At 72.9% G+C, this 56,185-nt stretch carries 59 protein-coding genes (1 of these 59 cut by a window edge); 37 read left to right on the plus strand and 22 right to left on the minus strand.

The genetic code is table 11. The annotated features are described in order from the left end of the window. Positions 1-124: 124 nt before the first annotated feature. Positions 125-1,096, minus strand: coding sequence for an aldo/keto reductase (locus AB0N84_RS09240; RefSeq protein WP_363545473.1), 972 nt, complete (start codon positions 1,094-1,096; stop codon positions 125-127). A gap of 98 nt (positions 1,097-1,194) precedes the next feature. Here AB0N84_RS09240 and AB0N84_RS09245 point away from each other — a divergent pair, with 98 nt between their 5' ends. Continuing rightward, a complete protein-coding gene (locus AB0N84_RS09245; RefSeq protein ID WP_363545476.1) occupies positions 1,195-1,587 on the plus strand; it encodes a ChaB family protein in 393 nt (130 codons plus the stop codon). Between the two features lie 57 nt (positions 1,588-1,644). Continuing rightward, positions 1,645-2,613, plus strand: a complete 969-nt coding sequence (locus AB0N84_RS09250) for a beta-ketoacyl-ACP synthase III (RefSeq protein WP_069710998.1) — start codon at positions 1,645-1,647, stop codon at positions 2,611-2,613. A gap of 147 nt (positions 2,614-2,760) precedes the next feature. Here the strand turns inward: AB0N84_RS09250 and AB0N84_RS09255 are convergent, their stop codons facing one another. The 6 genes from AB0N84_RS09255 to AB0N84_RS09280 form a co-directional block, all read right to left on the minus strand. Beyond that, complete coding sequence (locus tag AB0N84_RS09255) at positions 2,761-3,684, minus strand: hypothetical protein (protein WP_363545481.1); 924 nt, start codon at positions 3,682-3,684, stop codon at positions 2,761-2,763. Positions 3,685-3,756: 72 nt separating this feature from the next. After that, entirely contained in the window at positions 3,757-4,671 is a 915-nt protein-coding gene (locus tag AB0N84_RS09260; protein WP_363545484.1) for a hypothetical protein, read from the minus strand. A gap of 282 nt (positions 4,672-4,953) precedes the next feature. Further along, the gene (locus tag AB0N84_RS09265) at positions 4,954-5,322 is read right to left on the minus strand and encodes a flagellar assembly protein FliW (protein ID WP_363545487.1); all 369 of its coding nucleotides are present in this window, start codon (positions 5,320-5,322) and stop codon (positions 4,954-4,956) included. After that, positions 5,319-6,200: a flagellin gene (locus AB0N84_RS09270; protein ID WP_363545490.1), complete on the minus strand. Its 882-nt coding sequence runs from the start codon at positions 6,198-6,200 to the stop codon at positions 5,319-5,321. The genes AB0N84_RS09265 and AB0N84_RS09270 overlap by 4 nt, the downstream gene beginning before the upstream one ends. Before the next feature lie 2 nt (positions 6,201-6,202). Continuing rightward, the gene (gene flgK, locus AB0N84_RS09275) at positions 6,203-7,618 is read right to left on the minus strand and encodes a flagellar hook-associated protein FlgK (RefSeq protein WP_363545493.1); all 1,416 of its coding nucleotides are present in this window, start codon (positions 7,616-7,618) and stop codon (positions 6,203-6,205) included. 7 nt (positions 7,619-7,625) lie between these two features. Continuing rightward, a complete protein-coding gene (locus tag AB0N84_RS09280; RefSeq protein WP_363545496.1) occupies positions 7,626-8,111 on the minus strand; it encodes a flagellar protein FlgN in 486 nt (161 codons plus the stop codon). A gap of 458 nt (positions 8,112-8,569) precedes the next feature. Here AB0N84_RS09280 and AB0N84_RS09285 point away from each other — a divergent pair, with 458 nt between their 5' ends. The 18 genes from AB0N84_RS09285 to AB0N84_RS09370 all read left to right on the plus strand — a co-directional run bounded on the left by AB0N84_RS09285 (position 8,570) and on the right by AB0N84_RS09370 (position 24,192). Then, positions 8,570-9,385 carry a sigma-70 family RNA polymerase sigma factor gene (locus AB0N84_RS09285; protein ID WP_363545499.1) on the plus strand — a complete coding sequence of 272 codons (816 nt, stop codon included), beginning with the start codon at positions 8,570-8,572 and terminating at the stop codon, positions 9,383-9,385. A 124-nt stretch (positions 9,386-9,509) separates the two neighbouring features. After that, positions 9,510-10,403 (plus strand): flagellin, encoded by an 894-nt coding sequence (locus AB0N84_RS09290; RefSeq protein WP_363545502.1) that lies wholly within the window; start codon positions 9,510-9,512, stop codon positions 10,401-10,403. Positions 10,404-10,498: 95 nt separating this feature from the next. Continuing rightward, entirely contained in the window at positions 10,499-11,899 is a 1,401-nt protein-coding gene (gene fliD / locus AB0N84_RS09295; protein ID WP_363545505.1) for a flagellar filament capping protein FliD, read from the plus strand. 11 nt (positions 11,900-11,910) lie between these two features. Continuing rightward, on the plus strand, positions 11,911-12,387 hold the full coding sequence (fliS, locus tag AB0N84_RS09300) for a flagellar export chaperone FliS (protein WP_363545508.1): 477 nt from the start codon (positions 11,911-11,913) through the stop codon (positions 12,385-12,387). Continuing rightward, the gene (locus AB0N84_RS09305; RefSeq protein WP_363545511.1) at positions 12,377-12,712 is read left to right on the plus strand and encodes a hypothetical protein; all 336 of its coding nucleotides are present in this window, start codon (positions 12,377-12,379) and stop codon (positions 12,710-12,712) included. Before fliS ends, AB0N84_RS09305 begins: the two co-directional genes overlap by 11 nt. 240 nt (positions 12,713-12,952) lie before the next feature. Then, the gene (locus tag AB0N84_RS09310; RefSeq protein ID WP_069710987.1) at positions 12,953-13,297 is read left to right on the plus strand and encodes a flagellar basal body protein; all 345 of its coding nucleotides are present in this window, start codon (positions 12,953-12,955) and stop codon (positions 13,295-13,297) included. Further along, positions 13,294-13,689: a flagellar basal body rod C-terminal domain-containing protein gene (locus tag AB0N84_RS09315; protein ID WP_069710986.1), complete on the plus strand. Its 396-nt coding sequence runs from the start codon at positions 13,294-13,296 to the stop codon at positions 13,687-13,689. The genes AB0N84_RS09310 and AB0N84_RS09315 overlap by 4 nt, the downstream gene beginning before the upstream one ends. After that, positions 13,689-14,027 carry a flagellar hook-basal body complex protein FliE gene (gene fliE / locus AB0N84_RS09320; protein WP_363545516.1) on the plus strand — a complete coding sequence of 113 codons (339 nt, stop codon included), beginning with the start codon at positions 13,689-13,691 and terminating at the stop codon, positions 14,025-14,027. The genes AB0N84_RS09315 and fliE overlap by 1 nt, the downstream gene beginning before the upstream one ends. Continuing rightward, positions 14,027-15,703 carry a flagellar basal-body MS-ring/collar protein FliF gene (gene fliF, locus AB0N84_RS09325; protein ID WP_363545519.1) on the plus strand — a complete coding sequence of 559 codons (1,677 nt, stop codon included), beginning with the start codon at positions 14,027-14,029 and terminating at the stop codon, positions 15,701-15,703. Before fliE ends, fliF begins: the two co-directional genes overlap by 1 nt. Next, positions 15,700-16,749, plus strand: coding sequence for a flagellar motor switch protein FliG (gene fliG / locus AB0N84_RS09330; RefSeq protein ID WP_083263635.1), 1,050 nt, complete (start codon positions 15,700-15,702; stop codon positions 16,747-16,749). The genes fliF and fliG overlap by 4 nt, the downstream gene beginning before the upstream one ends. Continuing rightward, entirely contained in the window at positions 16,742-17,380 is a 639-nt protein-coding gene (locus AB0N84_RS09335; protein WP_363545522.1) for a hypothetical protein, read from the plus strand. Before fliG ends, AB0N84_RS09335 begins: the two co-directional genes overlap by 8 nt. After that, entirely contained in the window at positions 17,377-18,708 is a 1,332-nt protein-coding gene (locus AB0N84_RS09340) for a FliI/YscN family ATPase (protein WP_289459123.1), read from the plus strand. Before AB0N84_RS09335 ends, AB0N84_RS09340 begins: the two co-directional genes overlap by 4 nt. Next, positions 18,708-19,139 carry a hypothetical protein gene (locus AB0N84_RS09345; protein WP_069710981.1) on the plus strand — a complete coding sequence of 144 codons (432 nt, stop codon included), beginning with the start codon at positions 18,708-18,710 and terminating at the stop codon, positions 19,137-19,139. The genes AB0N84_RS09340 and AB0N84_RS09345 overlap by 1 nt, the downstream gene beginning before the upstream one ends. Next, on the plus strand, positions 19,136-19,894 hold the full coding sequence (locus AB0N84_RS09350; RefSeq protein WP_363545527.1) for a C40 family peptidase: 759 nt from the start codon (positions 19,136-19,138) through the stop codon (positions 19,892-19,894). Before AB0N84_RS09345 ends, AB0N84_RS09350 begins: the two co-directional genes overlap by 4 nt. Positions 19,895-19,899: 5 nt before the next feature. After that, positions 19,900-21,291 carry a flagellar hook-length control protein FliK gene (locus AB0N84_RS09355; RefSeq protein WP_363545760.1) on the plus strand — a complete coding sequence of 464 codons (1,392 nt, stop codon included), beginning with the start codon at positions 19,900-19,902 and terminating at the stop codon, positions 21,289-21,291. 22 nt (positions 21,292-21,313) lie between these two features. Beyond that, a complete protein-coding gene (locus AB0N84_RS09360; protein WP_069710978.1) occupies positions 21,314-21,745 on the plus strand; it encodes a flagellar hook capping FlgD N-terminal domain-containing protein in 432 nt (143 codons plus the stop codon). Positions 21,746-21,800: 55 nt separating this feature from the next. After that, positions 21,801-22,976 carry a flagellar hook protein FlgE gene (locus AB0N84_RS09365; RefSeq protein WP_069710977.1) on the plus strand — a complete coding sequence of 392 codons (1,176 nt, stop codon included), beginning with the start codon at positions 21,801-21,803 and terminating at the stop codon, positions 22,974-22,976. Between the two features lie 463 nt (positions 22,977-23,439). Beyond that, positions 23,440-24,192: an ABC transporter permease gene (locus AB0N84_RS09370; protein ID WP_363545531.1), complete on the plus strand. Its 753-nt coding sequence runs from the start codon at positions 23,440-23,442 to the stop codon at positions 24,190-24,192. A gap of 80 nt (positions 24,193-24,272) precedes the next feature. Here AB0N84_RS09370 and AB0N84_RS09375 read toward each other — a convergent pair whose 3' ends face one another. Genes AB0N84_RS09375 through AB0N84_RS09395 form a run of 5 tightly spaced genes read right to left on the minus strand, consistent with a single transcriptional unit; the run spans position 24,273 to position 29,609 of the window. Next, positions 24,273-25,199: an aminoglycoside phosphotransferase family protein gene (locus AB0N84_RS09375; protein WP_363545533.1), complete on the minus strand. Its 927-nt coding sequence runs from the start codon at positions 25,197-25,199 to the stop codon at positions 24,273-24,275. 25 nt (positions 25,200-25,224) lie between these two features. Continuing rightward, a complete protein-coding gene (locus AB0N84_RS09380; protein WP_363545535.1) occupies positions 25,225-26,328 on the minus strand; it encodes an AI-2E family transporter in 1,104 nt (367 codons plus the stop codon). After that, on the minus strand, positions 26,325-27,440 hold the full coding sequence (locus AB0N84_RS09385; protein WP_363545538.1) for a Brp/Blh family beta-carotene 15,15'-dioxygenase: 1,116 nt from the start codon (positions 27,438-27,440) through the stop codon (positions 26,325-26,327). The genes AB0N84_RS09380 and AB0N84_RS09385 overlap by 4 nt, the downstream gene beginning before the upstream one ends. Beyond that, positions 27,437-28,708: a lycopene cyclase family protein gene (locus AB0N84_RS09390; protein WP_363545541.1), complete on the minus strand. Its 1,272-nt coding sequence runs from the start codon at positions 28,706-28,708 to the stop codon at positions 27,437-27,439. The genes AB0N84_RS09385 and AB0N84_RS09390 overlap by 4 nt, the downstream gene beginning before the upstream one ends. Beyond that, positions 28,695-29,609, minus strand: a complete 915-nt coding sequence (locus AB0N84_RS09395) for a bacteriorhodopsin (RefSeq protein ID WP_363545544.1) — start codon at positions 29,607-29,609, stop codon at positions 28,695-28,697. Before AB0N84_RS09395 ends, AB0N84_RS09390 begins: the two co-directional genes overlap by 14 nt. Positions 29,610-29,798: 189 nt before the next feature. Between AB0N84_RS09395 and AB0N84_RS09400 the strand changes: the two genes are divergently transcribed. The 3 genes from AB0N84_RS09400 (at position 29,799) to AB0N84_RS09410 (ending at position 33,016) form a co-directional block, all read left to right on the plus strand. After that, entirely contained in the window at positions 29,799-30,440 is a 642-nt protein-coding gene (locus AB0N84_RS09400) for a response regulator transcription factor (RefSeq protein ID WP_069710973.1), read from the plus strand. 62 nt (positions 30,441-30,502) lie between these two features. Then, the gene (locus tag AB0N84_RS09405; RefSeq protein WP_182046717.1) at positions 30,503-30,982 is read left to right on the plus strand and encodes a MarR family transcriptional regulator; all 480 of its coding nucleotides are present in this window, start codon (positions 30,503-30,505) and stop codon (positions 30,980-30,982) included. 135 nt (positions 30,983-31,117) lie between these two features. After that, on the plus strand, positions 31,118-33,016 hold the full coding sequence (locus AB0N84_RS09410; RefSeq protein ID WP_363545548.1) for an ABC transporter ATP-binding protein: 1,899 nt from the start codon (positions 31,118-31,120) through the stop codon (positions 33,014-33,016). 91 nt (positions 33,017-33,107) lie between these two features. Here the strand turns inward: AB0N84_RS09410 and AB0N84_RS09415 are convergent, their stop codons facing one another. The 3 genes from AB0N84_RS09415 to AB0N84_RS09425 form a co-directional block, all read right to left on the minus strand. After that, positions 33,108-33,950 carry a glycoside hydrolase family 16 protein gene (locus AB0N84_RS09415; RefSeq protein ID WP_182046715.1) on the minus strand — a complete coding sequence of 281 codons (843 nt, stop codon included), beginning with the start codon at positions 33,948-33,950 and terminating at the stop codon, positions 33,108-33,110. A gap of 203 nt (positions 33,951-34,153) precedes the next feature. After that, positions 34,154-34,837: a DUF1345 domain-containing protein gene (locus AB0N84_RS09420; protein WP_363545551.1), complete on the minus strand. Its 684-nt coding sequence runs from the start codon at positions 34,835-34,837 to the stop codon at positions 34,154-34,156. 269 nt (positions 34,838-35,106) lie between these two features. After that, positions 35,107-35,874, minus strand: a complete 768-nt coding sequence (locus AB0N84_RS09425) for an inositol monophosphatase family protein (RefSeq protein WP_182048129.1) — start codon at positions 35,872-35,874, stop codon at positions 35,107-35,109. A gap of 137 nt (positions 35,875-36,011) precedes the next feature. Here AB0N84_RS09425 and AB0N84_RS09430 point away from each other — a divergent pair, with 137 nt between their 5' ends. Beyond that, positions 36,012-36,569, plus strand: coding sequence for a DUF6611 family protein (locus AB0N84_RS09430; protein WP_310648895.1), 558 nt, complete (start codon positions 36,012-36,014; stop codon positions 36,567-36,569). A gap of 166 nt (positions 36,570-36,735) precedes the next feature. On the opposite strand, the gene AB0N84_RS09435 is transcribed toward AB0N84_RS09430, so the two are convergent. The 3 genes from AB0N84_RS09435 to AB0N84_RS09445 form a co-directional block, all read right to left on the minus strand. Further along, the gene (locus AB0N84_RS09435; RefSeq protein ID WP_182048131.1) at positions 36,736-37,665 is read right to left on the minus strand and encodes an acetamidase/formamidase family protein; all 930 of its coding nucleotides are present in this window, start codon (positions 37,663-37,665) and stop codon (positions 36,736-36,738) included. Further along, positions 37,662-39,053 (minus strand): APC family permease, encoded by a 1,392-nt coding sequence (locus AB0N84_RS09440; RefSeq protein ID WP_182048132.1) that lies wholly within the window; start codon positions 39,051-39,053, stop codon positions 37,662-37,664. Before AB0N84_RS09440 ends, AB0N84_RS09435 begins: the two co-directional genes overlap by 4 nt. 151 nt (positions 39,054-39,204) lie before the next feature. Beyond that, entirely contained in the window at positions 39,205-40,119 is a 915-nt protein-coding gene (locus AB0N84_RS09445) for a proline iminopeptidase-family hydrolase (protein ID WP_259346290.1), read from the minus strand. A gap of 84 nt (positions 40,120-40,203) precedes the next feature. Between AB0N84_RS09445 and AB0N84_RS09450 the strand changes: the two genes are divergently transcribed. The 6 genes from AB0N84_RS09450 to AB0N84_RS09475 all read left to right on the plus strand — a co-directional run bounded on the left by AB0N84_RS09450 (position 40,204) and on the right by AB0N84_RS09475 (position 45,969). Continuing rightward, complete coding sequence (locus AB0N84_RS09450; RefSeq protein WP_363545556.1) at positions 40,204-40,935, plus strand: GntR family transcriptional regulator; 732 nt, start codon at positions 40,204-40,206, stop codon at positions 40,933-40,935. Positions 40,936-41,012: 77 nt separating this feature from the next. Beyond that, entirely contained in the window at positions 41,013-41,696 is a 684-nt protein-coding gene (locus AB0N84_RS09455; RefSeq protein ID WP_182047961.1) for a response regulator transcription factor, read from the plus strand. 5 nt (positions 41,697-41,701) lie between these two features. Continuing rightward, positions 41,702-43,066 carry a HAMP domain-containing sensor histidine kinase gene (locus tag AB0N84_RS09460; protein ID WP_182047962.1) on the plus strand — a complete coding sequence of 455 codons (1,365 nt, stop codon included), beginning with the start codon at positions 41,702-41,704 and terminating at the stop codon, positions 43,064-43,066. Positions 43,067-43,190: 124 nt separating this feature from the next. Continuing rightward, positions 43,191-44,645, plus strand: coding sequence for a ferredoxin reductase family protein (locus tag AB0N84_RS09465; protein ID WP_363545560.1), 1,455 nt, complete (start codon positions 43,191-43,193; stop codon positions 44,643-44,645). Further along, positions 44,642-45,193, plus strand: a complete 552-nt coding sequence (locus AB0N84_RS09470; RefSeq protein WP_259346271.1) for an FMN-binding protein — start codon at positions 44,642-44,644, stop codon at positions 45,191-45,193. Before AB0N84_RS09465 ends, AB0N84_RS09470 begins: the two co-directional genes overlap by 4 nt. Continuing rightward, the gene (locus tag AB0N84_RS09475; protein WP_259346272.1) at positions 45,190-45,969 is read left to right on the plus strand and encodes an FAD:protein FMN transferase; all 780 of its coding nucleotides are present in this window, start codon (positions 45,190-45,192) and stop codon (positions 45,967-45,969) included. The genes AB0N84_RS09470 and AB0N84_RS09475 overlap by 4 nt, the downstream gene beginning before the upstream one ends. 21 nt (positions 45,970-45,990) lie before the next feature. Here the strand turns inward: AB0N84_RS09475 and AB0N84_RS09480 are convergent, their stop codons facing one another. Further along, positions 45,991-46,467 carry a cupin domain-containing protein gene (locus tag AB0N84_RS09480; RefSeq protein ID WP_259346273.1) on the minus strand — a complete coding sequence of 159 codons (477 nt, stop codon included), beginning with the start codon at positions 46,465-46,467 and terminating at the stop codon, positions 45,991-45,993. A 141-nt stretch (positions 46,468-46,608) separates the two neighbouring features. On the opposite strand from AB0N84_RS09480, the gene AB0N84_RS09485 reads away from it, so the two are divergent. The 4 genes from AB0N84_RS09485 (at position 46,609) to AB0N84_RS09500 (ending at position 49,338) form a co-directional block, all read left to right on the plus strand. Next, positions 46,609-47,304 carry a YafY family protein gene (locus AB0N84_RS09485; RefSeq protein ID WP_363545565.1) on the plus strand — a complete coding sequence of 232 codons (696 nt, stop codon included), beginning with the start codon at positions 46,609-46,611 and terminating at the stop codon, positions 47,302-47,304. Between the two features lie 122 nt (positions 47,305-47,426). Further along, positions 47,427-47,813, plus strand: coding sequence for a VOC family protein (locus AB0N84_RS09490; protein ID WP_182047965.1), 387 nt, complete (start codon positions 47,427-47,429; stop codon positions 47,811-47,813). A 23-nt stretch (positions 47,814-47,836) separates the two neighbouring features. Continuing rightward, entirely contained in the window at positions 47,837-48,181 is a 345-nt protein-coding gene (locus AB0N84_RS09495; protein WP_363545568.1) for a hypothetical protein, read from the plus strand. A 530-nt stretch (positions 48,182-48,711) separates the two neighbouring features. Beyond that, on the plus strand, positions 48,712-49,338 hold the full coding sequence (locus AB0N84_RS09500; protein ID WP_363545571.1) for a DUF2625 family protein: 627 nt from the start codon (positions 48,712-48,714) through the stop codon (positions 49,336-49,338). 145 nt (positions 49,339-49,483) lie between these two features. On the opposite strand, the gene AB0N84_RS09505 is transcribed toward AB0N84_RS09500, so the two are convergent. The 3 genes from AB0N84_RS09505 to AB0N84_RS09515 all read right to left on the minus strand — a co-directional run bounded on the left by AB0N84_RS09505 (position 49,484) and on the right by AB0N84_RS09515 (position 54,022). After that, positions 49,484-51,064: a Na+/H+ antiporter gene (locus AB0N84_RS09505; protein WP_069710956.1), complete on the minus strand. Its 1,581-nt coding sequence runs from the start codon at positions 51,062-51,064 to the stop codon at positions 49,484-49,486. Positions 51,065-51,143: 79 nt separating this feature from the next. Further along, positions 51,144-52,268 carry a DUF475 domain-containing protein gene (locus AB0N84_RS09510; RefSeq protein ID WP_363545574.1) on the minus strand — a complete coding sequence of 375 codons (1,125 nt, stop codon included), beginning with the start codon at positions 52,266-52,268 and terminating at the stop codon, positions 51,144-51,146. A gap of 173 nt (positions 52,269-52,441) precedes the next feature. Beyond that, a complete protein-coding gene (locus AB0N84_RS09515; RefSeq protein WP_363545577.1) occupies positions 52,442-54,022 on the minus strand; it encodes a UDP-N-acetylglucosamine 1-carboxyvinyltransferase in 1,581 nt (526 codons plus the stop codon). Positions 54,023-54,256: 234 nt separating this feature from the next. Between AB0N84_RS09515 and AB0N84_RS09520 the strand changes: the two genes are divergently transcribed. The 3 genes in view from AB0N84_RS09520 to AB0N84_RS09530 are tightly spaced (at most 2 nt apart) and all read left to right on the plus strand, a layout consistent with a single transcriptional unit that may run on beyond the window. Beyond that, complete coding sequence (locus AB0N84_RS09520) at positions 54,257-54,559, plus strand: flagellar FlbD family protein (RefSeq protein WP_182048046.1); 303 nt, start codon at positions 54,257-54,259, stop codon at positions 54,557-54,559. A gap of 1 nt (position 54,560) precedes the next feature. After that, the gene (locus AB0N84_RS09525; RefSeq protein ID WP_069710953.1) at positions 54,561-55,376 is read left to right on the plus strand and encodes a MotA/TolQ/ExbB proton channel family protein; all 816 of its coding nucleotides are present in this window, start codon (positions 54,561-54,563) and stop codon (positions 55,374-55,376) included. Between the two features lie 2 nt (positions 55,377-55,378). Next, a protein-coding gene (locus AB0N84_RS09530) for a flagellar motor protein MotB (protein WP_182048045.1) crosses the window boundary here: on the plus strand, positions 55,379-56,185 show its 5' portion. The gene runs 126 nt beyond the window's last position; the window shows 807 of its 933 coding nt (coding positions 1-807); it begins with the start codon at positions 55,379-55,381; the stop codon falls past the right edge of the window.

The raw sequence follows: 56,185 nt of genomic DNA on the forward strand, positions 1-56,185 counted from the left end.
GCCCACGCCCGCGAAATGGGGGCCGATCCCGACAAGCCCGCCCCTTTCTTCTTCGCCAAGCCGGGCGACGCCCTGGTCTTGCCGACCCGCACCGCGCCTCCCGTCCGACGGTCGCGTCAGCGACTCACCAGGCGTAGTCCTCCGGCGAGGTCTGGTGCCCCGGGAAGATCTCGTCGAGGCGCGCCAGCGCCGCCTCGTCGAGACGGATGTCGAGGGCGCGGACCGCCGACTCCCACTGCTCCATGGTGCGCGGGCCGGTGATCGGCGCGGTGACGCCCGGCTGGTGCAGCAGCCACGCCAGGGCGAGCTCGCCCGGGGTGTGGCCGAGCTCCTTCGCGAAAGACTCGTAGGCGGTGAGCTGGTCGCGGTGGCCCTCGACGTACTCGGCGCTGCGGCCGGAGAGGCGGCGGGACCCGTTCTCGGTCTTCTCGATGACGCCACCGAGCAGGCCGCCCTGCAGCGGCGACCACGGGATGACGCCGAGGCCGTACTCGCGGGCGGCCGGCAGCACCTCGCGCTCGACGTCGCGCACGACGAGGTTGTAGATCGACTGCTCGCTGACCAGGCCGAGCGTGCCCCGACGGGCGGCGGCCTCCTGCGCCTGGGCGATGTGCCACCCGGCGAAGTTCGAGGAGCCGACGTAGAGGACCTTGCCCTGCTGCACGGCGACGTCGACCGCCTGCCAGATCTCGTCCCACGGGGTTGCCCGGTCGACGTGGTGGAACTGGTACAGGTCGACGTGGTCGGTCTGCAGCCGGCGGAGGCTGGCGTCGAGGGACTGCCGGATGTTCAGCGCGCTGAGCTTGCCACCGTTCGGCCAGTCGATCATCTCGCCGTAGACCTTCGTGGCGAGCACGGTCCTCTCGCGCCGGCCGCCGCCCTTCGCGAACCAGCGGCCGATGATCTCCTCGGTGGCGCCCTTGCCCACCGAGCCGCCGTAGCCGTTGGCGGTGTCGAAGAAGTTCACGCCGAGCTCGTGCGCCCGGTCCATGATCGCGTGCGAGTCGTCCTCGCTGGTCTCCGGTCCGAAGTTCATGGTGCCGAGCACCGCCCGTGACACCGACAACCCTGTCCGTCCGAGGTGTGTGTAGTCCATCACTCCGGTCTACGCGCGTCGCGGTGTGCGGACCAGGCCCTGCGGGTACCGGTCACGTGCGGGGCGTAGAACGGGAGGTCCCGACGGAAGGAGCCGCCATGCCGGCCAAGGACGAGATCCCGAGCACCCTGCAGCGGTCGCCGGAGCACGCGCAGGAGATCTTCGCGAAGACGCTCGACTCGGCGAACGAGACGTACGGCCCCGGCGAGCGAGCGCACCGGACGGCGTTCGCCGCGGTCAAGCACGAGTACGAGAAGGTCGGTGACCACTGGGAGGAGAAGGAGTCCTCCGGCCCGTCCGACGACGGCGCAGCGGGCACCCGCGGGTCCGGGGAGACCCAGGGCGGTGTCGACGCGAACGCGACCAAGGCACACCTCATGGAGGTCGCGAAGCGGCTCGACGTGCACGGGCGGTCGACGATGGACAAGGACGAGCTCGTGCAGGCCATCAAGCGCGCGAACGACCGGGCGACGGCGGCCGCGCGGAAGTGAGCCGGTGCATGCCCTGCCCGGCATGAGCGGTCCGGTCGGGGGAGTAGCGTGCCGCGGATGAACACCCCAGCACTCCGTGGTAGCCGGATCCTCGGGTTCGGCCACCACCAGCCCTCCCGTGTCCTGACGAACGACGAGCTGTCGACCATGGTCGACACGAACGACGAGTGGATCACCACCCGCACCGGCATCAAGACCCGCCGCATCGCGGGGCCGGACGACAGCGTGGTGTCCCTGGCGATCGAGGCCGGCCGCAACGCGATCGCCGACGCCGGTCTCCAGCCGTCGGACATCGGACTGGTCATCGTGGCCTCGACGACGCACCGGGAGCGGTCGCCGTACACCGCCGGCCGGGTCGCCGCAGCGCTCGGGATGACGAACGGCCCCGCGCCGATCGACATCAACACCGCGTGCAGCGGCTTCGAGTACGCGATGGCCCTCGCCGACCAGTCGATCCGGGTCGGTGCCACCGACACCGCGCTCGTGATCGGGTCGGAGACGCTGTCGAGCATCGCCGACTGGACGGACCGCTCGACCTGCGTGCTCGTCGGCGACGGGGCCGGTGCGGCCGTGCTCGGCGTCGCCGACACCGCGGAGATCGGGCCGGTCTCGTGGGGGAGCGTGCCGCACCTCAACGAGGCCGTGCTCGTCACGCGCGACCCGGAGTACTTCACCCAGCAGGGGCGCTCGATCTACCGCTGGGCCATCACCGAGGCCGAGGGGCACGCCCGTGCGGTCGTCGAGGCCGCGGGGCTCACGATGGACGACATCGAGGTCTTCGCCTTCCACCAGGCGAACCTGCGGATCATCGAGCCGCTGGCCGAGGCGCTCGGCGGAGCGGACAAGTACGTCGTGCGGGACGTCGTCGAGTCGGGGAACACGTCCGCGGCGAGCGTGCCGCTCGGCCTGTCGAAGGCGTGGCAGCGCGGGGAGCTGCCCGAGGACGCGCTGGCGCTGCTGTTCGGCTTCGGGGGCGGGTTCGCGCACGCCGGGCAGGTGGTGCGGACGCCGAAGCGGCGTGCGTGACGGCGTGATCCGCTGACGGACGGGAGGCGCGGTGCCGGCTGGCACCGCGCCTCCCGTCGGTCAGCGCGCGGCTCGATGGGTCGGGACGGGCTGCGTGCGGTCGAGCTGGGCTCGGCCGGGCTGTGCTCGGCTGGGCTCGGCCGGTCGTCAGTCGCGGTCGTCGCGGCGCGGCGTCTCCGCCCAGAGGTCCTCGTCGTCGCGGTCCTTCCGACGCCACGGCAGCGCACGGCGTTCGCGGTCGCCCGACTTGTCCGGCTTGTTCGCCTGGTCCGTCTTGTCCGACGCCTTCCGGTCCTTCGTCGGCTTCGCCTCGAGCACGACCGTGAAGTGGCGCGGCGGCAGGCCGAAGCCCTCGCGCGACGCCTGGATGACCCGCTTGCCGAGGGCGTGGTTGCCCAGCCCACCGACGGCGGCGCCGATCCCGAACGGCAGCGCACGACCGAGCACCGACGTGCCCTGGCGGGCGGCGAAGCGCTTGATGAACTGGTCGCGGACCTTGCCCCCGATGCCGCTGACCACCTGCTTCGGCAGCGTCGAGGTCACCATCTCGCCCCAGAACGCGTTCCGTGCCGGGCCACCGGCGGCCTGGCCGGCGAGCTGCTTCACGAGCTGCGTCCCCGGGGCGCCGAGGATCAGGGCCATCACGAGCGTGCGCGACCGCTCCGGGTCGTCGAGGGCGATGCCGTGCACCTCGGTGATGGACTGTGCGAACAGGGCGGTCGTCTCGAGGAACCCGACGGTCTCCGCACCGCTCAGGCCCAGGGCCGCGACCATGCCGACGCCGGGGATCACCGCGCTCGCACCGACGGCGGCACCACCCGTCGTGACGGCGGTCAGGTACTGCCGCTCGAGGATCTGGACGATCTCGGCCGGGCTCGCGTCCGGGTGCCGGCGGCGCAGGGCGTTCACGTGCGCGACGACCACGGGGCGCTGGACGGCGATGACGCGGTCGAGGATCTTCGTCCACCCGCCGGGACCGTCCGGCGTGGGGGTCCGGTCGTCGCGGGAGTCGGACTGGACCGGGGCGGGCGGCATCGGCACGATCGCCCCGTCGTTGTGCTGTCGGGCCATGCGGGTGACGGTACGCCCGGGCGGTGGGAACTCCTCCGGGATCCTCGGCCGGCGGCACCGCGGAGGCGGGTCTCACGAGCACGGCACCCCCGCCCGGAGGAGCTTGACGCGCAGCCGCTCCGGTTCCACGAGGTCCGTCCACACCACCCGGACGACCGTCCGTACCTCGGGGAACGAGCGCACGAAGTCCTCGCGCTGCTTCTCCTGCCAGTGCGCGGCGGCGACGTCGGCGGCGGCCGTGCCGTACTTCGCGCGACCGTCCACCTCGACGACGACGCCGTGGTCCGGGAACCAGAAGTCGACCACGGCGGTGCGCTCTCCGGGCCGCGAGAAGACGTGCTGCTGCTCTGGCTCCGGCGTCCCGAGCAGCCGGAAGCGCACGCGGCACATCGACTCCGCCGGCGAGTCCGAGCGCGGCGACCCCATCGCCACGGCGGACGCCGCCTTCGACCGACCCTTCGGCCCGAGCAGTCCGACCTCACGACCGAGGTCCTCGGTCGTGGCGCACCGCCACCGCAGGACGTGGTCGAGCACGGGCAGTGCGAGCAGCAGCGGGCGGCTCGAGGCGATGTCGACCGCCGTCCGCGCCGGGGACGTCGTCAGGAGTCCCCGGTGGTCCCGGTGGCCGGACGGCGGCCTGCTCGCGACGCCGTGCCGCACGAACCACGCACTCACGCGCGTCCCGTCGGCCGACAGGTCCGCCACGTGCACGCGGGACGGCCAGCTGCCCACGACGGGGAGGCCGAGCACGGCACAGGCGGACTCGTGGCTGAGTCGGTCCTGCGGGCGGAGCCGGGGGAGCGAGGCGCGGACGAGCAGCACGTGCCGTTGATCCGGTCGCAGCCCGGTGGTGCTCCCGCGGCGGACGAGGACCCCGGGGCGGATCCGTTCGTACTCGCCACGCGCCGTCGCTCGTTCGAGTGCGCGTCGCTCCGCGCTGGGCAGGTGCGCCGTCCGCACCAGGTCGATGTCGTCTGCCTCGGTCATGCTCCGAGCCTGGCGGCGGGGAGAGCGGCGCCGCAGGACGACGGCGCTGCCGGTGGGGAACGATGACCGAACGGCGTCCTGTGCAGGACGATGCGCTGCCGATGCCCGCGCATCATGCGACACGGCACACGTCGATCGACGCGCGGCATGTCGAACGATGCACGCGCATCCGATGCGGACGCAGGAAGCGACGTTGCACGTGTCGATCGACGTGCGCGATGTCGCAGAACGCGTGCGACGCAGCGCCGCGCGCCGAGCGCCGCGACGCCGCGACGCCGCGCGCTACCGCCGGGCGAGCTCCGCGCGCAGCGGCAGGTCCTGGTCCTCGAGGATGAACTGCGCGCCGACCGCCGTGCGGCCGTTCACCACGACGGGCGCGAGCAGGTTCACGGTCGTCCCGTCCGCGCCGGGGTTCGCCACGACGAGCAGCATCGCGTCGGCGGCGTCGGTCAGCCCGATCGTCGTCGCCTGCTCGTCCGTCAGCTCCGGCGCGTAGTCCGGCAGGTGCACGGCCGCGTCGAGCAGGTAGAGCCGGGCGTCGCCGCCGGTGAGCGCGAAGAGCCCCTCGGCACCCTCGACCGGGGCGAGCGCGAAGACGGGTTCCGGCGACAGCCCGAACGGTGGGACGGGGAAGGTCAGGTCGATGCTCATCGGAGGTAGTCCATCAGGGTCGGCTGCAGGACCTTCGCGGTGACGGCGAGGGCTGCCTGGTAGGTGGTCTGCTGCACCTGGAGGTCGAGGACGGCCCCGGCGAGGTCGAGGTCCTCGATCCCGGCGCGGCGGTTCTCGAGCGACACCGAGGCGGTCTTCAGCGTGTCCTGCGCGGCGAGGGCGGCGGCGTGCCGGACCCCGACGTCGGCCTGTGCGGCGCGGACCGAGTCGATCGCGGTGTCGAGGTCGTTCAGCCTGGGGTTCACGTTCACGCCGTCCTGGAGGTCCGCCACGATGCGGTCGATCGCCGCGAAGGCCGAGGTGTCCCCGGTGCCGAAGGCCGCGGCGCCGGAGGTGTCGACGCGGATGGTCCGGTCGTCGCCCACCCGGCGCGTGACCGCGGTGGTGGCGGCAGCCCACCCGGCGTCGTCGGTGTGCGCGGCAGCGGCCGTGGACGACCCGGCGAACACGGAGCGGGTGCCGTACTTCGTGTTGGCGGTCGCCTCGAGGTCGGCCTTGAGGGCACGGAACTGGGTCACGAGGGCGTCGCGGTCGGTGTCGCCCATCGTGCCGGAGTTCGCGGCCTGCACGGTGAGGTCGCGGACCTTCGTCAGCACGGAGTACGCGCTGCCGAGAGTGCTGTCGGTCGTGGCGAGCCAGCCGACGGCGTCGTCCGCGTTCCGCGTGTACTGCGCGGCGGCTGCCTGCTCCTTCCGCACCTGCATCGAGGCACCGGTGCCCACCGGGTCGTCGGACGGCTTCGCGATGGCCTGCAGCGTGGTGGCGCGCTGGGTCGCCTCGGCGACGCGTGCGGCGTTCGCCTGCAGACGCTCGCCGGCCGCCGCCATGGTCATCTGGGTGGTCACTCGGGTGATCACGGTCAGCCCCTCCCGACTATGCCGACGCGGTTGATGAGCGTGTCGAGCATCTCGTCGACCGCGGTGAGGACGCGCGCCGCCCCCTGGTAGGCGTGCTGGTAGCTGAGCAGGTTCACGTTCTCCTCGTCGAGGTCCACTCCGGCACCCGACTGCTGCTGCGTGCGGGCGCTGGTGAGCGCGAGTCCGGTCAGCGTCGTCTCCGATGCGGCCGTCCGGGAGGCGCTGCCCACCCCCGCCACGAACGTCGCCCAGGTGCTGTCCGCACCTCCGGCGACCGACCCGAGTCGCGAGAGCGCGTCGGCGAACGAGTCGTCGAGTTCCCCCGCCGCGTTCCGCGTCGCCAGGCCGCTGCCGTCCGTGGGGACGACCGACAGGCCGCGTGCGGCCGGGGTCCCCGTCGCGAGCGCGAAGAACGGCGCTCCGGTGACGCCACCGGGGGTGGTCCCCTGCGCGTGTGTCGCGTTGACGGTCGACGCCAGCTGCGTCGCGACCCGGTCGTAGGACGCGGACGCCTCGGCCAGTGCGCCGCCCGTGCCGCCGGAGGCCGGTGCGAGCAGGGTCAGCGCCCCGCCGATCGACCCGCCGTCGAGGCCGACCGTGCCGGCGCTGCCGGAGGTCCACCGCAGGGTGACGGGCTGCCCGTCGGCGAGGCGTGCGCCGCCCTCGAGGGCGACGGTGCGGACGGTGTCACCCTGCACGAGCGGGTTGCCGCCGAGCAGCACGTCGACCGTGCCGTCGGTGTTCGTGCGGACGGTGCCGCCGGCGAGGCCCGCGATCTGCTGCGTCAGCTGGTCGCGCTGGTCGAGGAGCTCGTTCGCGTTCCCGCCGCCGGCGAGCGTCGCCCGGATCCTCCCGTTGAGGTCCGCGACCTGCGCGGCGGTGTCGTTGAGCTGGCCGACCTGGGTGGCGGCGGTGGCACGGACGGTGGTCCACTGGTCGTCGACGGCCCGCGAACCGCCCGCGAGGGTGCTCGCGACGGTGGACGCCGCGGCGATCACGGCGGACGCGGCACCGGGGTCGTCCGGGTGCGCGGCCAGGTCGCCCCACGACGACCAGAAGCCGTCGAGCTTCGTCGCGAGGCCGTTCTTCCCGGGTTCCTGCAGGCCGCCCTCGAGCGTGGACAGCGCGGTCGCCCGGGTCTGCGCCCACGAGGACGATCCGGTCGCGGCGCGGACCCCGGCGTCGAGGGTCAGGGAGCCGAGGCGCGCGATGCCGTCGACGGACACGCCCTGCCCGGCGAGGGCCGCGGTGCCGCGGACGAAGCCGGTCTGCACGGCGGGCACGGACGACTGCGTCACGCGCTGGCGGGTGTAGCCGACGGTGCCGGCGTTCGCGATGTTCTGCCCGGTGACGTCGATGCCGGCGCGTGCGGCGGTCAGGCCGGAGTAGGCGGTCGCGAGGGATCCGAAGGTGCTCACCACGGTGCTACAGGGTCCCCTCGAACAGGCGGGCACCGTCGGCGCGGGAGCCCGAGCTCCCCGACGCGTCGTACGTCGCGGGGTCGGTCACGGTCCCGGCGAGGGTCTCCTCGGTGGACTGGGCGGCCGTGCGGAGGAAGCGGTCGTTCTCGTCGCGGAGCGCGCCGATCTGGCTGGTCAGCTCGACCATCGCCGTCAGGTGCGCGGCGAGGATCTCGCCCCAGGGGCCGTTCGGCGCGGCTGCGACCACGTCGCGCAGGGGAGCATCGGGGTCGACGCCCCACTCCTCGGCGACGGCGGCGCTCGACGCGGCCCGCTCGAGGCCGGTGCTGCGGAGGCGCTCGAGGACCTGCTCGACCTCACGGCTGGCGTGCGAGACCCAGCGGGAGCGGCCGGCGGCGAGCAGGAGCTGCTCCTCCTCGAGCTTGAACGTCAGCAGTTCGAGCAGTTCGCGCTCGCGCCAGAGGACGGCGGACAGGTCGTTCACGCTCATGGCTCCTCCCGGTACGGGTTCGGTGTCGGCGACGTTCGGGTCGTTCCGGTCCGCCTTCCGGTGGACACCGACGACTATCGGTCCGGCGGGGCGCGACGTAAGCGGCTTCCGGACAGCGCGCCGATCCGGACCCGGCCGAGCCGGGCCTCCCGTCCGGCCGTTCCGGACCCAGATCGGGGGACAATCTCGGCGGTTCCGGGGCGGTTGTCCGCCGAAGTGCGGACCGCTCTGGCCCGTCGTCCCCCCGCACTGGGGACGTTCCCAGCCTCCCCGGGGACTTTCCCAGCCGATACATTCGAACCGCACCGCGGGGGACACCCCGCACCGCGTCGCAGGGACGCGGGACGCACCGCCCGGAGGATCCGGGTGGTTCTTCGACGACCGCGCCGGCCTCCCGAGGGCCGGTGTCCGTCGTGCCCACGGACGGGTCAGTCAGCAGGTCGACCAGGGGAACACACATGGACCGCAACGCACGCAACGCGATGATCGTGGAGCACCTGCCGCTCGTCGGCTACATCGTCGCCGACGTACGGGCGCGTGCCACCCACCTCGACCGCGACGACCTGGCCGCCGTCGGATCCCTCGCGCTCGTCGCCGCCGCGGAGTCGTTCGACCCGGACCTCGGCGTGCCGTTCGGCGCCTACGCCCGCACTCGCATCAACGGCGCGATCGCCGACGACATGCGCTCCGCCGACTGGGCCTCCCGCGGCACCCGGAAGCGCATCCGCGAGACCCTCGCCACGCAGGAGGCGCTGTCCGCCCGGCTCGGTCGGTCGGTCGGGGTCCAGGAGATCGCCGATGCCATGGGCGTCGACCGCGACACCGCCGCCGCCGCGATGGCCGACGCCGCCCGCACCGTCAGCCCCATCGACGAGACCGTGCACGACACGGTGGCGACCGACCAGCCGCTCCCCGGTGAGGACCTGCTCGAGGCCGAGAAGCGCCGCTACCTGCGCGCCGCCGTCGCCGCGCTGCCGGAGCGCATGCGGTACGTCGTCGAGAACGTGTACTTCGGCGACCGCTCGGTGACCGAGGTGGCCGCGGAGCTGGGCATCACGCACTCCGCCGTGTCGCAGCAGCGCTCCGAGGCGATGCGGCTCCTGCGCGACGGCCTGGCCGAGCACTACGGCGACGGAACCGCGGTCGAGCCGGTCTCCCGCACCACCGCCGCCCGCCGCAGCGCCTACCTCGCCCGGGTCGCCGCGAACGCCGCCGCCGGTGTCGCGCGGGCCGTGCACGACGCCTCCGCACCGACGGCCGTCGCGGCGGGCTAGCCCTTCGGCGAGGGAAATCTCGCCGATCCCCTAACGACCTCGGCCCGACGGCCGAGAGTCCCGGATGTCAGCCCACGGACGGGCAGACGTCACCACCACCCAAGGATTCACGGAGGAAACCACCATGGGTATGTCCATCAACACCAACCTCTCGGCACTCAACACGTACCGGAACCTCAACGCGACGCAGAACGACCTGTCGAAGTCCCTCGAGAAGCTCTCGACCGGTCTCCGCATCAACCGCGCCGCCGACGACGCTTCGGGCCTGACGATCTCCGAGGGGCTCAAGTCGCAGGTCGGGGGCCTCACGGTCGCCGCCCGCAACGCACAGGACGGCATCTCCGTCGTGCAGACCGCTGAAGGTGGCCTCACCGAGACCCACTCGATCCTCCAGCGCATGCGCGACCTGGCCGTCCAGGCCGGTAACGACTCGAACAACGAGACGTCGCGTGACGCCATCAAGACCGAGGTCGGGCAGCTCCAGCAGGAGCTCGGCCGCATCGCGGACTCGACGAACTTCAACGGCATCAAGCTGCTCGACGGCAAGGCGGCGACGTCCACGGCTGGCGCCGCGACCGCTGACGGCAAGCTGACCTTCCAGGTCGGTGCCAACGGTGACGACTCCAGCAAGATCGTCGTCGACCTCAGCGGTGCGAACGTCAGCAAGATCGCGTCGAACCTGACGGTGGACGCTGCTGCCGACGGCACGGCCGCGAAGCTCGACTTCTCGACCAACGCCGGCGCGCAGGACGCCATCACGAAGATCGACGCCGAGATCAAGAACGTGTCCGCTGCTCGTTCGAACATCGGTGCGGTCCAGAACCGCTTCGACCACGCCATCAACGTGACGAACGTGGCCAAGGAGAACCTGACCGCGGCGAGCTCGCGCATCACCGACGTCGACATGGCGCAGGAGATGGTCAAGTACACCCGCGACAACATCCTGAGCCAGGCCGGCACCTCGATGCTCGCGCAGGCGAACCAGAGCACCCAGGGCGTGCTCTCGCTCCTCCGCTAGCACCACCGACGCCGCCGTCCGGAGGACTCCGAGTCCCCCGGACGGCGGCGTCACCGCACCCACCGCGACCACCACCCGACTCCAGGGAGCCCTCGATGTCGTCCGTGTCGGGCAACAGCCTCGCGATCGACGGTCTCGTCAGTGGCCTGAAGACCACCGACCTCATCAACTCGCTGATGACCGTCGAGCAGGTCCCGCAGACCCTGCTCAAGAACAAGCTCACCGACACCAACTCGTTCGTGTCGTCGCTGCAGACGATCAACTCGCTGGTGCAGACCCTCGCGACGAAGGCCGGCGACGCCGCCAAGGCCTCGTCCCTCGACGTCTTCGGCGCCACGAGTTCCTCGACCGGGGTCACCGCGACGACCGGTACGACGGCCAGTGCGGGATCGGTCGCCTTCCAGGTCGGCTCGACGGCCGCGGCCCACGTGGGTGTCACCGCGGCGATGTCGACCTGGTCGTCCGCGGCGGAACCGCTCACGATCGTCGGCGCCGACGGGAAGAAGACCACGGTCACCCCGGCCTCCGGTTCCCTCGACGACACCGTCGCCGCGATCAACAAGGCGGGCGTCGGGGTCAGCGCCACCAGGGTGTCGTCCGGCACCGACGCCGACGGCACCAAGCTCTACCGCCTGCAGCTCACCGCGACGACGACCGGTGCCGCCGGAGCCTTCTCGGTGTACCGCGGTACCGCCGACGAGGTCACGGCGGGTACCGCGACGAACGTGTTCACCCAGCAGGGCGCTGCGGTCGTCACCCAGGGCAGGGACGCCAGTGTCACGCTGTGGGCCGGGACCGCGGCCGCGCAGACGGTGACCAGCGCGACCAACACCTTCCGCGACCTGCTGCCCGGCGTCGACGTCACGGTCACCCAGCCGACCACGGACCCGGTCACGGTCACCGTCGCCCGGGACACGACCAAGGCGCAGGCGGTCGCGTCCGGACTCGTCGATGCCCTCAACGCCATCACGTCGTACTACGGCACGAACACCGCCGTGACGAGCACGACGAGCCCGACCACCGGGACGACCGCGACCAAGGCCGGCGTCCTGACCGGGGACGCCACCACCCGTGACGCCGTCCAGCGGCTGACCACGACGATGTCGACACCGGTGAACGGGAAGTCGCCGTCGTCCATCGGCGTCGTCATCCAGAAGGACGGCAGCTTCACCTTCGACCCGGACGTCTTCCAGAAGGCCCTCGCGACCGACCCGCAGGGCACCCAGGCCATGCTGTCCGGCATCGCGACGAACGTCGGCGCGGCAGCGACCGCGGCGTCCGACAAGTACACCGGGTCGATCACGACCTCCATCGCCGGTCAGCAGTCGGTCGCGAAGGACCTGTCCACGCAGATCGACAACTGGACGGACCGGCTCACCGCTCGACGCGCGACCCTGCAGGCCCAGTACTCCGCGCTCGAGACCAGCCTCAGCAAGCTCCAGTCCCAGTCGGCGTGGCTCTCGAGCCAGCTGGCGTCGACCTCGACCTCGAAGTGACGGGAACGACCATGAACGCGTTCGACCTGCAGTCCGCCGCCTTCCGGCAGGCCGCCCAGCCCCGCACCGTGACCGACCAGCGTCGCGCGCAGTACACGAACGAGGCCGTGCTCTCGGCGACGCCGGCGCAGCTCGTGACCATGCTGTACGACCGCCTGCTCCTCGACCTGCACCGTGCCGAGGCCGCGCAGACGACGTCCGACTGGGAGACCGCGCGCGAGCAGCTGCTGCACGCGCAGGCCATCGTCGGCGAGCTGTCCTCGACGCTCCGCATCGACGTGTGGGACGGCGGCGAGGGACTGCTGGCGATCTACAACTACGCGTCCACGTCGCTCATCACGGCGAACGTGCACCGCGACGTGCAGGCGACGCGGGACTGCATCCGGATCCTCGAACCGCTCCGGCAGTCGTGGCACGAGGCCGCCGCGGCACTGCCGGCGACGCAGACCGTGTCGACCGGCACCGGGGGAGCGCTCGGTGTCGCCTGAGACGCCCGCGCCCGCGCCCGCGCCCGGGTCGGCACCAGCGCACGAGCAGGAGGCCGCGGCCCACGACGCCTGGGTGACCACGCTGGACGCGCTCGAACGCGACCTGTCCGCCGACGCGACCACGACGTGGACCGAGCCGACCGGGCTGGGACCGGTGCCGCGCGACCTGGTGGGGCGTGCCTCCCGGCTGCTCGCCGCGCAGCGTGACCGCGCCGCCGACCTCGAGACGGAGCGACGGCGGACGCTGGAGCACCTCGGCGCGCTCCGCCGGGTCGCGGCGACCGACGAGCCGCGCGGGTCCGTGTACCTGGACGCCTCCGCCTGACCGGACCGCGGCGGTGCGCGTGTCGATCGACACGTGCTGTGTCGCAGGACGCGCGCCGACCACGCGCGAGCGCACCCGGACCGTACCCGGCCCCCCGTTCGGGGCGAGCGCTTACGCCGCCGACGGCCGCCGTCGATAGCGCACCTCGAGCACGGATCGCTCACCACTCCCGGCCACGGATCGGCCATCTCCAACCCGGCGACGTCGGACGACGTCGCGCACCGAGGGGACCGGTCCCACGTGTTCGATTCCGTGACGAGCGTCGCGCTGCAGAGTGCGCTCGACGGCCTGTCGCTGCGACAGCGCACCATCGCGAACAACATCGCGAACATCAACACGCCGAACTACCGCGCCGAGAAGGTCCGCTTCGAGGACGCCCTCGCGGACTCGATCGTGCACGGCGACGGACACGCGACGGCGACGACGGCGCGGAGCCTCGAGCCGACGAACACGAACGGCAACAACGTCAACCTGGACCAGGAGACGCTGTCGAACATCGACACCGTGCTCCGGTACCAGTTCGCGACGCAGGCGGTCGGTGGCGAGGCCACGAGCCTGCGCACGGCGATGCGGACCAACTCGTGACGACCTTCGACGCGATCGGCATCGCGAGCACCGGCCTCACCGTGCACCGGAAGTGGCTCGACGCGATCTCGGACAACATCGCGAACGTCAACACCGTCCGGTCGATGGACGACTCCGCCTTCCAGGCCCGCTACGTCGAGGTCCAGGAGGGCGCCGGCACCTCGGGCGCCTACGTCAAGGGGGCCGCGTTCGGCAGCGCCGCCGGTCGCGTGACGTACGACCCGGACAACCCGCTCGCGAACGCCGAGGGCTACGTCCGGATGCCGGACATCGACCTCGGCACGCAGATGGCGGACCTCATCATGGCCCAGCGCGGCTACCAGGCGAACGCCGCCGTGGTCGACCGTGCGAAGACCGCCTACGAGGCGGCACTGCAGATCGGGAAGAACTGATGCCCATCGACGCACTGAACGGTGTGACCACGAACGCGATGACCCGCGCCTTCGGCGGGACCGACGTCACCGGCACCGCGCCCTCGACCGGCACCACCGGCACCGGCGCGGCGACCGGGGACGGGTTCGCGAGCAGCCTGACCAACGCGGTCGACGGCCTGCAGGAGCTGCAGAGCACCTCGAAGACCCTCGCGCTCAAGGCCGTCACGGGCAACCTCGACGACATCCACGACGCCACCATCGCGTCCACGCGCGCCCAGGTCACCCTCGAGCTCGTCGCCGCCGTCCGCAACAAGGGCGTCGACGCGTTCAACGAGATCATGCGGATGCAGGCCTGATGCCCGCCGCGATGCAGAACGCGTGGGCCCGCCTGACGGGCTACGTCAAGGGCTTCTCCGCCGCACAGCGCACGATCGCCGTCATCGGCATCGCCGCGCTGGTGCTCGGCGGCGTCGCGCTCGCGAGCTTCCTCGGCAAGGCGTCCTACGCGCCGCTCTTCACGGGGCTCGCCGCGGCGGACGCCAGTTCGATCACCGACCAGCTGCAGACCGACGGGGTGCCGTTCCAGCTGACGGACGGCGGCGCGACCATCCTCGTGCCGCAGGACAAGGTCTACTCGGAGCGGCTCAAGGCCGCGTCGAACAACCTGCCGTCGTCGAACGAGGGCGGCTACTCGCTGCTCGACAAGATGGGCGTCACGAGCTCCGAGTTCCAGCAGGACGTCACGTACAAGCGGGCGATCGAGGGCGAGCTGGCGAAGACCATCTCGGCGATGGACGGCGTCAAGACCGCCACCGTGCAGCTCGCGATCCCGGAGAAGACCGTGTTCGTGTCCGAGGAAAAGGACCCGACCGCGTCGGTCTTCGTCGCGACCGAGAACGGCACCCAGCTGACGACGGACCAGGTGCAGTCGATCGTGCACCTGACCAGCGCGGCGGTCGAGGGCATGCAGCCCACCGACGTGTCGGTCGTCGACCAGAAGGGGCAGACCCTCTCGGCCGTCGGCACCGGCGCGACCGGCAGCGGCGCCGACCAGGCCGCCGACTACGACACCACGACGCGGCAGAAGATCCAGGACCTGCTCGACACGACGCTCGGCCCGGGCAACGCGAGCGTGGTCGTCTCGGCGACCATGAACCAGGAGTCCGGCACCCGGACTTCGGAGAGCTTCGCGCAGCCCACGAGCGGCCCCGTCGCCCTCAACGAGTCGAGCACGAAGGAGCAGTACGGCTCCGGGTCCGGCGCGGGTGCGGGTGCGACCGGGGTCCTCGGCCCGGACAACATCGCCGTGCCGAACGGCACCGCGAACGGCACGAACGGCACCACGGCCTCCGGCGACGGCGGCTACGAGAACGAGTCGGCGACGAAGAACAACGCCGTCGACAAGACGACCGAGACGACGCAGATCCCGGCCGGCGGCGTGCAGCGCCAGACCATCTCGGTCGCGCTGAACTCCCGTGCCCAGTCGGTGCAGAACGCGAACCTGCAGAGCATCAACGACCTCGTGTCGGCGGCGGCCGGAGCGGACAACACCCGCGGCGACCAGGTCCGCGTCGCGATGATGGACTTCGACGACACCGCCGCCAAGGACGCCGCGAAGGCACTGCAGCAGCAGCAGCAGGACGAGCAGCAGCAGGCCATGTGGTCGACCATCCGCACGGCCGGCATCATCGCCGCGGTCCTCGCCGCTGCGGTCGTGCTGGCGATCGTCCTGGCCCGTCGCGGTCGCCGCCAGTCCCGCGAGGCGGTGGACGTCGGCGAGCTCGACGCCTTCGCCGGTGAGACGTTCGAGCTGCCGCTCGGCGTCGAGGACGACCTGGCACTCGGCGACGTCGACGCGCCGACGGTCGCCCTGCCGACCCTGCCGCACGACGACGCCCCGACCGAGGTGCTCACGACCGACGAGATCAGCGCCGAGCGTCGCCGCCAGGAGATCTCCGCCCTCGCCGAGCGCGACCCGAAGCGCACGGCCGACCTCCTCCGCGGCCTGCTCGACGACCGGACCTCGGTGTGAGCGCCCTCGTCCCGGTCCCCGCGGGCGGCGGGACCGCCGACCGCGCCCTGACCGGCTCGCAGAAGGTCGCGCTCATCCTCATGCAGATGGAGACCGAGCGCGCCGCCGAGGTGATGAAGCAGTTCACCGAGCTCGAGGCCGAGGAGATCTCCGCCGAGATCGTCCGCATGCGTCGGGTCGACGACACGGTCGTGGACCGGACGATGTCCGAGTTCCACCGCATCACCCAGCGCGGTCGCGTGCAGAAGCGCGGCGGCAAGGACGCCGCGCTCGGCCTGCTCGAGGCGTCGTTCGGGTCCGAGCGCGCCGCGGGCGTGATGGACCGGCTCGCGTCGAACCTCGCGGGCCAGTCGTTCGAGTTCCTCGACGACGCCGAACCCGGCCAGGTCGTCAGCCTGCTCGAGGGGGAGCTGCCGCAGACCATCGCCCTCGTGCTCGCGCACCTGAAGCCCGGGCAGGCCAGCGCCGTGCTCGCCGGCGTCGACGACCGCACCCGGACGGACGTCGCGCAGGCGTTCGCGACGATGGGCACCGCCACCCCGGAGGCCGTCGGCATCGTCGCCGGGGTGCTGCGGCAGCGCGCCGGCGCGGTCGTGTCGCCGCGCGAGAGCATCGAGGTCGTCGGCGGCATCGCGCCGCTGGTCGAGATCATCAACCGCTCCGACGTCGCGACCGAGAAGGCCGTGCTCGAGGGACTCGAGGCGCGCGACCCCGAGCTCGCCGAGGACATCCGGTCGCGGATGCTCACCTTCGAGGACATCGTCAAGCTCGAGTCGCGCGACATCCAGCAGGTGCTGCGCGGCATCGACTCGAAGCTGCTCGCGACCGCGATGAAGGGTGCACCCGCGCCGGTCGTCGAGACCATCCGCGCGAACGTCTCCGAGCGCAACCGCTCGGTGCTCGACGACGAGCTGCAGAACATGGGGCCGGTCCGCGTGTCGCAGGTCGAGGAGGCGCGCGCCGAGGTCGTCCGCTCCGTCCGCGAGCTCGAGGCCCAGGGCACGATCACCGTCCACCGCGCCGAGGAGGACGAGCTCGTTGACTGACACCGTCGTCCAGCGCGTCGCGTTCCCGGTCCTCGGGAGCGCGACCACGCGCGACCTCGCCGCCGCTGCGGACGTCCGGGGGCACGCCGCCGGCTACGCGGCCGGGCTCCGCGCCGCGCAGGCCGAGACGGACGCGCTCCGCGCCCGGCTCGAGGCCGAGCACGCCGCGCGCCTCGCCGCGCTGCACGCCGAGGCGGTCCGTCGCGTGCAGGTCCTCGACGCCGCCACCGCCGCGCTGCTGTCGCAGGTCGTGCCGGTCCTGCGGGACGCGGAGGAGTCGCTCGTGCAGGCGTCCCTCGACCTCGCCGAGGCCGTCGTCGGGTACTCGGTCCGCACCGCCAGGTCGGCGGCCGACGGTGTCGACGACGGCCGGGAGGCGCTGCCCGCCCCCGGTGCGGAGGCCACCGTCCGGCGCGCACTCGCCGCGGTCGACGCGACGGTCGCCCTGGCCGTCCGGGTCAGCCCCGCCGACGCGGCGCGGGTGGCCGACGCCGGGTTCACGGTGCCGGTGGTCGGCGACCCGTCGCTCCGCGACGGCGACGCCGTCGTGGACCTGCCGGACGGGATGCTCGACGCGCGGCTCGGCGCCGCGCTCGACCGCGCCCGCGACGCCCTCGGGGTGCCCCGGTGACCGCGACGCTCCTCCGCCCGCGCGGCCTCGACGAGGCCGTCGCGCAGGCCGGCCCGCAGCGCGTCGGCGTCGTCACCAGTGCGGTTGGCCTCGGGCTCACCGTCGCGGGCCTCGACGCCCGCATCGGCGACGTCGTCACGGTCGGTGCCGACGACGGCCCGCAGACCGCCGTCGAGGTCGTCGCCACCGACGCCACCGGTGTCCGGTGCATGCCGCTCGGCCGCCTCGTCGCCGTCACCGCCGGGACCCCGGTGCGTCCGACCGGTCGTCCGGTGCTCGTGCCGACCGGTGCCGGGCTGTTCGGGCGCGTGCTCGACGGCCTCGGCCGGCCGATCGACGACCGCGGGCCGCTCGACACCGACGGCTGGGTGCCGCTCGACCACCCGACCCCGAACGCCATGGCGCGGACCCGGATCGACGCGCCGATGCAGCTCGGCGTCCGGGTCCTCGACACCCTGACCACCGTCGGACGCGGGCAGCGCATGGGCCTGTTCGCCGGGTCCGGCGTCGGCAAGTCGTCGCTGCTGTCGATGATCGCCCGCGGCAGCGACGCCGCGGTCAACGTCATCGCCCTCGTCGGGGAGCGCGGGCGCGAGGTCCGCGAGTTCCTCGAGGACGACCTCGGCGCCGAGGGGCTCGCCCGTTCGATCGTCGTCGTGTCGACCTCGGACGAGCCGGCCCTCATGCGCCTGCGCGCCGCGTTCGTCGCCACCCGCATCGCCGAGTCCTTCCGCGACGCCGGGCAGGACGTCGTGCTCATGATGGACTCGCTCACCCGCGTCGCGATGGCACAGCGCGAGATCGGCCTGTCCGTGGGGGAGCCGCCGGCCACCCGGGGGTACCCGCCGTCGACGTTCTCGGTGCTCGCCGGACTGCTCGAGCGCGCCGGGACCGACCGCGTCGGGAGCATCACCGGGCTGTACACCGTGCTCGTCGACGGGGACGACCACAACGAGCCGATCGCCGACAGCGCCCGCAGCATCCTCGACGGGCACGTCGTGCTCGACCGGAAGCTCGCCGTCACCGGGCACTTCCCGTCGGTCGACGCCCTCGGGTCGATCTCCCGCGTCGCCTCGAAGGTCACCGAGCCGTGGCAGCGCGCCGCGGCGACGGCGCTCCGGAAGGTGATGGCGGCCCGGCGGAACGCCCAGGACCTGCTCGACGTCGGGGCGTACCAGCGCGGATCGAACCCCCTCGTCGACGCCGCCGTGGACCACCAGGACACCATCGACGCGTTCCTGCGCCAGGGGATGGACGAGCAGGCGGACGCCGACACGTCGTGGCGCGCGCTCGACGCCCTCGTGGCACGGCTGGGGGTGGCCGCCTGATGGCCCGACGCTTCCCCCTCGCCGGGCTCCTCCGCCTCCGGCACGCCGAGCAGGACCGCGCGGCGGCCGCCCTCGCCGCCGCCAACGACCGGGTCCGGGACGCCGCCGACGCTCGGATCGCGGCCCGCCGGAACCTCGCCGACCGCGAGGAGACCAGCGCGGTGACCGACGCGGCGACGCTCAGTGCCCTCGCCGCCGCGCGCGCCTCGACCCGGGGCATGCTCGAGGAGCTCGACGCCGTCGCGCGGTCGCGACGCACCGAGGCCGACGAGGCCCAGACCACGTACAACACCGCGCGGCGTGCCGCCCTGGGGCTCGAGAAGCTCGAGGCGCACCACGACCGGGAGCAGGCCGCCGAGGACCTGCGGACCGAACAGAACGCCCTCGACGAGATCGCGGCACGACGCCGCACGGAAGGTGGTGCCCGATGAGCGTGGACGCCGTGCTCTCCCGGATCGCCGAGATCCGCACGCAGATCGACGCCCTGCACGCACCGACGACCGACCGGACGAACGGCTCGACGACCGGCTCGACGACCGGCTCGACCGCCTCGACCGAGGCGTCGACCGGCGCGTTCGCCGACGCCCTCGCCACCGCGTCCGCTCCCGGGGGCGCGTCCGCCGCGGCGACCGCTGCGGGGACGGCACCGGCGACCGCCGCCCCCGCGACCTCGGTCGACGCCGGGCGCGGCACCCTCGCGACCGGCAGCGGCGCCACCGGGTCCGACGTGGTCGCCGCCGCGAAGAAGTACCTCGGGGTGCCCTACGTGTTCGGTGGGGAGAGCCGCTCCGGGATGGACTGCTCGGGCCTCGTGCAGACGGTGTTCAAGGACCTCGGGGTCACCATGCCCCGCGTCGTGCCGGACCAGGCGGACATGGGCGTGCCGGTCGGATCGCTCGCGGAGGCGAAGCCCGGCGACCTCATCATCCCGAAGGGCGAGCAGCACATCGTCATCTACGTCGGCGACGGCAAGGTCCTGCACGCACCGCGTCCGGGCAAGGACGTCCGCATCGTCGACAACTGGTACAAGGACTCGGACATCGCGACCATCCGTCGCATCGTGCCGAGCGAGGCGGCCGCACCCGCGGCGGTCCCGGCGGCATCGTCGGCGACCGCGCTGCAGTCCGCGACGGACCTGCAGACGGCGGCCCTGCTGTCGATGATGCGATCGGGGAGCGCCGCGTGAGCACGATGACGATCGCGGCCCCTCCCGCACGCCCCGCCGCTCCCGCGAGCCCCGCCGGCGCGCAGTCCGGTGCGGGTACGTCGTCCGTGCCGTTCGACGCCGCCCTCGCCGCCGTCACCGGGACCGGAGCGGACTGCGCGCAGCAGCCCGGCCCGGATCGCTCCGGCACGGAGGACGCCACCACGACCGCTCCCGCCGTCGTCATCCCGGCCGTCGTCGCTCCGGCCGTCGTCGCTCCGACCGTCGCCGTGTCGGCCTCGCTCGTCGACCCGGCCCTGCTCGGGGCGCTGCCCGTCCCGACCCCGGTGCCGACCGTGCCCGTCGACGCCGCTGCTCCCGCGACGGGCGCGCCGACCGCCCCCGCGGCGGGGGCCACGGCCCTCGCCCCGGCACGCGCCGACGCGTCGTCCGTCGCCGCCCTCGCCGTGCCCGCCGCAGGCCGGACCACCACGGAGGACGTCGCCGGCAGCGCCGGTACCGCGTCGGTGGTCCCGGCGCCCGTGCCCTCGACCCCGAGCAGCAGCACCGCCCCGGCGGCGAGCGGAGCCGCGACGAGCAGCCCCCTCCCGACCGCGACCGGGGTGCCCGGACGCGCCCTCGCGGCGCAGCCGGTCGGTCCGGCGACCCCGACCCCGGAAGACGCCCCCGCCGGTGCACCCGCCCTCACTGCCGCCCCGGCGACCCCGACGCCGGGTGCCGGCGTCCCGGTCGCCGCCCCGCAGCGCGACGCCGCGGAGGCCGTCCGTCCGGGCCAGCCGGCCCCGGCGGCGACGGCCGCGACCACCGGTGCACCGGTCGTGTCGACCGGACCGGCCACCGGGGGCAGGACCGGCCACGGGGCGGACCGCGGGCCGACCGGGCAGGGCGACGCGGGCCTCCCGGCCGTGCTCCCGACCCGCGGCGGCGAGACGCCGTTCGTGGTCCCCACCCCGGCGTCGACTGCGCCGGCGACCGTCGCCGGTGCCGCCACGGCGAACGCTCCGGCCCCGCTCGCACAGCAGCTCGCACGTCCGCTGTTCACCCTCGCGCAGGCGGGTCCGGGGGAGCACGTCGTGACCGTGCAGGTCTCGCCCGACGCGCTCGGTCCGGTGACGGTGCGCGCCCACGTCACCGCGCACGGGATGCACGTCGAGCTGTTCGCGGCGTCGGACGCGGGCCGTGACGCGGTCCGCCAGGTACTGCCCGACCTGCGCCGCGACGCCGCCGGCAGCGCGGTCGTGACCACGCTCGACCTGTCGTCGCAGAACCACCCCGACGCGCAGCCCGGCCGTGACGACCGGCGGACCCCCGCAGGTTTCCGACCGGAAGCCGGCCCGGAGGCCCGCCCCACCACGACCGCACCGGTCACCACCCGCCCGACCACCGTCCGATCCGTCGGACTCGACGTCCTCGCCTGACGCGGACCGAAGGAGGACCACCATGCCCCTCGACGGCATCACCGGATCGGTGGACGCGGCCACCCAGGCCGCCGCGGTCGCGCAGACCGCGAGCGCGAAGAAGTCCCAGACGATGGACTCCGAGGTGTTCATGAAGCTGCTCGTCACGCAGCTCCGGAACCAGGACCCGTCGTCCCCGATGGACACGAACCAGATGATCAGCCAGCAGACGCAGCTCGCGATGATGGAACAGGTCAGCAACCAGACCACGACGGCCAACGAGAACTTCTCGCTGCAGATGCGCATGGCCGCCGCGAACCTCGTCGGCAAGCAGGTCAGCTACACCGACGCCACGACCGGGACCGCGGTCTCGGGGACCGCCACCGCGGTGTCGTACGCCGCGAGCGTGCCGACCGTGACCGTGAACGGGAAGGAGGTCGACCTCGACGTGATCTCCGGTATCAAGTCCGCCTGACCCGCTCCCTCCTCCCTCTTCCCCACCTCGTCTTCCTTCCACGAAAGGTCGCACCATGCTCCGCTCGCTCTACTCCGGCATCTCCGGTCTCCGTTCGCACCAGCAGATGCTCGACGTCACCGGCAACAACATCGCCAACGTCAACACCGTCGGCTTCAAGTCGTCGACCACCGTCTTCCAGGACACCCTGTCGCAGATGACCCAGGGCGCCGGGGGACCGCAGACCGGCATCGGCGGCACGAACCCCGCACAGATCGGCCTCGGCGTGCAGGTCGCCGGCGTCTCGACCAACTTCGCCCAGGGTTCGGCGCAGGCCACCGGCAAGGCCACCGACCTGATGATCTCGGGCGACGGGTTCTTCGTGACGCGCCTCGGCAACGACACCGTCTACTCGCGGGCGGGTGCGTTCGACTTCGATGCGAACGGCCGCCTGGTCACCGCCGACGGCAAGATCGTCCAGGGCTACTCCGCCACGAACGGCGTCGTCAACGACGGCGGCGGCCTGAGCGACATCATGCTGCCGGTCGACGCGGCCGCCCCGGCGACCGCCACGAGCTCGGCGACCGTCAGCGGCAACCTGCCGTCGGACACCGCCGTCGGCCAGACGCTGAACCGCGACGCAACGGTCTACGACCAGTACGGCACCAAGCACACGCTGTCGCTCGGCTACACCCGCACCGCCGGCGGCTGGTCCGTCTCCGCCTCGAACGGGCAGGGCACCTCGGCGACCGGCGCGATCACCTTCGGCGCGGACGGCAAGATCACCAGCGGCCAGACCATGCAGGTGGGTGGGATCACCGTCGACATGACGCAGCTGTCCGGCTTCGCGACGCTCAACACCGCGTCGATCTCGTCCCAGAACGGCCACGAGGCCGGCTCGCTGCAGGGCTACTCCATCTCGAAGGACGGCACGCTCGTCGGTTCCTTCTCGAACGGGTCCTCGCTCGCGATCGGCCGCATCGCCCTCGCGACCTTCGCCAACCCCGCGGGCCTCGAGAAGACCGGGGCGTCGGGCTACCGCGCGACCGCGAACTCGGGCAACGCGAACGTCGGCGTCCCCGGGTCGGCCGGCATCGGCTCGCTCGCCTCGGGCACGCTCGAGATGTCGAACGTCGACCTGTCGCAGGAGTTCACGAACCTGATCGTGGCGCAGCGCGGGTTCCAGGCGAACGCGCGCATCATCACGACCTCGGACGAGGTGCTGCAGGAGCTGACGAACCTGAAGCGGTAGGGCTGGTCGGGCTGATCGCGTCGGTCGGGCGGGTCGCGGTCTGCACAACGGGAGGCACGTCGCGCCACGGGATTCCGTGGTGCGGGGTGCCTCCCGTCGTTCGGCGACGTGTCGCACCAGGTGTCAGGAAGCTGCCGGGTCGGACGCCGTGCGGATTCCCGCACGATACTGACCCATCCATGAGCATCCGTCGGTTCGTTGTCGTACCCTCCTCGTGGGGGAGCTGCACGGACCCGAACCGTCGCCCACGTTCGACGACGAACGAGCCCTCACCGAGACGGCGCCGCCGAGTCGTCCACGCGTGAGGGCGACCGTCACCGACCCGAACGCCGACGGTCGCCCTCGCGCCCCTTCGTCGCCGGCGCCGATCCGTCGGCCGTGCTCGCGGCGCGGCGGTCCGCCGACCATGTTGACCGGGAGGACGAGGACGGCGGCGCGCCAGGGTGCGACCGGCGTAAGAGGAGTGCGAGTGACCGGTCACCTGGTGCCCACGCTGTCGGGCGTCCTGCTGCTCATCGGCGTCGCGACGGCGGTGCTCGTGCTGGCGCGGGCCGAGGCGCCGTGGGCACCGGCCCTGGCGATCGTCCGCGGAGCGGCGCAGCTGGCCGTCATCAGCCTCGTGCTGTCGGGGGTGATCCGCTCGCCGGCGCTGATCGCGGTCGCACTCCTGGTGATGTTCACGGTCGCGGTCCTCACGGCGGCTCGACGCCTCGGCGGGATCGCCGGCGCCGCCCTGCCGGTCGGGGCGTCGATGGCCGCCGGGATCGTCGTGACCGGGGTCGTCGTGTTCGGCACCGGCGCCATCGAGCTGAGCCCCCGCTACGCCCTCGCGGTGGGCGGCATCGTGATCGGCAACGCCATGACGATCGCGACCATCAGCGGACGCCGGTTCCGCGAGCTCGTGTCCGACCAGTGGGACGAGGTCGAGGGCTGGCTCGCACTCGGGGCCGCACCGCGACGTGCGACCGAGCGTCTGGTGCGCCGAGCGGTCAGCGCGGCGCTCGTGCCGACGGTCGACCAGACCAAGACGACCGGGCTGGTGACCCTGCCGGGCGCCTTCGTCGGTGCGGTGTTCGGCGGGCTGTCCCCGATCGAGGCGGGTCGGTTCCAGATCGTCGTCCTCGCGGCCATCGCGGCCGCGGGCGCCTGCACGGCGGTGTGCCTCACCCGCTGGCTGGCTCGGGTCACGGTGCGACCGACCGACGTGACCCGCTGACGGACGGGAGGCGCGGGGCGGCTGCGCCACGCGCCTCCCGTCCGTCCCTCCGCACCACCGGTGCGCGTGTCCGACCGCTGTCAGCGTGGGGACCGGGCGTCCTCGAGCAGGCCGTGGAGGACCGCCCGGGAGCGGGCAGCGGTCCCGTCGGCGCGGCCGGTGCTGCTCGCGACCGTCGTCAGCGTCTTCCACAGCGCCCAGCCGCGTCCGCGCGTCCACGTGTCGTCGTCCAGCTGCAGGCGGTCGCGGAACACCTGCCGCCCCTCCGAGTCGAGGAGGGTCCAGGCGGCTGCGACGTCGCACGCGGGATCGCCGACGCCGCAGGTGCCGAAGTCGATGACGGCACCGAGTCGGCCGTCCCGCACGAGGAGGTTCCCCGGGGCGAGGTCGCCGTGGAACCAGTTCCGGACGCCGTCCCAGGGCGTCTCGAGTGCGTCCGTCCAGACCGCCCGGGCGAGGTCGAGGTCGAGGTCGACCCGACCCCGGAGCGCGTGCAGGGCCTCGGTCGCCAGACCGTCGAAGGTCCGCAGCGGTCCACCGCGGAACCAGTCGTGCAGACCGGGTCCCGGGCCTCCCTCGGGGTCCACGGCGCGCAGGGCGAGGAGGAACCGGGCGAGGTCCTCCGCGAGTCGTCCGGGGCCGGCGACCGGTGCCGTGGTGAGTGGTTCGCCCGCCAGCCACCGGTACACCGACCAGGGGAAGGGGTACCCGGTGTCCGGTCGGCCCGTGGCGACGGGCACCGGGACCGGGAGCGGCAGCTGCGGGGCAAGCTGGGGGAGCCACCGGTGTTCCTTCTCGACCGCCAGCGCGTACGCCGCCGCACTCGGTGTGCGGACCGACAGGGCGTCGCCGAGGCGGAAGGTGTGGTTGTCCCAGCCGTCGTCCGCGACCGGGTGCACGGGCAGGTCGCGCCACTGCGGGAACTGCCGTGCCACGAGCGTCGCGACGAGCTGCGCGTCGACGGGGACGCGCTGCGGGACGGGTCCGAGGTCGAAGGCTTCGCTCACGGCTGCCAGCATGGCCCCGCCGCCGTCACGCCGCGGGTTCGGCGCTCCGCGGGATCGGCAGGGCGACCTCGACGTCAGGGTCGTCCTGCCGCGCGGCGCGGATCATGGAGTTCGCGGTCGCCGCGAGCGGCACCGCGAAGAACCCGCCCGCGATGCCACCGATCGTCGTGCCGGCGATCACGGCGAGGAGCACCGCCAACGGGTGGACGGCGACGACCGACCCGGTCAGGAACGGGTGCAGGACCTGCCCCTCCAACTGCTGCACCAGCACGACGACCGCGAGCATGACCAGGGCCACCACCCAGCCCTGGAACACCAGGGCGAGGAGCACCGCGACCGCTCCCGCCGCGAACGCGCCGACCACGGGGATGAACGCCCCGACGAAGACGACCACCCCGATCGGCCCCGCGAGCGGGACCCCGAGCAGGGCGGCGCCGAGGGCGATGCCGATCGCGTCGGTCGCGGCGATGACGACCTGCACGCGGATGAAGTGCGTCAGGGTGGTCCATCCGGCCTCGCCCGCCACTCCGAGTCGGTGGTGTGCGGCCCGCGGGAAGAGCGAGACGACCCACTCCCACATCCGCCGTCCGCCGGTGAGCGCGAAGATCGTGACGAACGTGACGATGAACAGCCCCTCGCCGAGGTGCACCAGGGTGGCGCCGGCGACCACGACCCCGCGCTGCAGGTCGGCAGCGTGCCGCTCGACGAACGTCCGGGCATCGGTCGACACGGTGTCGAGGTCGACCGACGGCAGCCCCATCGGCGGGTGCCGGAGCAGCTCCTGGACGTTGCCGATGAGCGAGACCGTCCGGTCCTCGAGGCTCGGCAACTGTTCGCTGACGCGCCAGACGACCAGGAACACGAGCAGGGCGACGCCGGCGACCAGCGACAGCAGCGCGAGGACGATCGCGAGACACTTCGGCACCCCGTGCCGCTGCAGCAGGGCGCTGAAGGGGACGAGCAGCGCGGCGACGACCAGCCCGATGAGCAGGGGGACGACGACGTTGGCCAGGGTGACGGCGATCCACGCGACCAGGCCGACCGCGGCGGCGATCACCAGTACCCGTCCGGCGAAGACGGCACCGGTGCGGAGCCCGGACGGACGAGGGGCGGGGTTCGAGACGGTCACGGGGTGCCCTCCGGGGCGGTGGGAGACGGGACGAGGTCGGACGGCGCCCGGCCCCAGGTGTGCTGGACGCGGTCCATCCAGGTGACGACGACGGTGTGCGGGGTCGTGAGCGCGGCGATGAGCGCGAGGTAGACCCCGAGGTCCGCGCGTCGGACGACGACGGCGAGGACGACGAGGGCCGCGATCGCGATCGCCGTGATCGGCCAGGCCTGCCGCAGGAACCGGAGGAACGGCGCGAGCAGGCGACCGCGGTGCAGCAGCTCGGCGCTGGTCGGGTCGGTGAGCTCGAGGCGGAGGACGTGCCGCACCGCGTGCCACAGCGTGAAGTACAGGCCCACGGCGAGGACCGGCGGTACCACCGCGAAGAACAGCACCAGGACGGCGTCCTCCGAGAGCTGCCGCCAGCGGGGACCGCCCGCCCGGTGGACGACAGCGGCGTGCAGCAGGACGAGCAGGACCAGGAGGACCGCCCCGGCGATCCGGACGCCCGGGGGGACGGTCAGCACCGACGGACCGCTCCCGCCGCCGACGACCGCAGCGGTGTCGACGACGACGTGGAGCGCCGCGTCCGGCTGGACGACGAACGGGACCACCATCGGCACGGCACCGCGCAGGGCCACCGTGAGGACGGACCCGAGCGGACCGGGCGCTCCGTCCCCGAGCAGCCGGTCGACGAACAGGTCACCCTGGCCCCAGTGGAACCAGGTGATGCCGACGAAGACCGCGAAGCCGAGCAGCGGGGCGACGACCCACAGCGCCGCGGTGAGCGTGCCGACCAGCAGGTAGAGCACGACGACCACGACGACGGACCGAACGGTGCTCGTGCCCGGGCGCAGCCGTGCCGGGACGAGGTGGTCGAGGGCGCCGTGCGGCAGCCCGAAGACGAGCACGCTCACGGCGAACGGTACGAGCTGCACGGCCATCGGGACGGCCACGCCCGTCAGGTCGAGCACCACGCACGTCAGGGCCACCGCGGCGAGGGCCGTGGTGACCGGTGCGAGGACCCGGTCGTTGACCCAGGTCCGCAGGGCGGGCGGCACGGTCGCGGCAGGCGCCACGTCCGTGCTCCGGTCGACGGCCGTCGCGGCCGTCGCCGCCGTCCCCGCCGTCACGCCCGGACCTCGCGCCGCCGCGCGACGGCGTCGGCGAGGGTCCGCACGAGCGCGGCGAGGAACGGACGCTTCTGCAGGGCGAGCACGATCCGGAGGTCGTCCGCCACGGACGAGCGCTCCGACAGGAAGCGCACCACGAGCGGACCGGGGAGCGCGAAGAGGCGACGGAACGCCTCCGCGGCCTGCTCGGGGCGGTCCCGCAGGAACCGGAGGAACACCGCGTCGAGGAAGCGCGTGCGGAACCGGTCGGAGAACGCGGGGACGGGTGTGCCGTCGACGAGGTGTCGGGCGACGACCGCACTGTGCCGGTTGCTCCGCGCGAACCCGTAGCCACTGCTGGGACGGGTGGTCCCGGTCACGGCCTCGGCGGCGGCCCAGCGGGCGTCCGACGGCGCGGAGACGTCCGTCATCGGGATGCACCCGCGTTCCTCGTCGGTCACGTGCCACTCGTCCGCCCGGAGACCCCACCGTCGCGAGACGTAGCGGGCGACGTGGTCCTCGTGGTCGAACGCGTCCGCGGGGTCGGGCGTGAACAGCGTGCTCTCCACGAGCGCCTCGGTCGGCGTCACCGGCAGCACGTAGACGAACCGCACGGGACCGCCCGGCTCCTGGCCGCCGAAGTCCATGAGCGTCACCGTCGTCGTGTCGAACACCGGGCGGCTCGTGGTGACCCACCGTCCGGCGAAGCGCTGGTGGAGCAGCACCCGACCGGCCGGGACGTCCGTGGGGCACCGGGGTCCGCGGGCGTCGAGGACGCGGCCGGCCCGGACGGGACCGTCGGTGGTGTGCACCACGACGTCCCGGTCGTCGGTCGTGTCGGCGTCGCTGCGTCGGACCGCCGCGACGGGGGTGCCCCGGACGATGCGGACCCGCCCGTCCGAAGCGACACGGGACGCGGCGGCGGCGGACCGGTCGGACGCCCGCACCAGGACGTACGGGTGGTCGGGATCCGAGCCGACGCTCGTCCCGTCCTCGGTCCGGACCTCCCACCGGTCCCACGACGCCGAGCGGGCCTCGGGGAGCGGGTCGGTGCCGTCGTCCCACGAGCACCACGACCGCGGGTCCGGGGTGGCCCGGCCCTCGAGCACCAGGACGGAACGGTCGCCGAGCGCTGCGAGCCGTACGGCTGTCGAGAGCCCCGAGCACCCGCCGCCGACGACGGCCACGTCGACGCGCTCCGGCAGGGTCGTCCGGACCGGACCGGGGGCCGGAGCGACGCGCGCTCCGGCCCCCGGTGTCGTCGTCGTGCCGGTGTCAGCGACGGACACGGCGCTCGCCGCGACCGGACAGCGCGGTGTCGTCCACGGTGACGGTGCCGGGCAGGACGCCGTCCGAGAGCTTCTCGGACGAGATCCAGAGCGCCTCGGGCAGGGTGTCGACGCCGGCACGGACGTCCTCGGCGGAACGGAGCTTGGCGATCTTGTGGATCAGCGAGCCGAAGCCGACCTTCGCGACGATGTCCGCGGCCGACAGGACGACCTGCATCCAGGTGATGACCGCACCGCCGTGGCCCCAGCCCTGGAGGCCGAAGATGATCGGGTAGGCGAGCCACGTCACGATGAGCAGGATGCCGGCGTTGCGGAGCGTCGCAGCGGCGGGGGTGCCCGCCAGGTCACGGCCGCCCTTGACGACCACGTAGATCACGAGGACGTACAGGATCACCATGAAGACGCCGGAGATGACGCCCCAGAGCCAGAGCGCACCCGTGTTCGTACCGGAGTCGACGGCGACGCCGCCGATGAAGCCGGTGCTGATCATCAGGAACGCCGCGGCGATGCCGACGGCCCGGAGACGGCGGGCCGCCGCGCCGGCGAGGGTGGCCACCGCGAGGAGCTCGATCACCAGGAGCGGCACCGTGACGGTCCAGTCGAAGTAGCGCGGCGCCCACGACAGGATCGCGTTCGCGTTCGGCACCCACGAGTCGCCCCGGCGCTCGTAGCCCAGCGCGAACTCGACGACCAGGAGCACGTACGACAGGAAGGCGATGCCGGTGATGGTCATGCCGGCGTACACGCCGGCGCGGTACCGGCCGCTGACCTCGTTGGTCGACACGAGCGACTTCACGAAGAACGCGAAGAGCGCGAGTCCGGCGACGGAGAGCGCGTAGACGATGATCGAGTGCTCCGCGAGCGTGAGCGTCGAGTTCCACGGAGCGAGTGCGTCCGACATGGGGGTCCTTCCGGTGGGTGGTGGTGGCGGTTCGTCGCCGACCAGAGAAACTTGCTCCTGGGCAACCATCCCTGTTCCCAGCGGGTGCTCGGACCGGGGTACAACGGCGTCAGTAGCGTGGTACATCCGAACGAATCAGCGCCGCCCGGCGCTCGTCTCACCCCCAGGGGTGGTCCTGAGAGGAACGGAATGTCCGACCGCATCCGCGTGGCCCTGGTCAACGACTACGAGCTCGTGCTGCGCGGGCTGGCGGACATGCTCGCGCCCTTCGCCGACCGGATCGACGTCGTGCAGCTCGACGCCCGACGCCGTGTCACGGTGGACGTCGACGTGGCGCTCTACGACACGTTCGCGCAGCCTGAACCCGACGACGAGGACATCGACCGGCTCGCATCGAACCCGCGCATCCGGACCGTCGCCGTCTTCACGTGGAAGATGGACCAGGACCTCATCGACGCGGCGGTGGCGCGTGGCGCGACCGGGTACTTCGCGAAGAGCTCGACCGCCGAGCACCTCGCCGAGGGGCTCCAGCGGGTCGCTGCCGGCGAGCGCGTGCTCGAGTCGCCCCGACGACGGGTGCCGAGCGGTCCCGGGGTGCGGTGGCCCGGTCGCGCGGAGGGCATCTCGGACCGCCAGTCCGAGATCCTCGCGCTCATCACCCAGGGCAAGCGCAACACGGAGATCGCCGAGCTGACGCACCTCAGCCCGAACACGGTCAAGACCCACATCCGGACGCTCTACAGCAAGATCGGGGCGGAGAACCGGGTCGACGCCGTGCTCTGGGGGACCGAGAACGGGTTCCGGCCGGACCACCGCAGCACCGACCGGTGAGCGTGGTCGTCCACGACGAGCGTTCCTCGAGGACGAGCGCGGGACGCCGTTAGGCTGACCCGGTGACCAGTGCCGAGGAGTCCGCAGCAGGGACGGAGTCCGTCGTCGTCGACGCGTCGGTCGTCGGGCTCGGCATCGTGCTGCGCTCGCTCGCCCCGGCCCTCGAGCACGTCACCCTGCAGCAGTACCGGATCCTCGTGCTGCTCGTGACCCGCGGCCCGTTGCGCGCGGGAGACCTGGCCGACGAGCTCGGCCTGCTGCCGTCCGGCATCACGAGGATGGTGGACCGGCTCGTCCGCGACGACTGGGTCAGCAGACGGGTGTCCGGACGCGAGGTCACCGTCACGGCCCAGCCCGCGGCGACCGCCCTCGTCGAGCAGGTGCTCGATCGCCGCGCCGCCGAGTTCCGCGGGGCGCTCCGCCGGATGTCCGAGGACGAGCGACGGGCGGTGCGACAGGCAGCGGAGGCGCTGGTCCGCTCCGCCACGGCGGCGCCGCTCCTCGATGCGCACCTGCTCCTCGGGACGCACCCGCAGCACTGACGGCGGACGGACGACGCAGCCGCAGCACTGACCGCGGACGTAGGCTGGCTCGGGTCCGCGGCGCACCGTCGCCGGGACGTGACCACCGGGCCCACGCCCGTCGAACCGGGCCCGGCGCCCCGGGAAGGAACTGCCATGAGCATGGAAGGCGCAGCCTGGAGCTCGCTGTACAAGATCTCGTCGGCGAAGGACAGCGGTCGCGGGTTCTCGCGCGAGTCGTTCCGACGGATCATGACGTTCGCCGTGCCGTACCGGTCGAAACTGGTCGTCTTCATCCTGCTGTCGGTCGTCGGGGCCTTCCTCGCGGTCGCGACGCCGGTCCTGGCCGGTCGCGTGGTCGACGTGATCGTCGCCCGCGGGGCGCTCGGCACGATCGTCGGGCTCGCCGTCCTGATCGCCGTCGTCGCCGTGGCCGACGCCGGTGCCTCGCTCGCGACGCGCTGGTACTCGGCGCGGATCGGTGAGGGGGTCATCCTCGACCTCCGGACGGCCGTGTTCGACCACGTGCAGAAGATGCCGATCGCGTTCTTCACCCGCACCCGCACGGGAGCGCTCGTCAGCCGGCTCAACAACGACGTGATCGGCGCGCAGCAGGCCTTCAGCGGGACCCTGTCCGGCGTCGTCACGAACCTCGTCGCGCTGATCCTCACCCTGACCGTCATGCTCAGCACGTCGTGGCTCGTGACCGTCCTCGCGGTGGTCATGCTCCCGCTCTTCCTCGTCCCCGCACGCCGGATGGGCACCCGGCTCGCCGCGCTCCGCCGCGAGGCCGCCGACCACAACTCGGCGATGAGCACCCAGATGACCGAGCGCTTCTCGGCCCCGGGCGCGACCCTCGTCAAGCTCTTCGGGCGCCCCGACGAGGAGGCCGAGGAGTTCCGCGTCCGCGCTGCCCGGGTCCGCGACATCGGTGTCCGGACGGCGATGCTGCAGTTCGTCTTCGTCACGGCGCTGACCCTCGTGGCCGCGCTCGCCCTCGCGCTCGTCTACGGGCTCGGCGGCGCGCTCGCACTCGGCGGGCAGCTCAACACGGGCGACGTCGTCACCCTGGCACTCCTGCTCACCCGGCTCTACGCGCCGCTGACCAGCCTGGCGAACGCCCGCGTCGAGATCATGAGCGCGGTGGTGAGCTTCGAGCGGGTCTTCGAGGTGCTCGACCTCCGACCGCTCATCACGGAGAAGCCGGACGCCGTCACGGTCGCCGACGGCCCGGTGGCGGTGGAGTTCGACGACGTGCGCTTCGCCTACCCGTCGGCGGACAAGGTGTCGCTCGCCTCCCTCGAGGAGGTCTCGACGCTGGACACCCGCGGCGGTGAGGAGGTGCTGCACGGCGTCTCGTTCCGGATCGAACCGGGACAGACGGTCGCCCTCGTCGGCACGTCCGGCGCGGGAAAGTCGACCGTCGCCCAGTTGCTCGCACGCCTCTACGACGTCGACAGCGGCGCCGTCCGGCTCGGCGGCACGGACGTGCGGGACGTCAGCTTCGCCTCCATGCGCAACACCCTCGGCATGGTGACCCAGGACGGGCACCTGTTCCACGAGACGATCCTCGCCAACCTGCGGCTCGCCCGACCGGAGGCGACCGTCGACGAGGTCTGGGACGCCGTCCGACGGGCACGGCTCGAGCCGCTCGTCCGGTCGCTGCCCGACCAGCTGGGCACCATGGTGGGGGAGCGCGGCTACCGCCTGTCGGGTGGTGAGCGGCAGCGCATGACGATCGCGCGCCTCCTCCTCGCCCAGCCGCGCGTGGTGATCCTCGACGAGGCGACGGCGGCACTCGACTCCACGTCGGAGGCGGCGGTGCAGGCCGCGCTCAGCGAGGCGCTCGAGGGGCGCACCGCGATGGTCATCGCCCACCGCCTGTCGACCATCCGGAGTGCGGACCTGATCCTCGTCGTCGAGGACGGCTCGATCGTGGAGCGCGGCACGCACGAGCAACTGCTCGCCGCGGGCGGCCGGTACGAGGAGCTGCACCGGACCCAGTTCGCCGTCCAGCAGGACGCCGTCGCGCAGGATGCGGAGCTGCCTGCCTGACGCCGTCGGGAGCGGACCGACGGACGGACGGGAGGCGCGTGGCTAGGCCGCCACGCGCCTCCCGTCCGTCACCGGTCGCGACGGGACGCGATCAGTCCCAGATCGAGATCCAGTCGATGTCGACGTGGCCGTCGGCCCACCACGGGACGTCGCCGGTGATCGCGGTCTCGGCCTGCAGCGTCACGCGCATCGGGTCCTTCGGCACACCCGACCAGGTCTGCGAGACGAGCTGGTCGTCCCAGTAGAAGCGGACCACGCCGTGGTCCCACTCGGTCGTCGCGACGTGGTACCCGCTGCTCTGCGTCGTCGACGTGTGCCGCTGCACGCTCGAATCGAAGCGCATCATGCCCCGGGACCACGTCCCGGGGATGGCCGCTGCGGGGCGCACCGTGCTGTCGAGGTCGCCCTCGGGCCAGTCGATCTCGCCCTTGTTCCAGTCGTCGTCGGTGGGCCAGAGCATGCCGACGAACTTGTAGCCGGGCGTGTCCGTCGTCTTGTAGCGGATCGAGACCCGGCCGGTCTCGTGCGGCGCGTACCCGTCGGGCAGCACGGTGGCGACCAGCGGGCGCCCGTTCTCCGTGTGCAGTCGGAAGTCGAGGTTGCCGTTGCTGACGCTGAGCACCTTGTCGGGGGCGTAGTACCCGCGCCCGCTGGTGTCCGAGTAGCCGGAGTAGGCCTCCATCTCCGGGTACTCCCGCAGGACGCTGCCCAGGCGGGCGTCCCGGTCGAAGTCCTCCGCGTACGACTGCTTCCAGGTGCGGCCGTTCGAGTACAGGTCGCCCTTCGGCATCGCGGTGAGCGAGTCCGTCGCCGCCTCCGAGGGTGTCGCCTGCTGCGTCATGCCGATGACGAGTGCCCCGGCCGCCGCGAACGCCGCGCCGGTGGCGATGCGACGCTTCCGGCGCCCGCTCGTGTTCCGTGTGTCGTTCTTCATGTGAGTAGTTGATTCCCTGTCGTTTCCCTGAGCGCGGCCCTCCGGTGGGGCGCAGCGCGGCCGAACGGTACCTTCTGTGCCACCCCCGAACGGGGGGAAGAAGGTGTCGCGTCACCCTCGCGCTGTCCCCCTTTCGCCCCACTCCCCAGGCTGGGAGCGGGCACTGGCGGCTGAGCACATCTTCAGGACACTGCTCCGAAGGTTCAGTTCCCGAGTCCGGCGACGAGGTTCACGACGCTCGCGATGACGACGGTCCCGAAGAAGAACGAGAGCAGCGCGTGCCGGAGCGTCACCACCCGGATCCTGCTCGCCGTGATCGAGGTGTCCGACACCTGGTACGTCATCCCCACCGTCAGGGCGAAGTAGGCGAAGTCCGAGTACCGCGGGGGTTCCTGCTGGTTGAAGTCGATGCCGCCCGGGGTCCCGCTGTACCAGAGCTCGGCGTAGCGCAGGGTGAACAGGGTCTGCACGAGCATCCACGACAGGGCCACGCTGACCACGCCGAGTGCCGCTGCGAGGTCCTGCGACGGACCGTGCAGCCCCTTCGCGGTGCTGAGCACGACCAGGAGCGCGACGACGCTCGCACCGGCGGCACCAACGAGCAGCAGGTCGGAGACCGTCCGCCGCGGGTCCTCCCGCGAGGCGAGCCGCGCGGTCCGGTCGGCGTCCGCCCGGAGCAGGGGCAGCGCGGTGACGACGTACACCGCGCACGCGGCCGCCCACCCGATCGACGCCGCCCAGCGCGGACCGACCGTGACGCTCGTGACGCCCGCGACGACGGCGCCGACGACCACCATCAGGACGAGGCGGTCCCGGTAGCGGCGGGGCCGGCCGACGTGCGGTGCGGCTGACGGCGGCGGGGTGGACGGGGACGCGGGCTGGCTCACGCCGCGCAGCCGCCGGCCGCCGGCCGCCAGGCAGCCGGGACGGTGGCCGGCGGGGCTGAGGGTGTGTCCAGCAGGACGGCCGTCGGGACGCACCGGAGCAGCCCGGCGATCGGTGCCACGGCTGCAGCGGGTGGGCGGGCGGAGCGGCGGTCAGGGACGTGTCGGCGCGCGGAGCGCCCGCCAGCTCACCGCACCCGCGGCGGCCGCGGCGGCCGCGGCGGCCGCGGCGGCCGCGAGTACCGCGATCGCGCCGGGCGGGGTCGCTCCGGTCAGGCGGCGCCGTCCGACCCTGCCGTCAGCAGGGCGACCGCCTCCCGTACCGCCGTCGGCGCCCCGGCCAGGTGCCAGTCGTGGCCGTGCGCCGTCACGATCGTCGCCACCCCGCCGGCGCCCTCGACGAGCGCCCGCCCGGGCAACCAGTCCCAGTCGGCGCAGTCCGTCTGGACCCAGAGCCCGATCCGGCCCGCGGCCACGTCGACGAGGTCGCACGACCCGGATCCGCTGATCCGGATCGTCGCCGCGGCGCCGAGCAGCGCGAACACCGTGGGCGCCGCGTCGTCGCGGAGGTGTGAGGCGTTCAGGAAGGTCGCGACGCTGCCGGTGCCGAGTGCCACGTCGGGCACGTCCGGGACCGGCTCACCGTCGCGCGTCGTCCGGCCGTCGGACGCGACCCAGGTCTCGTCGGGCAGGTGCCGCCGGACCGCACCGACGCGCAGCACGCCGTCGACCTCGAGCGACACCGCGCTGCACCACGCCGGCAGTCCGGCGACGTAGTTGAACGTGCCGTCGATCGGGTCCACCGTCCAGCGCCGTCCGGTGGCCGCCTCGACCTGCGCGCCCTCCTCGCCGAGCACTCCGTCGTCGGGCCGGTGCTCCCGGAGCAGCCGGCGCACGAGGTCCTCCGCGGCACGGTCGGCTGCCGTGACGAGGTCGGCGGCCGAGGTCTTGCGCTCGGCCGCGGTGCCGGTGGTGCGCATCTCGGCGGCGAGTCGGGCGGCGTCGGTCACGAGGGCGGCGGCGAGGGCGTGGTCGTCCATCCGGCCACGGTACCGGGCACCGTCCCTCGGACCGGGTGGGGCGCACGGGTGCCGTACGGAAGCGCCGGTCGTCCGTCAGGGAGCCGTCAGGACCGGTACGGCGCAGATCGCGCGGCACGAGGCTGTCCGTCGTGGACATGCACCGAGAACGACCGCCGCACCGTGTCGCACGCACCGGCTGGCACCCCTGGGGCCGCTGCGCCGTGCAGCCCGTCACCCGCGCTCTGTGGAGCGGCCGGACGCTCGAGGTCCACCCGCCGGGCACCACGACCGGCGAGCACCTGCTGCTGCGGGCGCTGCAGGCGTGGGGTGTCGGCGGAGCCGTCGGAGCGGTGGGCCTCGTCGTCGCGGCACACGAGGCACCGGTGGTCGGGGTCGCGCTCGCGGTCGTCGTCTACGTTGCCGGGTTCGCGGTCCTCGCCCGGGCCACCCGTCGGTTCCGTCCCGGCGTCCGGACGCTGACGGTGACGGTCTTCCACGGCAACGACCGCCCGGAGGTGCACGGCGACGTGCGGCTCCTCGAGACCTCGCTCGACCTGCTCTGCCTCGCCGAGACCGCCGTGCGGCGCGGGCAGCTCTCCCGCGTCGAGTACGAGGCGATCTGGGGGCAGGTCTGGGCGGCGATGCCCGCTCGGCCGCAGCGGGTGGAGCACCGCTCCGGCGCGCGGACGACTCGTCGGACGGCCCACTCGTGACCGCCGTCGTGGGGACGGCGACCGGGCCGGTCGACCCGGACCCGGAGGACCTGACCATCGTGCTCGGCTACGACTGAGCGGGCAGCGGTCGTGGCCAGCCCGACCGCTCGTCGGACGGGAGGCGCGTGGCGGGTCCGCCACGCGCCTCCCGTCCGTCCTCGTCGCGCTACAGCACCGCCTTCGGCACCCGGTGCAGCGTCACCGCCCCGACGGCCGCGAAGGGGTGCAGCGGGTCCGGGTCGCCCGACCCGGTCGGCCCGCCGAGCTTCGAGTCGCCGACGGCGCTGAGCACCGCGTACGCGTCGTCGGCGCTCCACCCGTGCTCGTCGACGAGGAACGCGAAGGCGTCCTCGTACCCGCGCCGGACGCTCTCCTGCACCGGGTCGCCGAGGCCGACGAAGAGCCACTCGTCGTCGGTCTCGATCCGCGGTGCCCGGGGCACGGGGCCGCCCCGCACGAGGTCGACGGACACGATCGCCGTGCCCTGCGCCTCGATCGCGACGAAGGACGATTCACCCTCGGCCATGATCGCGTGGACGTCCCCGATGGACAGCAGGGCGCCGGGAACCCGGACGGGCAGGTACACGGTCGAGCCGGGGCGGGCCTCGGTGACGTCCATGTTCCCGCCCTCGGCGTACGCCGGCATGATCGTCGAGTTCGTCCCGGTCGCCGGTGCGACGCCGATGCAGCCGATCATCGGCCGGACGGGGAACGCGTGCCGGTCGGTGACGTGCACGACGCCGTCCTCGATCGGGCAGCGGCGCGCGAACACGCCCTCGGGCATGACGTGCTGGAGCGCCCCGGAGCCGGGGAGCGACACCGACCAGCCGTGGGTCGTGAGCTGGATGTCGTGGATGTGCACGGCGAGGGTGTCGCCCGGCATCGCCCCCTCGACGAAGACGGGTCCGGTGACCGGGTTGATCGGGGCCTGCAACTGCGCCAGGTCGTGGTGCCGGTCGAGCTCGGCGTAGACGGCGTCGGTCGTCTCGAAGCCGATCGTCTCGCCGGTGCCGGGCGTGATGCGGAGCACGGGCTCGCGGGCCGGGTCGAACCCGGGGACGCCGAGGGTGTTCGGCAGGTGGTGGTCGGGGGTCATGCGGGGTCTCCTTCGGAGCCGACCTCGGTGGATCGGCCGGTCGAGCGGTAGTAGAGGAAGACGGCGGCACCGACGACGAGCCAGATGATGCCGCCGACCTTCGCCTCGACCGCGGCGTTGAGCAGCACGTACCCGATGATGAGGAAGCCGATCAGCGGCACGACCAGGTGCAGCAGCCAGTTCCGCGACCTCCCCTTCACGACGTGGTGCACGAACACCGACACGTGCAGGAGCATGAAGCCGAACAGCGCGCCGAAGTTGACCAGCGACGAGATCGTGTCGATCTGTCCGACGAAGAACAGCACGAGGATCGCGGACAGCACCGACACGACGATGATCGCGTTCTGCGGCACCAGGCGGCCGTTCAACCTGTGCAGGAACGCCGGGAGCTGTCGGTCGCGGCTCATGGAGAAGAGCAGGCGGCTCGTCGCGGCCTGCGCGGCCATCGCGTTGGCGATGCCGACCGCGAGGACGTTCACCGCGAAGAACGCGGTCGCCCACCCGCTCGACGAGGCCTGCTCGACGATGGTGAAGAACGCGTTGCCGGCCTCGCCCTCGGGGAACGCGTCCCGCCCGGCGGCGAGGGCCGAGGCGAGCCAGGTCTGCAGGACGAACAGGAACGCGACGATCACGAGCGCGAGGACCATCGCGGTCCCGGCGCCGCCGCGGCGACCGGTCGACTCCTCGGACAGCGTCGAGATGCCGTCGAAGCCGAGGAAGCTCAGCACCGCGATCGACAGGGCGCTGGCGATGAGCGGTGCGGAGACCTTCGACGGGTCCCAGACCTGGTCGGTGCTGAACGAGGCGCCGGGGACCGTGCCGCCGGTCAGGGCGACGATCGCGATCACGACGAAGATCGCCACGAACACGAGCTCGATCAGGAGGAACACCCGGTTCGCGACCTTGAGCGACGAGACGCCGAGCAGGTTGATCACCGTGTTGATCGCGACGAACACGAGCGCCCACAGCCAACGGGGCGTGCCGGGGAAGATGCCGACCATGCTCTCGGCCGCGAACACGTAGAGCAGCGTCGGGACGAGCAGGTAGTCGAGCAGGATCGCCCAGCCGGCGAAGAACCCGGCGGTCGGGTGGATGCCACGGCCGACGTACGAGAACACGCTGCCGGCGAGGGGGATCGACTTCGCCATCTGCGCGTAGGCGAGTGCGGTGAAGATCATCGCGACGAGGCCGACGATGTACACGAGCGGGACCATGCCGCTCGAGGCGTTGTAGACGGTGCCGAAGATCGCCCACGGGGCGATCGGCACCATGAAGACGAGCCCGTAGACGAGCAGGTCGGTGGTGGAGACGGAGCGCTTGAGCTCCTGCTTGTAGCCGTAGGCCTCGAGCTGCTGCTGTGCAGAGAGCTCGCTGTGCTGCTGCGACATCGTGGTTCCGTTCGGGGAGACGGTGCGTGGGAGGGGGCGCCGGACACCGGGCGCGTGGCTGGGTGGGCGCGCCGGTCGGGTCCGGAGGGGCGGCGGCCGGGAGGCGCGTGGCGGGGTGGGTGCGCGCCTCCCGGCTGGCGGGTCGGTCGGGTCAGCCGGTGGGCTGGTCGTCGTGCTCGGCGAGGAAGGCCGCGATCACGCGGCGGAACTCCTCGGGCTGCTCCAGGTGCGAGCAGTGGCTCGCGCCGGGGAAGACGTGCTGGCGCACCTCGGCGATGCGCTCGACGAAGGGCTGCCAGGTGGCGGGGGTGGCCTCGTCGTGCTCGCCGGCGACGACGAGGGTCGGGGTGACCACGCGGTCGAGGCGGTCGACGACGGTCCAGTCGCGCATCGTGCCGATGACGTGGAACTCGTTCGGGCCGTTCATGGTGTGGTAGACCGTCGGCTCCTGCTCCATCTGCGTCTCGGAGTCGACGAAGTCCTGCGGCATGGGGACGACGCGGCAGACGTGGCGCTCGTAGAAGACCTGCGTGGCGGCGAGGTACTCGGGGTCGTCGACCGTGCCGGCGTCCTCGTGGCGGGTGAGGGCGTCCTGCACGTCCTGCGGCAGCTGCGCCCGGAGCTCGGCCGCGCCGTCCACCCAGAGCTGCATCGACGCGGGGGAGTTGCAGATCGCGAGCGACCGCAGGTGCTCCGGCTGTCGGACCGCGATCTCCGACCCGAGCATGCCGCCCCACGACTGGCCGAGGACGTGGTGCTCGCCGAGCCCGAGGTGCTCGACCAGGGCGGTGTACTCGTCGACGAACAGCTGCGGCGTCCACGAGTCGACCGGGGCGTCGGGGCGGTGCGAGCTCCGGCCGCAGCCGAACTGGTCGTGGTGCACCACGGTGCGGCCGGTCTCGTCGGCCAGGGCCGCGAGGTTCCGGAGGTAGTCGTGCGCCATGCCGGGGCCGCCGTGCAGGACGACGAGGGGCAGCGCTCCCGCTACCGGGGTGTCCGGTTCGGTGACGCGGTACCAGGTGTGGCCGTCGCGGAACGGCATCGTGCCTTCGGTGATGCGGGACATGACGCACAGCATGGCCCGCCCAAAGGTTCCCTGCAATACCTTTCCTGGTCCCGTAACGTGGACGAAACGCAGGGAGGGGCAGGAGTGCCAGATCGCGCGACGGAGACCCGGGTCGACGAGGTCGAGGACCGGCTCGTCACGGCCGTGGCCGTCGGGGAGTACCTGCCCGCGTCACGGCTCCCGCCGGAGCGTGAGCTCGCCGTGCTCCTCGGGGTCGGACGCGTGACCGTCCGCGCCGCACTCGCCCGGCTCGTCGACCGCGGCCTGCTCGAGACCCGACGCGGTCGCGGCGGCGGCACCTTCGTGCGGACGCAGTGGCCCGACACGTCGTCGGACGCCGTCGGACGGACGCTCCTGGCGCGCTGGGCGGGCATCCGCGACACCGCCGACGCGATCGCACTGCTGCACGGCGCGCTCGCCACCGCCGCCGCCGAACGCATCGGCGACGACGGACGAGCGGCGCTCCGCGACCGGCTGGACGCCTTCCGGGCGGCTGCCTCCGGGTTCGAGAAGCAGCAGGCGGACGCCGTCCTGCACCGCACGATCATCGACGCCGCGGGCAACGACGTGCTCGCCGCCACGCTCGCGGGACTGGAGTCGCAGGTGTCCATCGCCGCACCCGCGCACCTGTGGGGCACGGCCGAGGGCATGGCAGAGATGGAGGCGCGTGCGCTCCGGGAGCACAGGGAGCTCGTCGACGCGGTCTGCGACGGCCGTCCGGTGGACGCCGGGGTGGTGGCCCGTCGGCACGTGGGGATCGACCTCGAGCTGCTCGAGCGGGCGATGCTGCGGGCGGGCCAGGTGCCGCGGGGCTGACCCGGTCGTGCTCGGTGCCGCGCGTCGCTGCGGGCGGCAGCGGTGTCGGGCATGATTGCGGCACGGAAGGAGCGCACGTGGCGGACATCCTGGTGGTGGAGGACGATCCGGAGATGGGTGCGCTCGTCGAACGGGGCCTGGTCGGCGAGGGACACCGCGTGACCCTGGTCACGGACGGGGTCGCCGCGCTCGTCGCCGCCGCAGCGCACCGGTTCGACGCCGCCGCGATCGACGTCATGCTGCCCGAGATGAGCGGCTTCGAGGTGTGCCGCCGACTGCGCGAGACGGGTCAGGAACTCCCGGTGATCCTCGTCACCGCCCGCGACGCCGTCGACGACCGGGTCTTCGGGCTCGACGCGGGAGCGGACGACTACCTGACGAAGCCGTTCGCGATCGCGGAGCTCAACGCACGCCTGCGCGCCCACCTCCGACGCCGAGCCGCCGGGTCGGCCACGGTGGTCGAGGCCGGGCACGTCCGGCTCGACACCGTCACCGTCCGGGCGACGGTCGCCGGCCGCGACCTGCCGCTCAGCGTCAAGGAGTTCTCGCTCCTGCGGTTCCTGGCCCAGGGGTCCCCGGAGACCCGGTCCCGTGCCGAGGTGCTCCGGGAGGTCTGGGGGAGCGCCGAGCACTTCGACCCGACGATCGTCGACCAGTACGTCAGCTACGTCCGCAAGAAGCTCCACGCATCGGGAGCCGACGTCGTCATCCGCACGGTCCGGGGCGTCGGGTACGCGCTCGACGTCGTGCCACTGCCGTGAGGTGGGTGCGGCGCCTGTCGGTCCGCGCGCGCATCACGATCGGGAGCACGCTCGTCGGCGCGGTGGTCCTCACCCTGGTCGCACTCGTCCTGCACGTGCAGGTGCAGGAGGCCACGCTGGCGACCGACCGGTCCCTCGCCGCCGGTGACGGTGCGTCCTTCGTCGCCGACCTGCGGAGCAATCCCGGTGAGACGCCGGACCGTCCGTCCGAGGGCGTCCTCGTCGGCATCCGCGACGACGACGGCACGTGGCTGCTCGACACGCTCCCCGCCGACGTGCGAGGCGCACTGCCCCCGGGCGTCCCGCGCGAGCCGACCACGAGGCGCGTCGGGAGCGGCCACCGGCAGGCCACGGTCGTCGGGACACCGGTCCGGACCGCCGTCGGCGACTTCGTGGTGTGGTCCGCGCACGACGGGCGCGCCGGGCACCAGACTGTCGAGCGCTTCGACCGGTCGCTCGTGACGGGCACGCTGCTCGCCCTCGCCGCGTCCGCGGTCGGCGCGTGGTTGCTGTCCACCGTGGCCCTCCGACCGGTCACCAGGATGCGCCGGACGGCGGAGGCGCTGCGTCGTGGCGACACGAGCCTCGGGGACGCCACGGGGCACCTGCCGGTCGGGCCCTCCGACGACGAACTCGCCGACCTCGCCCGCACGCTCAACGCGTTCCTCGACCGGCAGCGCGTCGACGCCGCCCGCGAACGCCGCATGGTGTCGGACGCCAGCCACGAGCTCCGGACACCCCTCGCCGCGCTGACCGCACGGCTCGAGCTGGCGCACCGGGCGTCGGGGGACGCCGTCGCGCTCGAGCGGGAGCTGTCGGCAGCCGAGGCGGACGCCGCGCGGCTCGTCGCCCTCGCCGAGACGATGCTCGAGCTCAGCCGGCTCGACGAGGTCCGGCCGGCGCCGACCACCCCTGCCTCGGCGCTCGTGACGGAGCTGATGGGGTGCGTCGACCGGGCTCGGGCGATCGCCGGCGCGGGGGACGTCGACTTCTCCGTGCGGGTCGCGGACCCGGCCGTCGTGTACGCGGTGACACCCGCTGGGTTCGGCCGGGTCGTCGACAACCTCGTGGCGAACGCCGTCGCGTCGGGAGCGGCCGACGTCGAGGTGCGGATCGCGCTCGACCAGCAGACCGACGGCGTCCTCGTCCTGACCGTCCGCGACGACGGCCCCGGTGTGCCGGACTCGTTCCTGCCGCGCGCGTTCGACCGCTTCACCCGCGCCGACGAGGCCCGGAGGACGACCCTCGGCGGCAGCGGCCTCGGGCTCGCGCTGGTGCGCGGCACCGCCGAACGTGCCGGCGGGTCCGCGTCGCTCGAGAACGGCCCGGACGGAGGCGCGGTGGCCCGCGTCCACCTGCCCGCGCGCTGACCGCCGGGTCCACGCGCCTCCGTTCGAGGACTCGAACGAAGGACCTGGCTCGTTCCGGGCTGCTTCATGGCGGCGGTGTCGACGCTGGGAGGCACCCGATCACCCGCTGGAGAGGACCGAGACGATGATCGACACCGCTCGCCCCGCCGCCCACGAGCCCCACCCCACCGCGCGGCGCTCCCCCCGGCCCCCGACGGAGCCACTGCCGGCCGCCGCACGCCGTCGTCGACGAGACGGATGCCGCCGAGCCGCCGCGGGTGACCTGCTCGGCGTGGCCGCGTGGGCGTCGGCCGCCGTCGCGGTCGCCCTCTGGCTCGCGTCCCCGGGGTCGCACGCGGTGTCCGGCCTCGGCGGCTGGCTCACGGACGCCGGGATCGTCGCCGGCCTCGTCGCGACCGACCTGGTGCTCGTCATGCTCGTGCTCGCCGCACGGGTGCCGCTGCTCGACCGCGTGTTCGGCCAGGACACCGCGATCGCCGTGCACCGGTCGCTCGGCAAGCCCGTGCTGTACCTGCTGCTCGCCCACGGCGCGCTCCTCACGCTCGGGTACGGCACGGCGTCCGGCAGCGGACCGGTCGCCGAGACCGTCTCGCTGTTCTCGACGCCGGACGTGCCGCTGGCCTACCTCGGACTCGGGCTGTTCCTCGTGGTCGTGGTGTCCTCGGTGGTCGCCGTCCGCCGGCACCTGCCCTACGAGGTCTGGCACGTGGTGCACCTGCTCAGCTACGCCGCCGTGCTCGTGGCCCTGCCGCACATGCTCAGCGCCGGCAGCGTCCTCGGACAGGGCACCTGGCAGCGCGTCTACTGGATCGCCGCGTACGTCGTCGCGCTCGGCCTCGTCGCCCTGTACCGCTTCGCGGTGCCGCTCGTGGTGACCCTGCGACACCGGATCCGGGTCGTCGCCGTGGAGCCGATCGCCCCCGGCGTCGTCTCCGTCCACCTGTCGGGGCGGGACCTCGACCGTCTCGGGGTCCGTGGCGGTCAGTACGGGGTCTGGCGCTTCTGGTCCGCGACGACCTGGTGGCACGCCCACCCGGTGTCCTTCTCGGCGGTACCCGGTACGGACCGTGCGCGCATCACCGTGCGCGAGCTCGGCGCGGGGTCGGCGCGGCTCGCTCGCCTCCGTCCCGGGACCGCCGTGTCGCTCGAGGGTCCGTACGGGTTCTTCACCGACGTCGCTCGGACGGCTCCGTACCTCGCACTCGTCGCCTCCGGCATCGGGATCACGCCCGTCCGGGCGCTCCTCGAGGACACCGACCTGCGTCCGGGGGAGGCGACGGTGCTCCTGCGCGGCACCGACGCGTCCCAGCAGTACCTGTGGCAGGAGACCGCGGAGCTCGCGGCCGCGACCGGGACCACGCTGTACGCGATGGTCGGGCACCGGGCGCGTTCCCGGGCGAGCTGGGCCACCGAGGAGGACCTGCGCCGGGGGGTGACCCTGCTGTCGGTGTTCCCGCGGCTCCTCGAGTCGGACCTCTACGTCTGCGGACCGCAGGCGTGGTCCGACCTGGTGGTCCGGGAGGCGCGGCTCGCCGGTGTGCCCGAGCACCGCATCCACCAGGAACGGTTCGGGTCGTGAGGGCCCGTGTGGTCGCCGGCGGCATCGTGTCCTCGGCCGCGGTGCTCGTCATCGGCTGGCAGCTCGGCGGGCAGCCGGCCCTGACCGCGCCGGCGCAGCAGGGTACGAGCGCCGGCACGCAGACCGGAGGGACCGGCAGCGCATCGTCCGGTAGCACGTCGTCGGGCACGTCGGGCACGTCCGGCAGCGGGTCGTCGGGCAGCGGGTCGTCCGGCAGCGGGTCGTCCGGCAGCGGGTCGTCCGGCGGTACGGAGTCCGGCGGTTCGGCCGCCTCCGCAACCTTCACCGGCGCCGTGGCCCAGACGCAGTACGGCGACGTGCAGGTCCAGGTCACCGTCGCGGGCGGCAGGATCACCGACGTGACCGCGCTGCACCTCACCGACCGCGACGGTCGATCGGTCGCGATCAGCCAGCAGGCCGCACCGATCCTCCGGCAGGAGGCGCTGCAGGCGCAGTCGGCGCAGATCCAGGCCGTCAGCGGGGCCACCTTCACCAGCGAGGGCTACACGACGTCGCTGCAGTCCGCCCTCGACCAGGCCGGCCTGTGACCGTCACGACCTTCGCGACGATGGGCACGGTCGTCAGCCTCCGGGGTGCCACCCCGGAGGCCGCGGCCGCGGTCCGCGCGGTCTTCGCGGGGTACGACCACCGGTACAGCCTGTACGACCCCGCGTCGGTGCTCAGCCGGATCGCCGCGGGGAGTCTCCGGCTGCCCGACGCTCCGGCACAGGTCCGGGACGTCTACGCACTCGCGCTCGAGTGGCGTGACCGCACCGGCGGCGCCTTCACACCGCACCGCCCGGACGGGGTCGTCGACCTGTCCGGGGTCGTCAAGGCGCTCGCGGTCCGCGATGCGGGCGCCGTCCTCGACGGCTGCGCCGACGACTGGATGATCAGCGCGGGCGGCGACGTGCTGGTGCGCGGACGACACCGCCCCGACGATCCGTGGTCGGTCGGTGTCGTCGACCCCGAGCGGCGTGACACCGTGATCGGCGTGGTGCGCCTCGACGGGTCGAGGCGATCGGTGTGCACCTCGGGTACGGCCGAACGCGGCGAGCACGTCTGGCGCCGGAGCACGCCCGTGTTCGTGCAGGCGACCGTGATCGCCGACGACGTCGTGACCGCCGACGTGCTGGCGACGGCGATCGTGGCCGGCGACGAGGACGACCTCCGCCGGCTCACCGCGGACGGAGCGGTGGACGTGCTGGCCTCCGCCGTCGACGGGACGGTCTGGGCGACGCCCGGTGCGGCAGGGGTCGTGGGCTCGACCATCCCGCCGACCGGGGGCGGCGGGGAGTCGGCGAGCAGCGCCTCCTCGGCGTGAGTGGTGTCGGGGTCGGCGTGTTCAGGGCGCCGAGGTGCCGGGTAGTTGCCCGTAGGTGTCCTCGTCGACCGGCTCGAGCCACTCGTTGCGCACGTCCGGACCGGGCGTGATGAAGGCGATGTGGGAGAACCAGGAGTCGGCCTTCGCACCGTGCCAGTGCTTGGTCCCGGCAGGGACGCGGACGGTGGTGCCCGGGGTCATGCTGACGGGGTCGGAGCCTTCGGCCTGGTACCAGCCGGAGCCGGCGGTGCAGAGGAGGATCTGGTCGCCGCCGCCGGTGCCGTGGTGCACGTGCCAGTCGTTGCGGCAGCCGGGTTCGAAGGTGACGTTGCTGACGACGGGTACACCGTCGGTGAGGGGCGCGAGGTAGCTCCGGCCGGTGAAGTACTGGGCGTAGGCGTCGTTTTCCTCGCCGATCGGGAACGGTTGCTCGAACGTCACGTCGGTCATGCGGGGCTCCTCGTCGCGCTCTCGCTGGGCTGCAGGGTCGGCGGTCATGTCCCGACCGTACGACTGCGGGGAGCCCGCTGGGAGGGGCTGTCGTCACCTCCCTCGGGGAGCCGGTCATTTCGTGCTCGTGGCAGCGGTCGGGGTGGTCCCGCCGGCGCCGCGGTGGTCGCCGTGTCGGATGATGGGTCGGTGAACCGGACCGATCGTCTCTACGGCCTCGTGGAGGAACTGCGCGCCGCGTCACCGCGGCCACGGAGCGCGCGACGGCTCGCGGAACGCTTCGAGGTGTCCGTCCGGACCATCGAGCGGGACCTCGCAGCACTGCAGTCGTCGGGACTGCCGATCTGGGCGGAACCCGGACGGACCGGCGGCTACGTCATCGACGCGTCGGCGACGCTCGGCCCGGCGGGGTTCACGCCGGACGAGGCCCTCGCGGTGCTGATCGGGCTCGGCGCGCTCCGTCACAGCCCGTTCCGCCACTCCGCTCGGACCGCCGCTCGGAAGCTGCTCGCGGTCATGCCGGACCCGGAAGCGGCGCGCGCCAGCGCCTTCGCAGCCCGGGTGCACTTCCTCGAGAGCGACGAGGAGCCGGCCGCGCCGGTCGAGTTCGCCGAGGCACTGCGCGCCGACCGCGTCGTGCAGCTGCACTACCTGGACGCCGCCGGTGCGGAGACCAGTCGCGACGTCGAGCCGTTGGGGTCGATCGAGAAGGACGGGCAGTGGTACCTCATCGCCTGGTGCCGACTCCGCGACGGAGTGCGGGCATTCCGTGCCGACCGGATGCGCTCGATCAGGGTGACCGACGAGCGACCGCAAATGCGCGCACTCCGTGCCGAGGACCTCGCGATCCAGAACGGACGGCTCCGGTCCGTCGTCGACGACTGATCACCGACACCGATCCCGGGAACACCGATCTCGGGGACACCGATCTCGGAAACACCGACAGGACGCTGTCGCGACGACCGGCGACGCTGGTGGAACACCATCAGCACCACCGAAGGAGCCCCATGTCGTTCGCATCCGTCCGCATCGTCACCGACGACCTCGACGGTCTCGTCACGTTCTACGAGAACCTCACCGGTCAGCGAGCGGAGCGCCCCGCTCCGGTCTTCGCGCAGTTCGGCGGCACCGGCGCCGTCCTCGCGATCGCCAGCACCGCGACCGTCGCGATGCTCGGCGGCGCGCTCGTCCCGGCGACGAACCGCTCCGTGTTCATCGAGTTCGAGGTCGCCGACGTCGACGGTGACTTCGCCCGGCTCCAGCCCGCGCCGGAGGACGTCGTGCTCGCACCGACCACGATGCCGTGGGGCAACCGCTCGGCACTCGTGCGGGATCCCGACGGCAACGTCGTCAACCTGTTCAGCAGGCCGACGACTGCGGAGTCGGAGCACTGACTTCCGCGTGAGAAGGTGACGCCGTGGCATCTGCGGAGGCCCTCGGACTGATCGAGGACGAAGTACAGCTCGTGCTCGCGGGCCTGCGGGAATGGGGCGGACCAGTACACCTCACCGAGACCCTGGCCCGGGCGTTCGGCTTCGCGGGTGCAACGGACTTCTTCGAGCAGAGCCGGAGGATCCGGGAGTCGCTCGAACGCGGCGCGGCGTTGCCGCCGACCGACTGGCGTCGGGCGCTCCTGGCGACGGAGGTGGCCTTCGCTTCAGACGTCGTCGGGTCGGGGGTCGACTGGGAGACGACGACCGGTGTCCCTGACGCCGTCGCACTCACGCTCCTGCGGAGCGTGCAGCGGAAGATCCGGCACTGAGACGGTCGTCCTCCTCCGCCGACGGCGCGCGCGGAGGATGACGAGCAGCAGCACGAACCCGACCGCGCTGCTGACGAGGATGCTCAGCCCCACCTGCACCGTGACGAACGTCCGGTGGCCGAAGAGTGCATCGAGCAGGAGGCCGATGCCGACTGCGAACCCGGCGATCAGCGCTGCGCACACCGGTTCGAGCCAGAGCGGCGACAGCAACGATGCTCGGTCGACGGGGAGATCCTGGTCCAGTCGCTCCCGGTGCGTCCTTCTCCCGGTCGCGGACGGTGATGCCGATCGTCGGACCCCACAGGGCGATGACCGCTTGCCCACCCTCGGGGTCCAGCAGGATCAGCACGACCATCGTCGCCGCCGCGCCGATCAGGTACCACCAGGGGAAGACGCGGCGCAGCGGTACTGCCCAGCGGCCGTCCGGCCCCGTCCCGTCGTTCCTCACGACTGCGTGTCTACACGGGACCTGATCGCATCGATGCGTCCGGGGGTCCGTGGCCGACCGGCGGCCGTGCGACGATCCCCGGGTGACGAAGCTCTCGCAGGACGCCTGGCCCGAACTGTCCGGCCTGATCGCTGCGGCACCGGCCGCGCAGGTCCTCGAGGGTGGGTCCGCCGCAGACCGGGCACACCTCGGTCTCACCGAACGGTCGTACCTCGGCGCCCTGATCGCGCACACCGGGGGGATCACCGTCGACCACGGCTGGCTCCGCCTCCTCGGCGGTGCCGGGGGACGGCTCCCGTCGGTGCTGGACGCCCACACGGACTCGTCGGGACGGTGCGTCGTCGGCTTCGACGTGCTCGGTGGCGTGTTCGCGCTCGACGGCGGCTCGCTCGGTGTCGGAGACGGGCGCGTGTACTACTTCGCCCCCGACAGCCTCCGGTGGGAAGGCCTCGACCTCACGCACAGCGAGTTCCTCACGGCGATGCTCACCGACGCGATCGGGCACTTCTACGGATCGCTCCGGTGGGACGGATGGGCTGCTGACGTCGCTGCCCTCGCGCTCGACCGCGGCTTCTCGATGTACCCGCCGCTCTGGTCCGCGAAGGGCAAGGACCCGAACGCGAGCGACCGGCGGGACGTCCCGATGACGGAGGTCGCGCGCGATCACTGGCCGGCGGGGACGTCGGAACGGTCGGACGGACGTGGCTGAGACGTGATCAGACGACGGGCCGTCATCGGTCGCGAAGGCCGGTGCCGCTGCGGACGCTGCGCGACGCCGCGGTCGACGGCGTCCTCGACATCTGGGGCGCCGCGGCCCCCGGAACCGCAGCGGCCCGAGCCGCCCCGTGGCGGACTCAGGGCGGCGTCGACCCCTCGAGCCGCGCCTCCTCGGCGTCGTAGCCCGCACGGACCTGCCGGAGCACCAGGTCGTCGATCTCGTCCGCGTCGCGGAGCCGCAGGAGCGTCGCCGCCTTGTGCCGGACCAGCGCGAGCTCGAGCGCGACCGTGGTGTCGTGCCGCTGCAGCGCCGGGTGGTCGTCGTCGTCCTCCTCGCGGGCCTGGATGACGTCGAGGTGCGCCTCGAGGTCCTTCCGCACCCGCTCGACCGCGGCCCGGTCGGCCCCGGCCTTGCGAGCGAGTCGGGGGAGTGCGTCGAGCGCTTCCTCGACCGCCGTCCGCTCGGCGTAGCGGCGCTCCTCGCCGACCGACTCGTCCTCGGGGAGGGCCGCGCGACGGAGCACGGCGGGCAGGACGAGCGCCTGTCCGACGATCGTGACGACGACGACACCGGCGGTGACGAACACGATGAGGTCGCGGTCGGGGAAGGCGCCGCCCGACTCGAGCGTGCGGGGGACCGCGACCGCCATCGCCAGGGACACCGCGCCGCGGAACCCGGCGAACCCGCTGACGAGCCGGTCGCGCCGTCCCTCGCGGGGCTCGCCCCCGAACCGTCGGGTCACCAGCCAGACGGTGCCGCCGAGAGCGCCCTCGAAGGCGAACCGCACGAGGACGAGCACGACGGAGACGGCGAGCACGAGCCCGACCCCGGTCCACAGCTCGCGGGCCTCGAGCTGCCGCGCGGCGACCATCGCCTCGATGCCCACGAGCACGAACAACGCGCCGTTGAGCAGGTACGTCAGGAACGACCAGAAGGCGCGGACCTGCTGCCGGGTCTCCGCCCGGTCGAGCTTCGGCGCGACCTGGCTCACCACGATGCCGGCGGCGACGACGGCGAGCACGCCGGACGCACCGATCGCCTCGGCGCCGAGGAACGCCGCGAAGGGCACGAGCAGCGTGACCATGTTCTCGAGCACGACGGTGTCGACGCGACGCAGCACGAGCGAGCCGAGCCACGCGGCCAGCAGCCCGGCCGCCACGCCGCCCACGTAGGAGAGCACGAGCATGCCGGACACGTTCCAGAACGTCAGCTCCTGCGTGCCCACCGTCACGGCGACCGCGATGCCGTAGACGACGAGCGTCGTGCCGTCGTTCACCAGGCTCTCCGCGCGGAGCACCGTGACGTTGCGTCGCGGCAGCATCTTCGTGAGCACGCCGACGGCGGTGGCGTCCGTGGGCGCGACCGCTGCGCCGAGCACCCAGGCGGGCCCCCACGGCATGCCGAGCAGGTGCAGGAGGGTGGCGACGACCCCGGCCGTCACGACGACGAGCAGGGTGCCCATGAGGACGATGCCGCGCAGGTTCTTGCGGATCTCGCGGAGCGACGTCGTCAGGCTCTCCCAGTACAGGAGCGCCGGGAGGAACAGCAGGAGGACGGCGTCGGCGGGCAGCTCCACGCGGGCGAACGTCGGCACGAAGGCGAGCAGCGCGCCGATCACGAGCAGCAGCACGGGAGGGGCCACCCGGATGCGGTCGGCGACGGCCGCCGTCAGGGCGATGGCGAGCCCGAGGGCGACCACCAGTTCAGGACCGAGCACGGATCTCCTCGCGGTTCGTCGGACGCGTCAGTCAACGCCGCCGGTACTGCGAGACCTTCCCGATCCGCGTCCTCGGGACTCAGCCCGCGGTCACCCGTCGTCGTCGGAGCCGTCGCGCCCACGCCCGCCACGGCAGCGAGGTGGCCAGCGCGAGCCCGATCACGACGCTGCCGAACCACGCGACGACGATCCCGGGGACCGGGACGAGCAGGCTCGTCCAGAGCAGCACCGCCAGGACGCCGAGCACGTACGCGGCGCCGGCCTTCAGGTACCGCAGCCGCTGCAGCCCGGCCGACTGGTCGAGCCGCGAGGTGAGCCGCGCCAGGAACACCGCGCCGACCCCGATCGCCGCGACCGCGACCGTCGCCTGTTCGAGCGCGCCGAGCCCGTCACCGCCGAGCAGCCCGGAGCCGGACAGGCTGTACACGCCGTCGAGGATCTCGAACAGCATGAAGACGACGAGCCCGCGTTCGAACACGACCGTCGAGGCGTAGGTGTGGACGCGCCACGAGCCTCCCGTCGCGACGGACCCGGTGTCGGTCCCACCGAGGCCGCGCAACGACCACGCGGCGACGCGCTTCGACCCGAGGTAGGCGCCGGTGCCGGCGACCCCGCCCAGGGCGACCGGGAGCACCGTGGTGACCGCCCAGCCGTCGTCGGCCCCCACGAGCGACGTGGTGACCAGCACCCCGGCGACGGCGGTGACCAGCGCCCAGACGCGAGGACGCGCGACCCGGGCGAGCCGCGCCTCCAGGCCGCCCAACCAGGACCGACGCGACAGGCGGTCGGTGTTGAAGAGGTACTCGGCGAAGACGAGCCAGATGAACGCGGCGCCGAAGGCGGCGAGGGCGGGACGGACCTCGGCGAGGTGCGCGGTGAACGACCCCGGCGCGAACACCGCCTCGTCGACAGCCGACGCGGGGTCGGTCACACCGCCCACGGCGACCGCCGCCGGCGGCAGGGCGAGTCGCATCGCGAGGACGCCCGCGACGATGCCGAGCGACAGGAACAGGCGCCGTGCGGGGGAGTGCAGGCGGCCGGCGATCCCCGCCATCGGGACGGACGAGTCAGCCGCCATCGCGATCTCGAGCAGCGCGAGCGCTGCGAACGCCAGGGCGGCGGCGGGGCCGAGGACGACCCACGCGACGGCGGCCGCCGACAGGGTGAGGACGAGCGGCAGGGTCAGGAGCGATCTCGTGGCCATCACCCCATGCAGCCCGTGGCACCTGGACGACGTGTCCGTCCGGCCTGGCAGACGGCCTGGAGGCACCGGTGCGTTCCGCAGGACGGGTGACGGCCCGTCCCCACTTGCGGGGACGGGCCGTCGGTGCGCCGGGCGCGGAGGCTGCGGTGGTCGGCACGACCGTGCCGGTGGGGTCAGTCGTGGAACGTCTCGATCGACGCGCCGAGCGAGTTCAGGCGCTCCTGCAGCTGCTCGTACCCGCGGGCGATGATGCCCACGTTGCGGAGCACGCTCTCGCCCTTCGCCGCGAGCATCGCCAGCAGGATGACGACCGCCGGGCGGAGCGCCGGCGGGCAGCTGACCTCGGCGCCCGAGAAGTGCGTCGGCCCGGTGACGTCGAGCCGGTGCGGGTCGCGGAGGGTGACGCTCGCGCCGAGGCGGGTGAGGTCGAGCAGGTGGATGGCCCGGCCCTCGTACACCCAGTCGTGCACGAGGGTGGTGCCCTCGGCCATCGCCGCGATCACGACGAAGAACGGCAGGTTGTCGATGTTCAGACCGGGGAACGGCATCGCGTGGATCTTGTCGATCGGCGCGTGCAGCTCGGACGGGTGCACGGTGATGTCGACGAGGCGCGTGCGGCCGTTCGCCGCTGCGTACTCCTCGCTGACGTCGAAGCGCAGGCCCATCTCGGCCAGGGTCGCGAGCTCGATCTCGAGGAACTCGATCGGCGCCCGCGTGACGGTCAGGGTCGAGGACGTCACGATGCCGGCGGTCAGCAGGCTCATCGCCTCCACCGGGTCCTCGCTCGGCCAGTAGTCCACGACCTCGTCGATGCGGCTCCTGCCGGTGATGCGGAGTGTCGTCGTGCCGATGCCCTCGATCTGCACGCCGAGCAGCTCGAGGAAGAAGCAGAGGTCCTGCACCATGTAGTTGGGGCTGGCGTTCCGGATGGTGGTGACGCCGTCGCGGGCGGCCGCGGCGAGGATCGCGTTCTCGGTCACGGTGTCACCACGCTCAGTCAGGACGACGGACTTCGTCGGCACCTCGGTGTTCGCCACGTCGACCTCGTACCACCCGGAGGTCGCCTCGACGTCGACGCCGAAGGGGCGCAGCGCGATGAGGTGCGGCTCGACGGTGCGGGTGCCGAGGTCGCAGCCGCCCGCGTAGGGGAGGCGGAAGGAGCCGTAGCGGCCGCTCAGCGGACCGAGGAACATGAGGACGCTGCGCGTGCGGCGGGCTGCGTCGGCGTCGATGGCGTCGAGGTGCAGGTCGGCCGGCGCGACGATCTCGAGCGTCTCGCCGTCCTCCGACCACGTGACCGTCGCGCCGAGGCTGCGGAGCACGTCGATGATGCGGTCGACCTCGACGATGCGGGCCACGCGGTGCAGGCGGGTCACCCCGCGGTTGAGGAGCGAGGCGCAGAGCAGTGCGACGGCGGCGTTCTTGCTCGAGTTCACCGCGATCGACCCGCTGAGCTTCCGGCCGCCCTGCACGCGCAGGTGCGCCCGCTGCGGGGCGCCGCCGATCGAGACGATCTGCTGGTCGAGGGCGTCGCTGATCCGGGTCAGCATCTCGAGGGAGAGGTTCTGGCCGCCCTGCTCGATCCGGTTGATCGCGCTCTGGCTGGTGCCGACGCGCTCGGCGAGCTGGGACTGGGTCATGCTGCGGCCCTTGCGGGCACCGCGGATGAGGGCGCCGACCTCGCGGAGGGGCGCGGCGGCCGAGGTGGCGGCTGCCGGGTCGGCGGGCGTGACGACGGTGGTGGTGTCGGACATGGACGCCACGGTAACACGGTGGTGAGATAAAACAGCGTCCCGGACACGGCTTCCTCGCAGGTACGACCGCAGTTCAACTCATCCATGAGTTCCCGAGGCCTCGGCGAGCGTCGGTCTGCACACCGCCGCTAACGCGTCGGCCCGCCGCGCCGATAGGCACCGGTGCACACCCACGGACGGGTCTGCATCCCGCCCCACGGACGGCGGCGGGACGATCGAGAACCAGGACGGGCCATGATCGTCGTCACACGACTCAACGGCAGCGCATTCGCTGTCAACCCCGACCTCGTGGAGCGCATCCAGGAGACGCCGGACACGACGCTCATCATGGTCGACGGTGCGAAGTACATCGTGCGCGAGTCCATGGCCGAGGTCATCGACGCCGTGGCCGCCTACCGCGCCCGGATCGTCGGCATGGCCTACGGTGCCGAGCTCCCCGGGAACGCGACCGGCCCGCAGCCCACCCTCGCCCCGGTCGCCCCGCTGGTCGCGACCGGCCGTCGCGACGGTGCCCGCACGCTGGACGGGGGGCGCTGAGATGGACATCGCGACCATCGTCGGGATCCTGCTGGCCTTCGGCGCCCTGTTCGGCATGGCGCAGATGGAGCACGTCGAGATGGCGGGGCTCTTCCTGCCCGCCCCGATGCTCCTCGTGTTCGTCGCCACCATCGGCTGCGGCGTCGCGAGCACGACCATGAAGGACGCCCTCGCCGCGTTCAAGACGGTGCCCAAGGCGTTCACCGGTAAGGTCACCCCGCCCCAGACCGTCATCGACGACGTCGTCGGACTCGCCGAGACCGCGCGGTCGAACGGCCTGCTCGCCCTCGAGCAGGAGGCCGACAAGCACGACGACCCCTTCATGAAGAAGGCCCTGCAGAACATCGCCGACGGCACGGACGGCGACGAGCTGCGGATCCTGCTCGAGGACGAGATCGAGTCGAACGCCGCACCGATGCGGAGCGCCAGCGCGTTCTTCATGGGCCTCGGCGGCTTCGCCCCGACGGTGGGCATCATCGGCACGGTCGTCTCGCTGACGCACGTGCTCGCCAACCTCGGCAAGCCCGACGAGCTCGGTCCGCTCATCGCGAGCGCGTTCGTCGCGACGCTGTGGGGCCTCCTCACCGCGAACTTCCTCTGGCTGCCCTTCGGCGGGAAGCTCCGGAAGCTCGCGCAGCTCGAGGCGGACCGGCAGACGCTCCTCATGGAGGGCCTGCTCGCGGTCCAGGCCGGCAGCCAGCCCCGCCTGCTCGGTGAGCGCCTGACGGCCATGGTGCCGCCGGCGGCACGCGGTGCGGCCGGCAAGGCGGGCAAGGGCGCGAAGGCCAGCGTCGACGACCAGCAGCTGGCGGCCTGACCGTGAGCGCGAACCCCCGCGGCCGCGGACGCGGTCGGAAGAAGGGCGGTCACGACGAGGCCGAGCACCCCGACGAGCGATGGATGGCGTCGTACATGGACATGATCACGGTCCTGATGTGCATGTTCCTCGTGCTGTTCGCCATGTCGTCGGTGGACCAGGAGAAGTACATCGCGCTGAAGAACTCGCTCGCGACCGGCTTCGGCGAGGTCAAGTCCGAGAAGGTCGACACCGCGTCGGGCACGATCGTGTCGAAGTCCCAGGTCACCAAGGACGGCAAGGGGTACGCGACGGACAAGTCCGACGCCGACCACTCCACGGCGGCGTCGGGTGCCGAGGACACGAACGTCGACCCGGCGTCGACGGCGGTGCCCCCGGTCGCGACGAAGGCCGACCTCGCGGCGGCGCAGTCGGAGCTCGACGACCTGAAGGCGATCGAGGCGGCGATCCAGGGCAACCTGGACAAGGCCGGCGAGTCGTCGAAGGTGCAGTTCGCCGTGGACGACCGCGGGCTCACCGTCCGGCTCGTCGGCAGCGAGACGTACTTCGCCACGAACAGCGCCGACCTGTCCGACCAGGCGCGTCGCATCATGGACGCCATCGCGCCGGTCCTGAAGAGCAGCGCGCACGACGTGAGCGTCGAGGGCCATGCCGACCAGCGGAACTCGACCGCGCCCTACGCGACGAACTGGGAGCTCAGCGCAGCCCGGGCGACGGGCGTGCTCCGTGACCTGGTCGAGCGCGGCGGGATGCCCGCGGACCACGTGCAGAGCGTCGGCTTCGGGTCGAGCCGCCCGCTCGCCCGGGGC

This window comes from Curtobacterium sp. NPDC089185 (assembly GCF_040685235.1).
Classification (GTDB): Bacteria; Actinomycetota; Actinomycetes; order Actinomycetales; family Microbacteriaceae; genus Curtobacterium; species Curtobacterium citri.

Coding starts and splice junctions, on each gene's coding strand:
- AB0N84_RS09415 (WP_182046715.1), bottom strand. CDS start 33,950: ATGAAGAACGACACACGGAACACGAGCGGGCGCCGGAAGCGTCGCATC.
- AB0N84_RS09280 (WP_363545496.1), bottom strand. CDS start 8,111: ATGAGCGTGAACGACCTGTCCGCCGTCCTCTGGCGCGAGCGCGAACTG.
- AB0N84_RS09490 (WP_182047965.1), top strand. CDS start 47,427: ATGTCGTTCGCATCCGTCCGCATCGTCACCGACGACCTCGACGGTCTC.
- fliS (WP_363545508.1), top strand. CDS start 11,911: ATGAACGCGTTCGACCTGCAGTCCGCCGCCTTCCGGCAGGCCGCCCAG.
- fliF (WP_363545519.1), top strand. CDS start 14,027: ATGCCCGCCGCGATGCAGAACGCGTGGGCCCGCCTGACGGGCTACGTC.
- AB0N84_RS09430 (WP_310648895.1), top strand. CDS start 36,012: ATGCACCGAGAACGACCGCCGCACCGTGTCGCACGCACCGGCTGGCAC.
- AB0N84_RS09395 (WP_363545544.1), bottom strand. CDS start 29,609: ATGTCGGACGCACTCGCTCCGTGGAACTCGACGCTCACGCTCGCGGAG.
- AB0N84_RS09345 (WP_069710981.1), top strand. CDS start 18,708: ATGGCCCGACGCTTCCCCCTCGCCGGGCTCCTCCGCCTCCGGCACGCC.
- AB0N84_RS09255 (WP_363545481.1), bottom strand. CDS start 3,684: ATGGCCCGACAGCACAACGACGGGGCGATCGTGCCGATGCCGCCCGCC.
- AB0N84_RS09350 (WP_363545527.1), top strand. CDS start 19,136: ATGAGCGTGGACGCCGTGCTCTCCCGGATCGCCGAGATCCGCACGCAG.
- AB0N84_RS09520 (WP_182048046.1), top strand. CDS start 54,257: ATGATCGTCGTCACACGACTCAACGGCAGCGCATTCGCTGTCAACCCC.
- AB0N84_RS09410 (WP_363545548.1), top strand. CDS start 31,118: ATGAGCATGGAAGGCGCAGCCTGGAGCTCGCTGTACAAGATCTCGTCG.
- AB0N84_RS09400 (WP_069710973.1), top strand. CDS start 29,799: ATGTCCGACCGCATCCGCGTGGCCCTGGTCAACGACTACGAGCTCGTG.
- AB0N84_RS09240 (WP_363545473.1), bottom strand. CDS start 1,096: ATGGACTACACACACCTCGGACGGACAGGGTTGTCGGTGTCACGGGCG.
- AB0N84_RS09355 (WP_363545760.1), top strand. CDS start 19,900: ATGACGATCGCGGCCCCTCCCGCACGCCCCGCCGCTCCCGCGAGCCCC.
- AB0N84_RS09245 (WP_363545476.1), top strand. CDS start 1,195: ATGCCGGCCAAGGACGAGATCCCGAGCACCCTGCAGCGGTCGCCGGAG.
- AB0N84_RS09435 (WP_182048131.1), bottom strand. CDS start 37,665: ATGACCCCCGACCACCACCTGCCGAACACCCTCGGCGTCCCCGGGTTC.
- AB0N84_RS09250 (WP_069710998.1), top strand. CDS start 1,645: ATGAACACCCCAGCACTCCGTGGTAGCCGGATCCTCGGGTTCGGCCAC.
- fliD (WP_363545505.1), top strand. CDS start 10,499: ATGTCGTCCGTGTCGGGCAACAGCCTCGCGATCGACGGTCTCGTCAGT.
- AB0N84_RS09510 (WP_363545574.1), bottom strand. CDS start 52,268: ATGGCCACGAGATCGCTCCTGACCCTGCCGCTCGTCCTCACCCTGTCG.
- AB0N84_RS09425 (WP_182048129.1), bottom strand. CDS start 35,874: ATGGACGACCACGCCCTCGCCGCCGCCCTCGTGACCGACGCCGCCCGA.
- AB0N84_RS09290 (WP_363545502.1), top strand. CDS start 9,510: ATGGGTATGTCCATCAACACCAACCTCTCGGCACTCAACACGTACCGG.
- AB0N84_RS09465 (WP_363545560.1), top strand. CDS start 43,191: ATGATCGACACCGCTCGCCCCGCCGCCCACGAGCCCCACCCCACCGCG.
- AB0N84_RS09525 (WP_069710953.1), top strand. CDS start 54,561: ATGGACATCGCGACCATCGTCGGGATCCTGCTGGCCTTCGGCGCCCTG.
- AB0N84_RS09360 (WP_069710978.1), top strand. CDS start 21,314: ATGCCCCTCGACGGCATCACCGGATCGGTGGACGCGGCCACCCAGGCC.
- AB0N84_RS09440 (WP_182048132.1), bottom strand. CDS start 39,053: ATGTCGCAGCAGCACAGCGAGCTCTCTGCACAGCAGCAGCTCGAGGCC.
- AB0N84_RS09265 (WP_363545487.1), bottom strand. CDS start 5,322: ATGAGCATCGACCTGACCTTCCCCGTCCCACCGTTCGGGCTGTCGCCG.
- fliE (WP_363545516.1), top strand. CDS start 13,689: ATGCCCATCGACGCACTGAACGGTGTGACCACGAACGCGATGACCCGC.
- AB0N84_RS09365 (WP_069710977.1), top strand. CDS start 21,801: ATGCTCCGCTCGCTCTACTCCGGCATCTCCGGTCTCCGTTCGCACCAG.
- AB0N84_RS09260 (WP_363545484.1), bottom strand. CDS start 4,671: ATGACCGAGGCAGACGACATCGACCTGGTGCGGACGGCGCACCTGCCC.
- AB0N84_RS09445 (WP_259346290.1), bottom strand. CDS start 40,119: ATGTCCCGCATCACCGAAGGCACGATGCCGTTCCGCGACGGCCACACC.
- AB0N84_RS09480 (WP_259346273.1), bottom strand. CDS start 46,467: ATGACCGCCGACCCTGCAGCCCAGCGAGAGCGCGACGAGGAGCCCCGC.
- AB0N84_RS09515 (WP_363545577.1), bottom strand. CDS start 54,022: ATGTCCGACACCACCACCGTCGTCACGCCCGCCGACCCGGCAGCCGCC.
- AB0N84_RS09285 (WP_363545499.1), top strand. CDS start 8,570: ATGGACCGCAACGCACGCAACGCGATGATCGTGGAGCACCTGCCGCTC.